Source organism: Bacillus sp. 123MFChir2 (genome assembly GCF_000383235.1).
In the GTDB taxonomy this organism is placed as follows: Bacteria; Bacillota; Bacilli; order Bacillales; family Bacillaceae_G; genus Bacillus_A.
Genome location: NZ_KB910939.1, coordinates 1 through 57,671 on the forward strand (window position 1 = coordinate 1; position 57,671 = coordinate 57,671).

Genomic DNA, 57,671 nt, shown 5'->3' on the forward strand with positions numbered 1-57,671 from the left:
GAAAGCGAAAAGCAATCATCGCCATTGCGCATAAAGTAATTAAGGTGATATACCATATATTGAAACAACGAACAGCATTTATTGAATACTCAAAATTACTAGCATAGACCAGTTTCCGATTTCATATACACAACTACTGAAAAAATATCTAAAGAACAGTAGTCTTCTTTCTTATTGTCTTTTTGCGTGTTTCACACGCAAAAAGAAGATCTAGATTTATTGTTAAAAAGTTAAATTGTGCTCTGAATCAAGTTATTTTCACAGAAAAGAAAGAGGTTTTTTAATTTGGATATATATAGCAACCTGTGCATTGCTGGTAATGCAGTTGCCTCAGTACAAATCACTGCATTAATGTCTTGGATACGTTTTTAAAATACTTTCACCTATCTTTAATAGAAAACATTTTTTCAAACCCTATTTTTTCTCTCCCAGTTTTATAGCACTGTATATCCTTTTCTTCATATCTTTTTCTCAAGTAATTTCCAACTACTTACGGTATAAATAAAAATCTATGTACATATGTTGAAGAGATGGAAAGCATGACAGAGCTACACTTGGAAGAAAATTTGTTAACAAAAACTGCTTACTATTATTGCAAAGAACAACTTACCCAGCAAAAAATTTCCTCCTTACTACATATATTTAGAAATAATGTTGTCCGTTTACTAGAGAAGGCACGGACTGAAGGAGCGTGGAATATAATGACTGCTCTATTAGCTTATGATGCCGGTACTGGTAGTATCCGAGCTGTCTTATTTGACTTGCAAGGGAATCAACTTGCTGTTAGTCAACGAGAATGGGTTCACATAGAAAACTCACGATACCCAGGTTCAATGGATTTTGACGTAAAGGAAAACTGGAAACTTATTCAAGAATGTACAAAAGAAGTATTACAAACAAGTAACATTCCCCCTTCTTCTATTCAAGGAATTAGTGCAACAAGTATGCGTGAAGGATTTGTGTTATATGACAAGGATGGCGTTGAAATTTGGGCGTGTGCCAATGTTGATAACCGTGCGGGAGCTGAGGTTACACAACTTAAACAAATACACCCTCGCCTTGAACATAATGTATATACAGTATCCGGGCAAACGTTTGCTTTAGGTGCATTACCAAGGTTGCGCTGGATTACGAAGCACCAACCAGAGATTTATGAAAAAGTACATTCTATTACTATGTTAAATGATTGGATTTTATATAAACTGTGCGGCGTATTACAAGTTGACCCTTCCAATGGATGTACAACGGGAATTTTCAATCTACAAAACAGAAATTGGGCTCCAGAATTAGCAGCCCAATGTAGACTCTCCCCTATACCCTCACCACAAATAAATGAAGCAGGAACTATTATTGGAAACGTAACAAAACAATGCGCAGCAGAAACTGGATTATTCGAAGGAACACCTGTTGTAACTGGAGGCGGAGATGCGCAAATGGCTTCTCTCGGCTCTGGAGTTGTTAAAAGTGGGCAAACTTTCATTTGCGGCGGAAGTTTTTGGCAACAAGAAGTAAACGTAAGCAATCTTGTACTAGATCCAAACGCTCGCATTCGTGTAAATTGTCATGTTCTTCCTACTCTTTGGCAATACGAAACAATTGCCTTTTTCCCTGGTTTTGTTATGCGCTGGTTTCGGGACGCTTTCTGCCTGGAAGAAAAACAACGAGCAAATGAACTAGGTATCGATGCTTACGACTTATTAGAGGAACAAGCGAAACATGTTCCAGTTGGCTCACACGGTATCATTCCAGTTTTCTCCAATGTCATGAACTATATTTCTTGGCGCCATGCATCCCCCTCTTTTTTAAATTTAAGCTTAGATTCTGAAAAATGCGGGAAGAAAGAAATATTTCGAGCAATTGAAGAAAATGCTGCTTTCGTGACATATGGAAATTTAAAGTTAATTGAAGAAATAACAGGACAGTTCCCAAAAGAAGTAGTTTTTGCCGGAGGAGCTTCAAAGGGGAAATTATGGTGTCAAATTCTCGCTGATGTATTGGGTGTTCCTGTAAAAGTACCTGTAGTCAAAGAAGCAGCCGCTTTAGGAACAGCAATTGTGGCGGGGGTTGGTGCCGGTATTTATCATTCAATGGAGTCTATTTCTGAACAATTTGTAAAATGGGAAACAACTTATATACCGAACAATGAAAATCATAAACAATACCAAAAACTATATAAAAACTGGAAGGCTGTATATCAACAGCAACTTCAATTAGCTGATCAAGGATTTACTTCTCATATGTGGATTGCACCTGGCGCTCTGTAAATTGTTACACAAGGAGTGAAAAGTATGCTCAAAGTAAATGAAGAAGATTTCTCCTATCGCTTCGGTGATAATGGACCAAAATATTTAGTAAAAGGCCCTAATATTGATATAGGTGTTGTTGTCATTAAACCAGGACAAGATTTTCAAAACCATTATCATACAACGTGCGAAGAAATTTTCTACGCATTAGAAGGTGAGATAGATTTCTATATTAATCACGTAAAAGTTCCTATTAAACAAGGTGACGTCTTACAAGTTAAACCTCATGAATCTCACTATCTCATCAATCGTTCTTCACAAAATTTTAAAGCTCTCTTTATTAAATCACCTCATTTGCAAGAAAAAGATACTGTGCAAACAGAAAATCCAAACTGTAATTAAGGAGTGGTTCACTATGACTTGGGGATTTCAAAATCGTTTACATACTATTTTGCCTGATGGAAAAGCAGTTATGTTAGCAATTGATCACGGTTACTTTTTAGGACCCATTCATGGATTGGAACGGCCTCATGAAACGGTAAAAAAACTTCTCCCATACACTGACTCCCTTTTTTTAACGAGAGGTGTTCTTAATTCTTGTATACAAGAAGAGTGTAAAACTCCTATGGTCCTTCGTGTATCAGGCGGGGCCACTGTAGTTGGAAAAGATCTTGCGAATGAAACAATCGTTACCCCAATAAAAGAAGCTCTGCGTCATAACGTGGCTGGAGTTGGGGTATCTGTCTTTGTTGGTTCAGATTATGAAACACAAACTGTAACAAACCTTGCGAATGTTGTATCTGAAGCACATGATTACGGATTACCTGTGCTCGGAATTACTGCGGTAGCAAAAGAACTTCAAAAACGCGAAGCACGTTTTCTAGCATTAGCTTCACGCGTATGTGTTGAAATGGGTGCTGATATCATTAAAACGTATTATTGTGAAGACTTTGAAAAGATCACAAGTACATGTCCAGCTCCAGTTGTTATTGCAGGAGGGCCAAAGTTAGACACAATTGAAGCGGTGCTTACAATTACATACAATGCACTGCAAGAGGGTGCAGTCGGTGTCGATATGGGGCGGAATATTTGGCAATCTGAACATCCGGTTGCGATGATTCAATCGATTCATGGTATCGTAAAAAATAAATTAAATGTAAAAGAAGCTCTAGAATTATATAATACTATTTTAAATTAAAAGTTCAGACAATATTTATGTTATCGATAAAAGAACAAGTAAAACATTATCCAAATTACTTGTTCTTTTCTAATTTCATATATTTTCTTACTTGTTTTATCAAGCCCATTGTCAATTTTTCTCTTTCTCCTCCAACATCTCAATAACTCTATCTAATTTCTTCTCAATTTCAACTAAAGAAGCTCTTTGACTAGACTGATTGATGAGTCGTGATCGTATAAACGCGCCAAGCGAAATAAAAAATAACAGTATTAAAGCAAAGAAAAGAATAATTGAAACAATGTTTACAATTGAAAAAATATCCATTCTTCCGTCAATCCTTTCTATTTCTTCCTTATTAGTATGAAGTGACGCTATTTTTTCTTTTTTTGTAACTACTCAGTTACTTTGTGAAAAAAAGGCAGAAAAGCATTTTTTTAAATGGGCGAGAGGGACTGGCGATGTATAGGAGCGGTCAAGGACTTTTCCTGCCACGTGCAAGGTTTGAAAACAAAAGTAGACAATACGTGCAGGCCCCTGCCCTGTTTGCATGACAGCAGTCTATATGCCAAAAAGTGAATTCATAAGTAATAGAGAGACACATCTTCACTAGAAACATACCATTTTCTAAATTTCTAAAAGGTATAGCTGAGTAGTTACCAAAATTGTTAAATTAAGAAGAGATTCCCTTACAAAACCTTAATGTCGAATCCAACTTTTCTTTCTCCTTCAACAAGTCTATTAATTGACAAACAGCTACTGCAAATTCTGCAAACGCAGTACCTTTCGCGGTTATTATTGTATCCTCCACTTCAATATCTGTTCCTGTATATACTGATGTTTCAAATAGGGTTTTGTTATTCTCATATGTATGCTGAAGACACGTAAATTTTCTACCGTTTAGTATCCCCGCTTTTCCCAACAAAATAGCGGAAGCGCATATAGAAGCAATGGGAATATGTAAGTTAAAGGCGTTCATTAATGTCTTATTAACAATTCCCTCATCTACTATTTCATGAACACCATCTCCTCCAGAAATAAGGATTAGATCAAATTCATTTATTTTAATTTCAGATAAAGAAGCTTCGACTTGAGTCCATAACCCACCGATACTTTCTACTGGTTTACCATCTATGGAGAAAGTAGTGATTTTCGCTTTCCCCATTTTTCTAAGCAAAAATAATGCATGGGCTATTTCAAAGTCAGCGTATTGTGAATAGGCAAGAAACAATACTTTTTTCATACAATAATTCCTCTCCTTTCTATTTGTTATTCAATTACTAATACAACCGTCAACATCCCTATCTGGCACTTTCAGATTAAATTATGAAGGTTTCACTACCGAATTGTTAGAATAATCAATATGAAATCTTGTATAATGAAAGCAGTAATGAAAATCCAATATGTCGGACGGTGTTATATATGAATGAAAACCTTACCTTAAAAGAATACTCTTCTGATTATCAATCTCAAATTTTAGATTTAATTCTCTCCATCCAACGAGACGAATATAACATCCCTATTTCAAAAGAGGATCAACCTGACTTACTTAAGATAGAAAGCGTTTACCAATCTGGAAACGGTAACTTTTGGATAGCACTTTATCAAGGAGAAGTTGTAGGCACTATCGCTCTTTTAGATATTGGCAATCGTCAAGTAGCATTGAGAAAAATGTTTGTAAAAAAAGAGTTTAGAGGCAAAATATTTCAAACAGCTAGTCTTTTATTACATAATGCGATTGCATGGACAAAGATAAAAGAGGTAAAAGAAATATACTTAGGAACGACGTTACAATTTGTTGCGGCCCATAGATTTTATGAGAAGCATCATTTTGAAAATGTAGAAATTGATAAATTACCTACAAATTTTCCTGTCATGCAAGTAGACAAAAAGTTTTATAAATACATCGTTTCATAACTAAATACTGTGTTAATTTATCATTACTTTTGCTAAAATCTTGTTTACAAACTCCCTTTTACCTTCCACATAACCCACTCGATCATTTGCTGTATTTGCTAATTCCTTTTTTAATCGTCCATATTCTTTAGCAGCTTTTGGATGATTACGAAGATAATTACGAAACGCTAAATGTCTTGCAAGTTCCTCATTATCTTTACAGCAAACATATAAGTGGTGTTCCATCCATATTCTTTTTTCTCCATGCCATGGCGTGAAATGATCTTTTCTTCCAAAAGCTTCACGCCCTTCAACGCCTAGATTACCTTCATGATAATAACCTAGTTTTCCAAGCTTTTGAGTAACTTTTGGAAGCATGATTCGGTTATCCATTACAAGGTCTAAATCTATAATAGATTTTGCACTTAGTTTATTGACTGACGTACTACCAACATGTTCAATAGACAACAATAAGTCGCCTAATTCGGCTTCAAGAACATACTTTAAATCTTTAAAAATAATTGGCCATTCTGGATTATAGTCTTCAATTCTTACTTCACTCTTAGTCATTAGCATATCCTCCTGTTTACGAGGCAACTGAAAAAATCCACTTCATAATAAAAAGGGGCCCATCACCTACTATATACAGGTAATGGGTTTCTTTTTACTTTCAACATATCGATAAAATGCGTGTTGTTTTTTCAAAGCAAACACTTTTTTCAGTGCATTCTCAAAGGATGGTCCCTTTTTTCACGCTTACACTCCGTTAGTTCACCAAGATTTTTCTCTTAAATCCACTCTTTTCCGTGTTCGCGAATGAATCGAAGTTCCTCTTGATAATGATCATAATGTCCTTCGTCGATCATTTTTTGAAACGCCATATCTCCTTCTTTGGCTTTCCTTTTTATGGTTTTACATAATCCTTCTACCCGTAGCAATACCATTTCTAAAAATCCTTTTTCTATTCCCCCCATACCATAGGAATCAAAAAACAATTTAACCCTTTGTTTGATTCGCTCAGCATCCTTTAACGAATCATAATAAATGGCTTCGCCTATTTCCGTATGATAAAGCCTACTTAAAGGAACGCAAGTGTAAAGCGTATAGGCGATATCCCAAAGTCTTGGACCAGGAGCAGCCAAATCAAAATCAATCACACCTACTGGTTTTTCGCGATTAAAAATAATGTTATAGATGGCAAAATCATTATGGCACATCACCTCAAATGGCTGCGGGGTATTATCAATGGGTTGCCAACATTCCTGCATCGGAAAATCACTCACCGCATCATGATAGAGACGCAGTATTTTTGCAATCTCTTTTAAAGACTCATCCGACCACATGTATTTTTTTAACGGATAATTGCCAGCTTCTCCTTCGATAAAGGATAAGATTTCTCTCCCTTTTTCATCAATACCTAAAAACTTTGGCACATTATTTAAGCCTTTGTTTTCAAGGTGTTCTAGTAATGTATGAATTTTAACACTATCAGGCTTTAATTCTCGTCGAACCGTATCTCCCAAACGATATACACTAGAGACATTCCCTCCTGTTAGTGCTTCTTCTTTTTCGTACTGACTTTTCATTATAATTCCCCCAATTTAGGGACTCTATGATTGTGTCAATAGAGATGTATTTTTACCCATAAATAAAAGCAGATATACAAAGGTATCTGCTCGGCAATGGGAATTTAATTGTCCACACCATGTATCCCTTGAATGATTTAAGATAGACAAATAAACGCATCCTTAAGAATCAAGGACCGCCACTGTCTCTATCCAATTAAATAATCATTTCAAGGTATTCCACATATGTACAGATTCCCCTTTCTTTACATCTCTAAATTATATATTACCAAGGATTGCCAACTTAAAAAAGACTTTTGTATAAAGTTTTTAAATTATTTTGCTACTTAGTTGAAAAAATCAAAAAAGACCGCACAACAATATCATAAGAATCTACTATTAGAATTGAAATTAAATAACTATAAAACTAATCTTTTTCAACTGTATATCTAACTTGTTTAAAAGTTACCATGTCTCCATTTTCAGTATCATCTTTAGTTTGCAAAAGTTGAACTTTTGGCTTGTAGTCCGTCCTATGAGCATCCTTGATGCCTTTAATGTTAAGTTTGTAGGATTCATCATTTTTTATTTTTTGTTCAAATACTTTTTTATTGGCAACAAAAATAAAGGTCACTTTATTTTCATCAATTCCCTTAGTCATAAATTCTAATTGATTATCTTTTGTTGTAATCGTTGGTGTTAATAATTCAATACTTCCGTTTCCGGTTTTTTCTAAAGATTTTTCTGCTATAGCTGAACATCCAGATAACGTGATACCAGCAAACAGAATCAAACTTAATCCAATTATCTTTTTCATAAGATCACCCCAATCAAAAAACTTTTCGACTTCGTCAGCAGGGGAATAAATTGTCATTCCCAATCCGTTAGCGCGGAACATGGATCACTTACTGTCAACACCTTGAAATTATACCATGATATGTAAAAATTAAGCAAAGTATATATGTACTTTAAGAGGTCCCGCAATGCCCAGCAAGCTAAGAAATTAATTATATGCCAAAACGGAAAAATGAGCGTCATTTCACAAACAACTGTAAAAAGGTACCATTTTTGTTTTGACGTGTCTTAAAATATTATCTTGACGGGCCCCGATGAGTCATTTTTCATACACAGAATGGAGAGTGGCGATTCCTGCGAGAATAGCGAGGGAAGTGAGACCCCGCAGGCTTGCCGAGGAGGCTCGCTCTCGCCCACGGAAAGCGTCCACTCGGAGTGGAGTGTACATCTATCTATATGTCACCCCCGTCTTTTGGTGATGAACCTTTTTTTTACGTTTCCTAGCATAGATGTTCTTTCTACTTCAATGAGGGATTGTGTTAACTTTTACACGAATATGATATATACTTAAATCTGAACATTCAGAAGAAAAATAAGTGTGAAAATGCTAACTTAAAATTATAGAGAGATAGGGAGAGAATTTATGGAAAGACAATATACAATCTCAAATTATGCACCAACATTAGACGAATATAAATATCTATGTTCAGTTGTGGGTTGGAAAGATTATATGAACTTTGATGTTGCGGAAATATCATTAAAAAATTCTGTTTTTGCCGTTACAGTTAAGGATGAGAGTAAGACCATAGGAATGGGAAGAATTGTTGGAGATGGAGCTATTTACTTTTACATTCAAGATGTGGTAGTTCATCCAGATTATCAAAGAATGGGTATTGGCAAAAAAATTATGAATGCGTTAGTAGAGTATCTAAAAGAAAATGCACCAAATAAAGCGTTTGTAGGATTATTTGCATCAGAGGGAAAAGAAAAATTTTATGAAAAATATGATTTTAAGGATTACTCACCTAATATGACAGGAATGTTTACTGTAATAACGAAATGTGATTAAAAAATTTATATATAGATGCAAATTGAAAAACTAACATGAAAACCCTTTTCTTTTTCGGCAGACGAGAGCAACTGGCCATGCATAGACGCGGTCAGTTCCTTTTTCTTCCACGTGCAAAGTTTAAAACAAAGATAGACAGCAAGTAGCGGCCATGTTTTGTTCTGCATAGCAGCGACTTAGATGTTAAAAAGTAAACTTGTATTTATATATTAGGAGGCCACCACATACCTATTAACTTAAAACATTTTGAGTCCGTTTCTTTTTGACGATCAATAAATTGGTGTAATTCTGTATCTTTTATTTTCTCGCGAATATAGCATTTTTTTCATTCGCCTTAGATCTTCTAGCGTTATTTCATCTTCATCAACTGATGTGATAGGAGAATATATTTTAATCCATTTATAAACGGTTACTTCTGATAAGCTATACTCGCTGCTTAATTGTTTTACAGGTTGTCCTTTCTTGTCTCAATGTACCAGAGTCAAACACATCAGAAACTAATTCAACGTCATGTATGGGAAGAATGTGTAGAGGAAGCTAACCATCTTCGTCATCACGAAGACATACAACCGATTTATAAAAAACGAAAAGGAGTGTCACATAGTCAAAAATCCGACTTATGGGACAGCTCCTTTTTTGTTTTTCTTTGTAATTTTTTTACTAAACTGTCCATTTTATAGAATACTGTTCAGGTTTCAGATTGTCTTTTCTTATGTTTACGTGTTCATCGTACTTTGAAGTGATGTTGCCCATTCCTTCTGTAGCAGCGAATACATAATCGCATCGTGCGCTACGTCATTTTGAATCATATACTTTCGAAGCAATCCTTCTTCCGCAAAGCCTGCTTTTTGTAATAATTTTCGCGATGATTCATTTTCTGGGTACACAACCGCTGAAATTCTCTCATAATAAAGTGTTTCAAATCCATATGCTAGAATAGCTTGCAGTGCTTCTGTCGCATATCCTTTTCCCCAATATGTTTCATCTAGTTCATAGCCTATTTCAGCCCGTTTATGTTTGTTATTTATGAGATGAAAGCCGCATGTTCCAATTAATTGATCAGTCCCTTTTAGTACAATTCCCCAGCGGAATGCAAATCCTTCTTCATATCTGCTTCTAAAATTTTGGATGACGTTTTTTACTTCTTCAATATTTTGAAACGAATCCATTCCAAAGTAACGAATAACAGGTTCTTTCTTAAAGTAATGAAACATTGCATCTGCATCGACTAACGTTAATTCTCTTAAATACAGACGATCTGTTTCTAAACTTGGAAATTTTTTCATTCTCTTCCCACCCTTAGTCTAATAAACTGCAAATTTCAATATAATTTCCATCCGGATCACAAATGTAGGAAACAGTTTGTCCCCATGGTTTTGTAACAGGCTCTACTAATACTGTAACGCCGTGTTTTTTCAAGTTATGTATTGTTTCTTCAACATCATCGACTACAAATCCAATTTCAAATGTAGATGATTGTAATAACGTCTTGGGAATTGGTAATCCTGTTAACTCTCGAACATCATCTCTACTATTGATTGCCAAAATAGTAGAACCTGTATCAAACTCAATATATGTACCGTGCTCACCTTTTATTGGCAGCTGTAATATATCACGATAAAAACGAATACAGTCCTCATATTGCTGCGCATATAAAATGATATATTTCATTTGAAGTTTCACGTTTCTCCCCCTCCTCCACATCCTTACTACATTTGACAAAAAATATAAAAATCCTTTAATTTTCTCATGAATAAGCCCCCCCATAGTTACAAATGCTAACAATGGAGGTGTGTTAAAATGGAACCAATGCTTTGTCCAAGTTGCAAAACAAACCGCACACGATTCAACATTATTGAACAATCAGTAAAACCGGTGAAGTTAAATCCACAGACTGGTCAGATTGAAGAAGAATATACAAACGAGAATATGAGTGCATTTCATATGGCCTACCAAGGTCCTACATATCGCGTCCAATGTGCTGCGTGCGGATTAATTGAAAACCCAGAGCAATTTATTAAACCTGCACAGAATCAATCTTTTTAATCGTTAAAGCAAAACTGCCCCAAAAGGCTATTATTAAATAACTTTTGGAGCAGTTTCTTTTATTCCTTTTCTATGTGCACACAAATGTTGTCATGTTTCTTGCGGCACCTTTGCATATTCGGTATGATTTAATGCATAGAAATATGCTTTATCTTTTCAAAGAATGCTTTTAATTGTATAAATTCTTCTTCATTCCCTCGTGTTGTAAATATCTCTTGTTCTTGATGGAAAATCATAATTGCAGAAAACGTTTTAAAAAGCGCGAATACATGCTTCGTTTCTTTTATTTTATTAATTTGATAATAAGGTATTTGTAATGAAATCGGGAGCTTTTCAAATATTTCACCGTAAAATAATAATTGTTTTTCAGTATAAGCTAAAATACCTTTCACAGAAATAGAATTTCCATTTGGTACACCTACTAAACCTGACATTCCATTTTGCACTTCATAATAAGTTGTGATCATTCCTTGTATTTTTTCAGTTGAGGATATTTTCTCTTGAAAATCTTTCATTGCTTGTTCTTTTAGACTCATGTTTATCACTCCGCTACTAAAAATGTATAATAGATATTTTACTAGAAAAGAGAAAGGAACAACGAATATAATCTAGCTTTTTAGTCCTACACATCCCCTATGATTACACAACTTTCCAAATAACACCAATTAATATAATTATAATATACAGAAAGGACTGAATACAATGTCAACATTACAAAACACTGTAAATAAACTACTCCGCGATATGAGGAATACTTATACGAACGTATTGATGAAGCAAAGTAACATCCTCATTTTTCAATCTCTCATATCGCGATTTACTACAACGATGAATGGGTACAGTTTCGAGATATTTATGATAAAAATGTAAAAAAACAACTTTGTTCCATTATTCAAAAGCAAATTTCAAGTAGTCCTACATCCTAGGGCTACTTATATATGTATCTCTTAAAACACGTTCTACATTGTAGTATAACGAAAAACAGTTTTATTTTTCAGAAAATTTTGTTAAAATATTCAAAAAGATTGTACGAGAAAGGAAGAAACAAATGATACATAAATTAAAAGAGAATATCTCTTCTGTTTTTGTCGGAAAAGAAAATGTAATTGATCTCCTCTTAGTTTCTTTATTAGCAGATGGACACGTTTTATTAGAGGATGTACCTGGTACAGGTAAAACATTGCTGGCAAAAACAATTGCGAAAAGTATTGGCGGGCAATTTTCGCGTGTACAGTTCACACCTGATGTATTACCGAGTGATGTAACAGGTATTGAATACTTTAATCCGAAAACAAGTGAATTTGAACTGCGCCTTGGTCCTGTTATGACAAATTTATTATTAGCCGATGAAATTAATCGTGCGATACCACGTACACAATCGAGTTTATTAGAAGCAATGGAAGAAAGACAAGTAACACTTGAAAAGCATTCCACTCCTCTTCCAAAACCATTTTTCGTAATCGCAACGCAAAATCCAATTGAATCACAAGGAACATTTCCTCTTCCGGATGCTCAACTTGATCGTTTTTTAATGACCGTTTCAATTGGCTATCCTACGCCAGAAGAAGAACTTCAAATGATGCGACGTTTCCGAAAGAACAAACCGTTAGATGAACTTCATCCGGTCATCTCACTAGAAGATATAATCCACGTACAAAATAAAGTAAAGGATGTTCATGTTTCAGAACCTATTGAAAGCTACATTATCAAACTTGCAAATGCAACTCGTAATCATGATTTCATTGCAAATGGAATTAGTCCGCGTGGAACACTCGCTTTAGTGAGGACAATTCAAGCTCTTGCCTTTTTACGTAATCGCGAATTTTGCACACCAGAAGACGTACAATCCCTACTTCCTTACATTTGGAAGCATCGCATTATTTTATCTATGGAAGGTGCTCTTCGTACGACAAAACAAGAGATTATCGAAGCTATTTTAAGAGAGATTGATGTACCGGTGGAGATTGAGCAAGCATGAATTGTCAACGTCTCGTCTCTGTCCCGTTAATATTTCAAAGTCATATCATTAAATTGACGATTCCAATTGCCCTGTTGTTCGCATTTTACTTACCACAGTCACTTATCATATATCCATTTCTCTTTTATTATATTTTTTCTTTTTTTATTTATCGATACGTCACTTACATAGAAGACCACTTTCAAATTATCAATAAGAAACAATCAACAAGAGTGTTTCCTAAAGAAAACGGACAACTATCCATTCTGTTACAAAATGAAGCAAAATTACCGTTAGTGAATGGAAAATGTTTTTTTCATATAAATCCATCGCTCGTTATACATCCAAGTAACAGTCTTGATCAAATATCAAAAACACTCTTTTCTTTCCCATTTTCACAACGAGCTCGCTCACAGCAAATGTGGGATTTAACATTCACAGCGACAAGACGGGGCGTTTTCCAAATTGAACAGTTTGAATGTATCATTGGTGATCCCTTTAACATCATTCAAGTTCATTTACCCGTTATGCATAAATTAAAAACAGTAATTATTGTCTATCCTACCCCAAAGCAAGTTGCAGGACTACAAGAAATACAGCAACTAGTACTAGGCTCTTACAGAACAAATTTTTCTTTTTTTCATGATGAAACGTCGATTGTCGGAGTAAAGCAGTATGAAAGGGAATCATTTCGATCCATTCATTGGAAAGCATCAGCGAAAATGCAAATTTTACAAGCAAAACAATATGAAGCAGTAAAAAATTATAGCTGGACAATTTGCATATGCCTTTCCTCAGATCGAGGACTTGGATGGAGAGAAAATCTCGAAGACTTGATTTCTTATGCAACATATATTTGTCAAATTGCAACGGAAAAGAAAATTCCCTTTGAATTATTTATTAGTATTTTAGCAGAAGATGGACCGCTGCACATGGTGCTGAATGAAGGTCCCGTGCATTATGCAAAAGCACTGGAAGAACTTGCGCGTATTTCAGAAGATAGTACATTACTGCCGCGAGAAGGTTTTCTGCATTATATGATGAGAAAAAGGGTGAGATCGTCTACACTGTTTTTCCTTGGCATCCCTAAGCAGAATATCCCTCATACGATGCAGCCAACATATATTGTTCACGATGAAGGAGTGGTGGAACAACTTGAATACATGGCTACGGTACGTTAATGATTTTGTCCTTCTTCTCCTTCTTTCTTTATTAACTGAAAAAGGAGAAATTGTACACATTGTTTTGTTTCTTCTAGTCAGTCATATTTGTTTACTGCCTATTATGAAAATGAGTAAAAAGAAAAATAGATGGCTTACAGCACTATTTATTCTACAAGTCATTGTTTGCTATTGGTTGGCGTTATTTTCTTCTATAAGTTCCATATTATTGCCGTTTTTCTTTTTTATTATGTACGCAAAAGATGCTTTCTCACCATTTCATAAATTATTAGGAGCATTTCTATGGAACTTTTGTTCCTTTCTCCTCCATATGCAGTTTCCATCCATATGGGAAATAGGATTACTTATTTTGTATACACTTCTAACATTATGGATTACAAGTTTCAATCGAAACCAACAAATGTTGCGTTTGTTCTCCATTACAGCTATCGGAATTATTGGTTTTTTATTCATCCCCATACTCTCTTACGTACGAACTGGTATCGCTTATGCTCTGCAATGGATTGCTTTAGGATTAGGATATATTTTAAACCCACTATTTCTATCAGCTGAACGGAAGCAGAAAGATGATTCTTTGAATCTTAATTTAGGTGAAGGTAATTCGCCGCCTTCACCGGTTCCAGAAAAAGAATATGATCCATTCATTTTACAATCTATTACCATTCTTATCATAGTAGTTGCTGCCATATGTGTGATTTGGAAACTATATAAGAAACGACATGAAATAAACTTTGGACATCTGTCTTCCTATGAACCTATCATTGTTGGTCCAAAACAAGGAAATATACAAAAACGAAACCGAAAGTTACGACCACCAAACAATGCAATTCGTAAAGAAATATTTAAACTGGAAAAGAAATTAAAACCGCCATTAAATCGGCAACGTGGCGAGACTGTAGAACAATGGATGGAAAGACTTCATAGAGAAGAAGAGATCTCCATTCAATTTGAAGTGATTATCAATGCATATAACGCTACAAGATATGCCAATCATGATAATACTGAACTTCTCCAAAAATTTAAAAGAGAAGTTCATACATTATACAATTATCGAAAAGCAATGAAAGAATAAGCTTGAATCTCAATACTACTAAAAACCTCGACTTCTCCTACGGGAGTCATCGAGGTTTTTAGTAATATTATAAAGGTGATATAAATTCAGTTCCCTAACTTGTTATTACCCTTGTAGTGGTTTTCCATTAAAAGCTTTTATATCTAATGGTGCAACTAAAAATTGATTTGTAGCCACTATCGGCTGCTTTCCCAATTGAAATTAACATCACTGGTACATAACGCTCTTTATCTAAATCCAACGCTTCTGCAATTTTATCTTTTTCATATCCACCAATTGGACATGTATCGTATCCGTGAGCACGAGCTGTGAGCATAAGTTGCACCGCTACAAAACCACCATTAATTAATACTGTCTCTTTCATTACTTGCTGATAAATGTGATTATGGTAGTAAGACAAAATCATATACAAAAAACGAAAATTTTATCTTCCCACAATCACCCATGAGAATTCGGTTCATTTTTTCGTTTTTTGATGTTTAATTTCGTTAAGTTGATGACGATGGCATGCTACCCCTTTTTTTAAAATAAGCCCTACAAATGCGGAGTTATGATAAGCTCTCTCTATACTTTCTATGGCCACGTTCGTTCTTTGTAAAGATATATCCCTCTTTTTCTAACACAGCTGCATACTTACGTCATATAGATGATTGGATACCTAATTGCTATAAAACGTCCTCATAGCATATATTCGCTATAGCAATGATATATCCTTTTATACGATAACTTCACTGATTTTTATATGTGTAATATATTTACTTTGTATGATAGTTCCAAGCTTTGGGATGAGGATCGGCTTTTCCTTCTCTATTAAGGATTCTATTGACTTTAAGTATGTTTCTGGATCTTCATCATGTGTAATCCTCCCACTTATTTCCTTACCATCAGATAAATAAAAGGCAACACGATATGCATATTGTTGTTTTGTCATTCCATTCTCTCTCTTTCTCTATATAGGTATATATAAATATGTAAATATATATTATTACATAAAAAAGACATGCTTGTCCACGTCTTTTTTTATAAGGGTATCGTCACATCACTATTAAGCTAACAAATAAAAATACCCCAAAACGAAAAATTTGTTCATTCTTGGTATGGAAATCCTCATTTTATCTCCCAAAAACATTAAATTTATGGGCTTGAATAATAATTACGGTTGCTGTAAGTAAGTATAAAAATAATCTAAATACACATATTCAAGCGGCTTTGCTTGCTTGATTTGCGGTGGTGCAACCGATGGGAAATTCGCTTTAATAACATTATTATCTCCCCCGTAAATCTGTTGGGAAATCAAAGCCGTCTTTCTTTTAGTTTGTTACAATATGTTCTACACACTGCGGTAAATGATCTAGCTTTGTTGTTAAAAAAGCAGGTTGCGTATGAAAAAGATGTAACTCCTCTAGCAAAACCCACTGAAATTCAAACTCTCGACCACCATCTTCTCTTATAAAAGAACCCGTTTTCGGAATAGAGCAATCTTCTAAATGAGTTTCATAGTAAAAGCCAATTTCATGAAATTCATGATTATCGTATGTAAAAAACTTCTCCACAACCCATATTAATCGTTTTACATTTGCATTCACTTCTAATTCTTCTTGAAGCTCTCTTTTAAGAGCAGACTCACTACTTTCAAGCATTTGAACTCGTCCGCCAGGTAAACACCAGTAGTCATCTCCCTTCCCGCGATGAAGAAGAACCTGTCCATTCTCTATACATACAGCTGCTACGCGATAATTAAAACGTTTCCCATCCTCTGTAAAAACAATATCCATCCCGATTCCTCCTCATATCTATCTGACAAATAAAAACCCGCAAATTCCATTATAAGAAATTTGTGGGTTTTTTTCTAATTATTCCGCAAATTTTTTGGCAATTTCTCTCGCTTGTTCAATTGCTTTTTCTTTAATACGCTCTGCTTCATTCGGCATTTGATTCATACCTTCTACAAAAACAGATTGCACATCTGTAATTCCAACAAAGCTCATAATGGCCCGCAGATAGCGATCTCCAAATTCCATTTCTTTTGCTGGTCCTTCTGAGTATATACCACCGCGTGCTTGAATATGAACGGTCTTTTTACCAGATAACAAACCAACAGGACCTTCTGCTGTATACTTGAATGTTTTTCCTGCAATACAAATTGTATCAATATATGCTTTCATAAGCGGTGGAAAACTAAAATTCCACATCGGTGTTACAAATACGTATTTATCCGCTTCTACAAATTGATCTGTTAATTTATTAATTGCAGCGACCTTACTTTGCTCTTCTGCAGAAAGATTTTCAAACGCTGTCCCTTGTTGTAGTTTTCCCCACCCACTAAATACATCCGCATCAATATACGGAATATTAGTTTTATATAAGTCAAGTTCAATAATTTCATCATTTGGAGCCCCGCTACGATATGCTTCTAAAAAAGCTTGTCCAACTGAAAGTCCATATGATTGATCTGGTGTTTTTGGATTTACAGTAATGTATAAAACTTTACTCAATTGCTATCTTTCCTTTCGTAATATAAATTCACCCCTCCTTATATTGCCTTTTATATTAATTTTTATTAAAAATTTCATATCGTTTTGCTGCTTACATCATTTATATATACTTTACAAATAACACTCGGCTTCCACCTTTTCCATCATAATTTGTATGTACAGACACTCCCTCTATTTCATCATCTCCTCTTTCAATTTCAAATCCTATTTCACGATGAAATTGAATAGATTTTTTGTTAACCGGAGATGTTATTGCTTTTACAACGTGACGACCGTTGGAACAAACTGCATCAAAAAAGAAAGAATACAATGCTGATGCAATCCCTTGTCTTCTAAATTTCGGATTCACACCGATAAAATGAACATACGCTTCATCTTCAAAAGTTTGTGAAAAAAATCCACATATAAACCCTGCAATTTCATTGTCTTTTTCAATAATAAAACTAGTTTCTTGAAAATGAATAAAAAAAAGTTTTGGCAGCATATCTGCCATCTGTCTCCCGCCCCACCAGTCATTCATAACAGAATGAATTGTCATATAATCCTCAGGTCTAATTTTTCTAACGTACATATGTCATACCCTCTCCTTTTCCATTAATGTTTATATATAAATACAGTTGACTTTTTAACTTCCAAATTCATTTTTGCAGATTCATATGAGATAATTGGATTAAAACAAATGAAATTAGGTGAAAAATATGTGCAAAAAGCCTACTTTTGGCGAGAAAAAGCAGCATATAGAATACACCATACGTCCAAGTTCTTATGCAATCATTTTTAATCAAGATATTAGTAAAATAGCCATTATCCAAAAAGGAGTAAGATATTTTTTACCTGGCGGCGGTATAGAAAATAATGAAACCACGTCTGTTGATTATCTAAATTCTACCAAAAAATGAATACAAAAAGAGAGATTCCTCTTGTACAATGTAAGTTACCATACCAACATTGACGAAACGAGGAATCTCTCATGAACAAGAATACCACGTCCCACACATTGATTCAAAACTTTCTTTCAGAAGCAGAGCTCCAGGCGATTTTAACGGAGTTCAACCACACCGAGACAGCCCGAAAACGCACGGTTTCTACTGTTATTTCTTATTTAATTAGTGCTGCGACAAATGAATGGAAAAGCTTGCGTCACGCAGCTGATGTTGGTCCGAGTGTTGGACTCATTTCCGTCGATCATTCATCATTGTCAAAGCACATGAAAGCGCTAGATTACGCCATTATGAAGCGTATCTTCGAAGTCATTGTTGGCAAGTTGAATCGTGCTACACGTCGAACACTAAAGATGCCGAGAACGCTTCTTTCAATTGATTCGACGACTATTACTGTCGGTAAAACACGCTTACCATGGGCCGTTTATCACGACGAACGTTCGGGCATAAAACTGCATGTCAGCTTCACAAACGAAACAGTGATGCCTCTTCAAATCGTTGAAACAACAGGGCTCAAACATGACGGTCCCATTGGCGTAAGGCTTGAGGATAAACGCTTTATCCTCGTTTGTGATCGTGCGTATTTTTCAATAGATAAAGTGGACCGCTACGTGACTGAAAAAGAAAAGCAACATTTTGTTATCCGATTAAAAGACAATGTTCAACTGAATCGCAAGAAATCACTAAAAGGCACATGTCCCACGGATTCAAACGTGACAGCTGAAGAAATCGCCGCTATGTACAAATCGCGTTGGTCCATAGAGTCCTTTTTCCGCTGGATTAAGCAGAATTTGAACGTTCCCGTGTTATTTGGCACGACGAAAAATGCGGTGTTCAATCAGTTGTTCGCAGCTATGATTGCCTACGTTTTACTAAAGTTTTTACATGTACAAGGAAATAAGAAAAACCCTCAAAAATCCCTATCATTCACAGGGTTTACACGCCTGTTTCTTTGTGACGTCCTGCCATTCGAGTGGAGGATTAGCATAAAAGAAACATTGAAATTTTATTGGTGTTTGAATCAATTGGAGATTGTATAATTTTGGTTAATCAACACGCGTGAGCACCTGCAATAGTTCTAATTAACAATTCATCTTCTTGCGATCTACCAACCTCTTCTTTTTTCCATTCAAAATGCTTTTTCCCGCATAGAACGAGCGAATGTTGTTCCATCTATCTCCCACCCTTTAATAACTCTGGCTCTCTACAATTAATCTCTTTTTCGGTTAAAAATTTCATCAAATTTATCTACTTTTTACTTTCTATTAACAGCATTCTTTTTTAATAAGTGCATACCATTTCGCATATGATACAGCTCGTATTCTCTTTGAAATCTACAGCAAATGAGGCTTCACCCGCTTAACTTACATTATATTACTATTTACCCATTTATTTCAATTTAAAAAATTGATACTTCTTTTATGAAATTATATCTACATTCCGAACACAAAAAAATGACCACACCTCTCACAATGTAGTCATTTCCAAACTAACTTACCTTCTTTAAATTAAATGCTGGCTTCTTCACTGTTCCTTTTTTCACAACATATAACCCAGCGAAAATTACAAATCCACCGAACAACTGCATAATATTTACTTGTTCCCCTATCGTTACCGCCGCAAATATGACAGCAAATAACGGTACAAGATACATATAAACCATTACTTTAGTTGAACCCATTTTACTAATTCCAACGTACCACATTCCAAGTCCAAAAATTGTGGCAAAAACAATAGAGTAACCTAATGATCCCCAGCTTAACATGTCAGTTGTCCATGTTAACGAGTCAACATTTATAAAGCAGTATATAACAAGCGGTACGATTCCTAACAAAGTCGACCAAGCAGTTACTCGCATCGCGGAATATTTCGTAATAAGCGGCTGCGCTAGAATTGGATACCAACCCCACGCAATTGACGCAACCAATCCAATTATATTTCCAAACCATGCGTATTCATATGTAGACTGATTTGTATTTCCTGTTAATAATACAAGTGCCGCTCCGCCAAATGATAGTAATGATCCGATTTGTATTTTTAGAGAAAAGCGTTCTTGTTTGTGTAATACCGCTAAAATCCCCGTAAAGATTGGGGACATTGCAATCAATAATGAAGCATTCGTCGCAGATGTATACTTTACGGAAAGCATAAACAGTGTTTGATATAAAGTAGTCCCCACAATACCTACCGCCAAAAGTCTAGGCCAGTCTTTTTTCTCGATACGTAATGAGCGTTCCATTTTAAAAGTTATAAGCAATAAAACCGGAGATGCCACTAAAAAACGCATACTATTAAATTGAACGGACGACATATATGCCACCCCATATTTTCCTATCGTATAATTCGCTCCCCATACTAACGCAACTAACATTAGGAGTACTTCCATTTGTCTTTGTTTCATCAATACCTCTCCTTCCATCATTTAGCATAGTAAAATTGGCCCAATGTAACACCATCCAATTGGCTGTTTTTTTACCCAACCAATTTGCTATAATGGTGAGAATGAGTGAACAAGGAGACGTTACGAATGAAATGGACATTAGATACTGATAGTAAAATCCCAATCTATCAACAAGTTGTTGATTATATTGAAAGACGTATTATGTATGGAGAGCTTCCACCTGGAAGTTTTCTTCCATCAGAACGCAAGCTAGCAGAGCAGCTTCATGTAAATCGAAGTACAATTACAACAGCCTATAATGAACTACGTGCAATGGGAATTGTTGAAAGTACAACCGGAAAAGGAACACGTGTAAGTACACATATGTGGGGTGTATCTCCAAAGTTCACACCAAATTGGAGAGGGTTTGTAGAGGGGGGAACATTTTTACCTAACTTACCGCTCCTTCGCTACATTCGTGAGCAAGTGCAGCAAAATGATAATATCATTGATTTTGCAAACGGGGAACTCGGATGCGATTTGTTCCCGCATCAACACTTGCAAGCAATTTTGCATGAACAACCGTTAACACAATCGTTAAGTTATGATCATCCACAAGGCTATCTTCCTTTACGACAAGCTGTATCTATATATATGAAAGAGCACTTACAAATTGATGCAACTGAACAGTCGATTATGATTACTTCCGGCGCCCAACAAGCACTGCATCTTATTGTCCAATGTTTATTAAACCCAGGTGATGCGGTAGCATTTGAAAGTCCATCGCATTGTTATTCCTTACCTCTTTTCCAATCGGCAGGTATTCGAATTTTCCCATTACCGGTTGATGAGCATGGGATTCACCCAGATGATGTATATGAGCTGCACAGAAAGCATCGGATTAAAATGATTTTCTTAAATCCAAATTACCAAAATCCAACCGGAACGCTTCTACATCCAAAAAGAAGAGAAGCTCTATTATCTTTATGTGCAGATTTACGTATTGCGATTGTTGAAGATGATCCATCTAGTTTATTAACATTAGAAAAGAAAGAACAAACATGTGCAACCTTAAAATCAATTGATACCAATGGAACGGTCATTTATGTTCATTCTTTATCCAAAATGATAGCACCAGGATTACGAATTGGCTGGCTCGTTGCTCCTCAATCCGTTGTTGAACGCTTATCAGATGCACGACATCAAATGGAATTAGGCTTAAGTATTTTCCCGCAATGGCTTATGCAGCAATTTTTTGAAACCGTTCCGTTTGAAACACATTTACAGCAACTACGCTCAAAGTTAGTACAAAAAAGAAATGTTTTAGTAGATGCACTGCAACACTCACTTCACGAAGAACTCTCATTCTCTATACCAAGAGGAGGAATTTATATATGGGGAAAATTACATCAACCTATCAATGAAAAACAGTTAATTATACAAAGTTTAAAACAACAAGTTTCTTTTATGCCCGGCAGTATTTTCGGTGCAAAAGATGGTTATATTCGTCTATCTTATGGAAAAGTAGATATAAACCTCATTGATGAAGGGGTCTCTCGTCTGCAACAGGCGATTCATTTGTCTCGTATATAAAAGGTTAATCTATCTCCTTTTTAAAATAAAATAGTTATTCAAAAGGATGGTATGAATTGTAATTTCACACCATCTTTTTATTTGTATGCTATATAATTAAAGAAAGAAATACCGGAATATTCTTTCATAAAAAAGAGCTGTATGCAGGAGGAGTTAATCAAATGTTAGGGTTACCCCATGGTGAAGTTTTTTTAGTTCCTTGGACTGAGGAATGGGAAGTCGAATTTTTAAAAGAGAAACAATTAAAAAGGGAGGCTATATGTAATCTTCATTACCTTAATTCCTGCTAAAATATGTACATACCATCCCATATATGACTTACCCTCATATTTTCTTCATTTCCTTCAAATTCTACCGCAAATGGTACCTCTCCGTTTTTCGTTAATTGATTTTGAACGATTCCATTCCCTAGCGGTTCGCAAAATTGAATTGTTATTTTTCCTAGAGAAAAACTTTGAGTTATTGCATTCCAGTTCTTATTTGTTTTCGGTGGACTCATTTCAATTTGCAGTAAATCTTTCCAGCGCTTGCTTATTTCATTTACATTTGCAACAGCGTAGAACACTGATTTCATTTCAATTATTTGATTGTTATGAAGCGGTATTACTCCTTTTTTCTGTAAATCATCCCTTCTTTTTTCATCCGATTCACTCCACTCAATGAAAAACGGAAATCTAGGACCTGCTTCTTCTTGTTCAATAAACAGCATTTTCCATTTCAAGAGTGTGCCGTCATCCCTCATCCGTGTCCCTTCCAATGGACCATTTATGTGAAATCCCTGTTCTATCAATCTCTCAGCAAGCACTTCCATATGTTCTGTGCGTAGCGCAATTTGAAGCATTCCTTCTCCTATATGCAACTTTTGAACAACTTGTTGAATAAGTGGATTATCCGATTGGTTTGCAATTTCTTGATTTTGCACCGCCAAAAACTCAATATACGCTAAATCGAAATAACATAAACTATTATGTGTCCCCCAGTTCGTATGTTCTCCTCCTTGTACTACATGAAATCCGTGTATTTTCATTTGATTAATTACCTCAGCTGGAGAGCATGAAACGACATGAACCAGATGATCAAACTGTAACATCTCCTCACCACCCTTACTTTTATCCTTTTAGTGTATTACTTTTCAATTGTTCCTTTCAATTTAAATTTTCTGAAAACTAACCAATTCATGCTTATCATATTGAAAAAAGTGAATTAGAGGACTAAAAGATAATTCAGGTTTAACACGATACTTCTTGAAATTAAGATAATCATTTTAAATAGATTTGTCGAAAATTATTATTCTGAATTCTCTATTAACTTAAAGGGATTTTTGAAGCGCGATGCGAAACCATTGTATAACCTTTTTTTATCAAAGGATTGCTTTATACATATTCTTTAGGAACGGGACGAATTTTGAAAGCGCTTTTCTAAAATAGCTATTTTTTCCCACAAAAAAATCCTTGCACTATTTTCAGAAAATCATTACAATTGCCATATATTAAAAATCATAGTAATAGAAAAATCCTCATCAATCCGATGAGGTAGAGGTTGCGACTTTTATTAGTAATCTAGACGAGACGCGGAGAACGTCAATAACTCTAGCTGAAAGGAAAAGTTGCCGAAGTTTATACTTCTTCTCTGGGAGTATATGCTGGGGCTGTTTTCGAATAGGAACAGAACTGTCACGTTTACAAAATTACCGTGTAAACGTGGGGCGCTATCTTAACGGAAGGTATGATGGGGTGGCTATTTTTGAATTGCTCCGCTAAAGTCCTTTGGCGGTTTTTTTAATTCCCCCCGCTCCTTCCTATCTTACAAGAAAAGGAGTGTTGAACATGAACGGCGCAACTACTAACGTTACCTCTACAGCTACAAATCAATCTGCACAAACAACTAACGAACTTCGACGCGGATTAAAATCTCGTCACCTTACGATGATTTCTCTCGGTGGTACAATCGGTACCGGACTATTTCTTGCTAGCGGTGGTGTCATTCATACAGCTGGCCCTGGTGGAGCTCTTATAGCATACGCTGCAATTGGAATTATGGTTTATTTTTTAATGACAAGCTTAGCTGAATTAGCAGCGTACATGCCTGTTGCTGGATCTTTCAGCACATATGCGACAAAATTTGTTGATCCATCGCTTGGATTCGCATTAGGTTGGAATTACTGGTATAACTGGGCAATCACGATTGCTGCTGAACTTGCAGCCGTAACATTAATTATGAAGTTTTGGTTCCCAAATACACCTTCCCTTCTTTGGAGTGGCATTTGCTTAGTCATTATGTTTCTTTTAAATTACTTATCTGTTAAAGGATTTGGTGAAGCTGAATATTGGTTCGCACTTATTAAAGTAGTTACCGTTATTATCTTTTTAATTGTTGGATTTATGATGATTTTTGGCATTATGGGTGGCGAGCCTGTTGGATTTAAAAACTTTACTGTTGCAGACGCACCATTTAACGGTGGTATTATGGCAATCATCGGCGTATTTATGGCGGCTGGTTTCTCATTTCAAGGAACTGAATTATTAGGTGTAGCTGCTGGTGAAACTGCCGATCCAGAGCGTAGTATTCCAAAAGCAATTCGCTCAATCTTTTGGCGTATTCTATTATTTTACATCTTTGCAATTCTTGTTATCGGTCTATTGATCCCTTATACAACTGATAGTCTTGCAGCAAGTGACGTAACAGTAAGTCCATTTACACTTATATTTGAAAAAGCAGGGGTTGCATTTGCTGCTTCTGTTATGAACGCCGTTATTTTAACTGCAGTTTTATCTGCCGGTAATTCAGGAATGTACGCATCAACTCGTATGCTTTGGGATTTAGCAAGACAAGGAAAAGCACCGAAATTTTTAGGGAAATTAAATAGTCGCGGCGTACCTGTTAACGCGTTAATCGCAACTTCAGTAGTTGGTTGTGTCGCTTTCCTAGCTTCCTTATTTGGCGACGGTGTAGTATATATTTGGTTATTAAATGCATCTGGAATGTCTGGATTTATTGCATGGGTCGGAATCGCTATTAGTCATTATCGTTTCCGAAAAGCATATATTGCACAAGGAAAAGATTTAAATGATTTACCGTATAAAGCAAAATGGTTCCCATTTGGTCCAATTTTCGCATTTGCACTTTGTATCATTGTCATTTTAGGGCAAAATTACGGAGCGTTTATGGGCGAGTCTATCGATTGGAACGGTGTACTTGTTTCCTATATCGGCCTACCTCTCTTCCTTGCGCTATGGTTAGGATATAAATTTACAAAGAAAACAAAAGTAATTCCTCTTGATAAAGTAGAACTTTAATCTAGTGGAGATTCTTCATCCCCTGCTAATTATCGGCTCTTACTGCCTGTTAATAAGTGATAAAGGTTAGCCAACACAATGGTGTTGGCTAACCTTTTATCTATTAAATCATTTCCAATAATCTTTCATTAAATCGATAGACCAATTTGCTTGTCTAATTTCATTCTTTGGAAGAAACTCCTTCATTACAGGTTTAATATCAATGATAGGTGTTCCATCAATTGCATCTAATCCTTTCACCACTAATTTCTTGCCAGTATGCTCTATTAATTCAACTGTAGTTATACCCAATTTATTCGGTCTATTTTTCCCTCTCTGCGAAAAAATTCCGACTTTCGGAAAATTAACATTATTCCTCGGATGCCTTGCTTCATAATGAATTTTATCATCAGATACTTTGTCAAAATAAAAAATTATTTCTAAGTGTGAAAAATCTTCTATTCCTTGTAATGCAGATTCATTTAATTCATCAGTTAGTTTGACTTCTGACACAACACTACCCCAATTATCATCTTTCATCTCTTTACGAGAATTATGAACATATGCAACTGGATTCATTATAATTTCCATGTAAATCCCTCCCGAAAGTTCTTTTTTCATTATATAAGAGATTTAACTATAAAAAAATTCAGTTTTTTTTAATTAGTTCAATAAGTTTTACTAATAATCTACTAAACCAAATACTTACCCAAAAATCCTTTCCATCAATAATTGATATTATCTCACTAATAGAGGGGCTTATTAAACTCAAATCATCTTTCTTACTATCGAAAGCACGAATATGTATGGCATTATATTTAGTAAAAATATTATTTTGAACTGCGCTCATATATATCCTCCTTTTGTTTATGGTTTATTACTAAAGAAACAATACTTTTTATATCGATTATTGAATTTTCAAAACACAGCACAAACAACGCATGGAAAAACGAAATGCGTTGTTTGTTTTATTTTATCCTTTTAGCACCAAATCAGCATGTTTGTCAGGAGCTTCCGTATTTACATAAAATTCTTCAGCTTTCCAATACCTATTTTCAAATTTCGCAATGTTCTTTTGAGTATCTTCACTTTCACGAAGAAACCTCATACTTCTTGGACAATCTAGATATATAACATAATCATAGAAGCTTCTCCACTCTTTTCGCTGAAGAAAAACACCTTCTATTATGATAACACATGCATTAGAAAGCTGAATTTCCTTCTTACTATGTGTGTCAGATTCATCATCATAAACAGGAAGAGCAAGATGGTTAGAGGATTTTAGTTTACTGAAAAAATTACGACTTAACCAATCCGTATCCCATTGTAAATTGTAATACTCATACCATTCCTCATTCCCTGTATTATAACGTTTTTCACGCTGGACAATATAATCATCTATGTGAAAGACATGAAACGAGATGTTCTTTTCTTTCATATTTTGACTAAGTTTTTCTACGAGTGTTGTTTTACCAGAACGGCTTAAGCCATCTATCCCTAAAATAAACCGATCCCCTTTGTTGATATTCTTAATTATGTCCAGTAAAATTCTTTCATTCTCCTCCAAGCTACTCTCCCCTTTGAAAACAATCTCTTTGTTAGTAACAGCGGTGGAACTTTAAAGAGATACAAACATATACGATTTACATTAGCATGTAATTACTCCGTCTTTTCATTATCTGCTAATATTCCCTTCACAAATTCCCCAATTGTTTCATGAAATACATAATCAAAATATTGTTCTTGTCCTGTTTGTTCATTATTAACAAGTATTGTTGTTGCTCCTATTTCTCGCTTTACTATTTGCGGAAAGGATGCCACAGGCTGTACTTTCAACGACGTTCCCATCACAATTAATACATCCGTTTCATATAACCTTTCAATTGCCTTTTGAAATTGCGGTAATGTATCTCCATATAACACAACATCTGGATTCAAAATGAAATTACACTTTTCACAGCGCGGCACTTTATGTTCAATCATATATTGTAAGTTGTATTGCACACGGCATTTCGGACAATGAGCAGATTGAAGCGTACCATGCAAATTAATAACACGTGTACTCCCGCTCAATTGATGAAGGCCATCAATATTTTGTGTTAACACTACAATATCTTTTCCCGCCTGCTCTAACTGCGCAAGAAACGCATGTCCTTCATTCGGTTTATATTGATGGAATGTATCAATTTGAAAAATTACTTTATAATGTTTCCAAAATTCTTTTGGATTTCGATTATAATATCCTCTTGATAAATACATTTCTACCTTTGCATCTGCATACAAACCATTTGCTGATCGAAAGTCTGGAATTCCACTCTCTGTACTTGCACCTGCTCCGGTTAACACTGTAATTTTCTTGGCATTGTTAATAATAGAACACACTTCTCCATAATGCTGCACAACATTCACCTCTATGTATCATTCTTTTTACATTATAACAGGCATTCATAATAACTTGGAAATATTTCCTTACTAAGTTTTGTCAGCTAATTCTTAAATTTTGGTTGCACATCCTCAAGATAAAAATAAAAAAGAATCAAAACTCAAAATGAGTTTTGATCCCTTCCAAAAACGATTATAGTGCCCTAGCATGCTGCAATGGCCAAAATATCGCTGAACCTTTCCCAACAATTTGTTCTTCAGAGACAAATCCAAATGCTCGGCTATCTTTAGATACTTGACGATTATCCCCTAGTACAAATACAGAACCTTCTGGAACAGTTTTCTTCCCTGTTATCCCTTCTAATGTAAAATCAGGAGTTAATACCTCTCCAGATATCTGCTTTTTATATTCATCTAAATATGGTTCAGTAACTGCTTTACCGTTTACATATAAAATATCGTGTTTATATTCGATTGTGTCTCCTGGTAACCCAATTACTCGTTTCACTAAATCATGACCTTCATTCCCATGAAAAACGATAATTTCAAAACGATCTAACCCTTGTATACTATAGCCAATTTTATTTACAACCATTCTCTCATTGTTTTCTAGCGTTGGCATCATAGATTCTCCTTGCACAAGCGATGGTGTAAATAAAAATGCCCGACAAACAAATGCAATAATTAAAGCTAAAGCAATACTTTTAACCCATGACATAATCTCACTCTTTTTCATCTATTCCCTATCTCCTTTAAGAACTATATAAATGCAAATTTAAAAAACGACATAATAACCCCTTGCTTTTTTGGGAAGGACGAGAGCGTCTAGCCATGCATAGTAGCGGTCAGGGCCTTTCCCTGCCACATGCGAGGTTAACAACAAAAGGAGCAGGCAAGTAGCGGCTTTATTTCATTCTGCATAACCGCGACTTAATGTCGAAAAATTAAAATGAATTTATATAGTCAGTTTTGCAATTTCTTGTATATTTTGAACAATAACTTCACCAAAGTACGATTTTCCTTCTCTCACCGCTGTACCTACGTGAGTTTGTGTAATCCCTGTATCATTCAATAATTGTTGTACATTCTCTTTCGTCACACCACCGCCACGCTCAATCCGTTTGGCATCTTCTAAACATGTTGCGATGACTTCTAGCATTTGTTAACTCCCTTTTGTACATTGTCCATTTTTATTATATACGAAAAAGGAAAGTAGTACCTATTTTTTAACATCAAAATCTTGCAAAGCATGTTGTGCTAATAGCGAAATTGTCATATCATCCATTGGAGGATTATGAAGACCAGCGCGTACATGCAAATAATAACGGTGTAATGGATTTTTTTCAGATAAACTCCTTGCTCCGACGATACGCATCGCCTTATCCACAATAGAAATCGCAGCATTTGTCACCGTATACTTCACAGCTGCCATCTCGGCTTGCATACACTGTTTATCTTCTTCATAGCGCTTTGCAACACTATATAAAAAAGAACGAGCTTGCATCATCTCTAATTCTATTTCTCCTATTAATCTTTGCACATTTGGCACCATCGCTATCGGAGCCTTCAAACTATTTGGTTGATATGTTGCAGCAAATTGCAAAGCATACCGCCGTGCCGCCTCTGCAATTCCGAGATAACAAGCTGGAATGTGCAAAAGCCACCCTCTTCTCTTTTCTGTACTACGCGGTGAAATTTCCTCAACAAAATATTTATATGGAACTGCTACTTGTTCTAAAATCAAATCATGGCTTGCTGTACCTCGCATAGCTACACAATCCCATGTTTCTTCAATTGAGACACCCTCTGTAGTACGTGGAACAAGAAATTCTCCTATTTCTTCTGTCCCTTCGATAGATGCAGAAACTAAAAAATAATCTAATACTGGTGCCATTGTTGTAAATGTTTTTCTTCCAGAAATAATCCAATTATCTCCTTTTCGTACCGCTGTTGTCTCTAGTTTTCCTCCTCTTGTCGGACTCCCTGTGTTTCGTTCCGTGGCCGCTCGATTTATAAGCGCTCCGTTCTTCACCTGCTTACAAAGCCAAGAAAACAATTTTTTATCCCATGAACGATTTTCAGAAAGTTCATGTATAATCCCAAGATGCCACCCCATACATAGTGCCGTCGCACCATCACCCTGTGCAATATATTCTTGAAATAATAAAAGATCATACAAGGACATTCCTAAACCACCTTCGTCCTTCGGAACTGTCCAGGATGTATACCCAATTCCTTTTAAATCTTTTACATTTTCAAAAGGAAATGAATACAATTTATCTAACTGCTGCTCTCTGTTTGAAAATAGAGTGATATATGGTTGTAATTCACTAAGCCGCTTTTTTTGCTCTTTCGTTCTTACAAAATCCATTTCATCAACCCTTTCCACGTCATCCTAAAATTATATGCATACAATTCCCTTTAGTTATTACACAACAAAAATTTCGTTTATAGATTTTTCCCTTTACTTATTCTTTTCCCCAAACATATTAATCTACATCTCAATTATCCCGCTGTTCCGACAGGAAAACAGTGTTTTGAACAAAAAAGATATCCTAAAACATTGGGATATCTCCTTTATTCATCACCCTTCAAAGACTTAGCAGGTAAGGATGCAACATAACCAATATAAGAACATAACTCTTTAAAAAAGAACGGTAACTCTGTGTCTAGGCTGCGATAAGCAGACGTTGGTGTTGGTGAAGAATAGGCATCCATACCGAGGTGCTTAGCAATTTGCATTGCTCGTTTCATATGAAGCGGATCACTTACAACTGTATACGTTTGTATGCCATGTTCTTTTCCAATCTGAAGGGCATTTTTTAAATTCTCTTCTGTAAAACGCGACTCCGTTTCAATTAAAATATCTTCATCCTTCACACCCTGCTTTAATGCATATATTTTTGACGTACGTGCTTCTTCTAATTCTGTTTCAAACTTCGTACCACCTGTAAAAATAATTTTTTTAACACTTCCATTTTGATAAAGAGAAATGGCATGATTAATTCTCTCACGAAGTACCGGTGACGGTTTTCCATTCCAAGAAGCCGCACCTAACACAACTGCCGCATCTGTATCAACTTGCTCTGTCTTAGAACGATAATGCCAAATATCATACGCCGCATAACCGACAAATACAATAATGGAACCAAGTATGAATAAGAGTGCCTGCACCACTCTTACTTTTATACTTCTTTTTTTCTTCATAAACTTATAGCCCCCGTATTTCATACATACTTTATATAAAAATTCGCTTAATCAAATAATCGGTCAATTTGTTTTTTGAATTCATTTGAAAGAAGGTAGTTTTCTTAATAGCAGCTCTATAAAAGAGGTTTTTATGTCGTTCTTTTAACTTATACATAAGTAGTCTATTTACAATAACAATTTATATTTCTCTCAAACTCTCAACTTCTATATTGTAGCGAATTTTTCTGCATAATGGAATCATGAAACAAAAGTATATAAAATACGTAATCATTTTGTAAGAAAAAAATGCCCCTTAGCATACTAGGAGACATTTCTGTTAAACTATTATTTTAAAATCCAATATTTCATACGCTCTTCCTGTAACACACAACAAAAACCGGATTTTTCTAACACCCTCGCAGAAGCAGTATTACTTGTTAAACATTCCGCTTTAATCGTAGTTACATTTTGTTGATTTAATAACCACTCCACAAGACCTTTTACCATCTCTGTAGCATATCCTTTTCCTTGATAATCCGGAACAATACTATAGCCTATTTCAACAATCCCATTTACATCTGGACCACCTTTGCAACCCATATCACCAATAATTGTATGATCCTCTTTATGAATAATAAGACCACTCCACTGGCTACTTTCTGGATTTTCTTGTAGTCGCTCTGCTATCCACGGTAAAATTTCTGCATAATCAGGCATAGGCCATTGCTTAGAAACTTTATAAGGAACTATTTTCGGAAGTTCCTCATTCCCTTGTATTGTAGCCTCTACTAATTCTAATGTGAATGAAATCATTTTTAAACGTTCGGTTTCTATATACGGCATATTTATCCCCCTCTACCAATAACACTTTAATTTATTTTCTAATTGTTCTTTTACACTTGACCAATCTTCTGAAATAATACTATATACAACCGCATCCCTCACATATCCATTTGGAAGTTGGCGTTCATTTCGCATTATCCCTTCTTTAACGGCTCCAAGTCTTTCAATTGCTCGCTGTGACTTTTCATTACGAGCATCCGTTTTAATTTGGACACGCAACATTCCTAGCTCTTCAAATGCATAACGAAGCATCATATATTTGCACTCTGTATTTACACTTGTACGTTGCACGGTTGGACTGTACCAAGTATGGCCAAGCTCTGTTGTTTTGCAATCCTTTGAAATATTGTATAGCCGCGTCGTTCCCACAATTTCATTTGTTGTTTGATCAATTACAGTAAACGGCAGGTCAACTCCATTTTTATACTTTTCTATCGATTCTTCAACTAACATTTCCATGTCTTCCAAACAATCCATTTTCGCTATTAAATATGTCCAAATATCTGGGTGTTTTTCAATAATGGCGTACAATGGTCCTACATCACTTATAGATAATAATTGCAATTTTGCTCGATTATATATAAATTCCATAAAATAGTCCTCTTTTCTTTCCATCTCTATTATATAATAATATTAATTATATAAATTTTCAAAAATATCTAATTAAAGAAACTTAGGGGAATATATTTTGAAACGCTATTTTATCAACAATGGGAAAACAGATGTACATATTACAGAATAGGGCAATGAAAATAACCCTGTAATCTTTTGTTTACACGGACTAGGTAGCACTAGCCTGAGCTTTATCGAAATTGCTGAAGAGCTCAAAGGAGAATACAGATTGATTGCAATTGATGCGCCTGGGCACGGTAAAACTTCTCCCTTTGAACAAGCTGAAGAATACGAAATGCCTCGTTTGACAACGTGGCTAAACAATTTATTGAATCATCTTGAGATTAATCAATTTTATTTTTTATCACACTCATGGGAAAGTTTTGTATCTTTGTTTTATTTAGCGGAATATCCAGAAAGAGTAAAGGGTTCCATTCTTATTGATGGTGGCTATCAAACGAAAAGCCTTAAGGAACAAACTATGGAAGAAGAAGTCGCTTACCATGAAAAAGATTTTGAGGAATATGTATTTGATGATTGGAAAGGTTTCTTCAAAAGTGAAAAAGAGGCATATACAAGGTGGTCTCCACTCATAGAAATGGCAGTAAAGGATCTTGGCCTAGAAAAGAACAATAAAATATATTGGCACGCAAGAGGCGTAACAGGTGGAAATATTGTGAAAGCGATGCATAAACACGAAACAGTAGATATTTATGGAAACCTCCCAACTAATATTATTTTACTCAGAGCTACATTACCGAGCAGCATGGATGAATATCGAGCTGAGACAGCTAACATTTTTGAGCAGAAAACAAGCGGAACAGTAAAACGAATTCCTAATACTACTCACATGCTACATTGGGATAATCCAGGGGTTGTAGTAGAGGAGATAAGGAAGAATTGGTCTTGCTCCTAGTGAATTCCCCCACTTTAAAAGCTAATGTGTTTTAAAGTGGGGGAAATTCTCTACATATTCACTTTTTCACATTCTCAAACTCTTGTTTAATGTTTGCTAACAATGATTCCTCTGTAATTAAGCGATAAGCCGTTAGTGCTAATGCTTTTGCTCCAACGATTAATGCTTCATCTCCTCTTTCAGATCGTGCCGCTTCTCGAAATGCGTCTGTATGTGCAACTAAATCATCACTACCAATTTTAATGTAAGGATGAATTGTCGGGATTATTTGACTAACGTTTCCAGCGTCGGTAGAACCAATGCCAATTCGTTCATCACGATGAACATTTTCTCCTAATTCTTCTAGTTCTTCAGCCACTATCGCATTAAATGCTTGGTTAATTACTAAGTTATCAATCTCATTTTGAAATTGTTCAATCTTTACTGTTGTACCGGTCGCAAGCGCAGCTCCTTGTGCGATGTTACGAACCTTTTCTGTAATTTCTGTGCATCGTTCTCTCGTTTTTGCTCGAATAAAGAAGCGGGCAGATGCGTAATTTGGAATAATATTTGGTGCTTTTCCACCATCTGTAATGATCCCATGAATACGCACGTCGGTAGGCAACTGTTGACGAAGCGCATTAATACTATTAAATAATTGTAAAACAGCGTCCAATGCATTAATTCCCGCTTCTGGTGATGCAGCAGCATGAGCTGATTTTCCATAAAAATGAAAATCTAGTGGATCTAATGCGAGAGATGGACTAGTTGTTGCTGTTTTCCCGCTTGGATGGATCATAAGTGCTGCATCAATACCTTTAAACAAGCCTGCTTTTACATAACTTCCTTTTGCACTTCCGTTCAGTCCTCCTTCTTCTGCCGGTGTACCAAACACAACAACTTCTCCGCCAATTTCTTCAATCACCTCTGATAAAGCAATTGCCGCAGCTGTGCTAATTGTTCCAATTAAATTATGTCCACAGGCGTGACCTAAACCTGGGAGCGCATCATATTCTGCTAAAAAAGCAATTGTAGGTCCTTTCTTTCCAGAGCTTTTTCTCGCAATAAAACCCGTTTCATGACCAGCGATATGATGTTGAAGTTGAAAACCCGCACTTCCAAGTAATAAACTAAGCGTTTTGGATGCAAAAAACTCTTGGTTTCCAATTTCGGGATTCTCATAAATTGTATGACTCGTTTTTATGTAACGATCTCTTTTCTCCTCAATACTTTGCACAATTTTAGTTCGATGCGTAGTAATTTGTATAACTCCCATATTTCATTCCCCTTTCAATATACAAAATAAAAAACCTCATTCTAAAAGATAGAAAGAGGTTTCGTAGTATACACAATACATATACTTATGCCATCTTTCTTATCTTTCAAGCCTTACACTTGCTGGAATTGGCACAGTATTCATAATGAATCCGCTGCCGAGGCTTCAAAGGGCCAGTCCCTCCACCTCTCATGATAAGAAATTTAAAGTATTCATATAGGATTAATTTTGAAATTATTTTCATTCTAATTTCATCATGAACAAAAGTCAAGAAAATTCTATATTTTTATATCTAAAAACCCTTTTAGTACTCCAACTGTTTGCGGTGCTTGTAGTCTCGCTGTTATATACGGAAATTCTGGACTACCATCAAAGATCATCTGAGATGTTAACGGGGCACCTACCCACATGATATCATCATCATCGATGATAACAAATGGCATCACTTTATTTTGACGATGCACTTGTACGTTTTTTATCGGAACTTGACCTTCTGTATAGATCATTACCGACGCTTCTACACGTGCTAATGCTTGCCATACTCTTTTATCTATACGACTTGAATTAGGAATAGATACAATGATTTTCTTTTTCGCTGAGATCATATCTTTTAATAATACTTTCGTCTCTTCTTTGCTTGTTTGTACAAACCATCGCAATCTTTTCGTAATCTTCCGCTCTAAAATTGATCTTGATGTTGTGCGATCATACACATCTCCCTGCTTGTGTAAATGAGACGTTAAATGCGATAAAGCCTGTTTTCGCGAAAGGTTTTGCCTCATATATTGACAATCTGATAGCTGAATAAATTTCCCTCTCGCTCTCGTTACCGCAACATTAACGAGACGGTGATTTTTTTTGTCAAAGAAGAGCACACCCGGCCGTTCTTGCGGATAGCTATCAACTGTATCGAACAAAATCATATCACGCTCAGATCCCTGGAATTTATGAACTGTTGCTGCTAGTACAGGCGCATTTTTGAACTTTGTTTTCTGAAGCAATTCCCTGATGCACGTTGATAAAAAGCGTGACTGGGCACGATATGGTGTTACAATACCGATTGACGATATTCCATCCACTAAACCAATTAAGGTAAGTTGCATCGCTAATAATCCAGAAAAGATATTATAACGTGAACTAGATGCAGCATCTTTTAATGAATAAGCGCCCATATTACTTGTATCTAGTAAAACCGCAGCTTCTTTCATGAAAGGCTGTAAAGTTGCAATATTATTTCGCTCAGTCACAGAAGGATGGTCGAACACTTCGTTTTTATAAATAAACTCATTCGTAAAACTAGAAATATGCGGATGCATACGACGCTGTTCTCTAAGCATATATAAATTCGGATGCTTTATACGTTCATTTACCGCATCTACTATGCCAGCATGGTAAAACACGTCTTCTTTTAACCACTTATTCACAAGCTCACCGTTCGACAATGCAATTGGTGGTAATTGTAGAAAGTCTCCGCACACGACAATACGCTTTCCTAAAGAAGCTGCTAAGGCAATTTGCGGAACATATGCCATACTTACTTCATCGACGACAACAAGATCGAACGTTCTTTCATAAACAAGTGAATCGATTGCACATTTTGATAATGTTGCCCCAATGACTTTGGCATTTTCAATATACTCTTTTTCGACCTCTTTCACTTTTGCTTTTTGCTTTCGAAGATCGCCCTCTATTTCCTGCATTTTTCTTTTTTCAGCAGAAGTCGCTTTATAAGAAAGAATTTTTTGTCTTAATTCTTGTCTTAATTCTTCTAAATAGAGCCTCTCTTCTTCCCATTCTTCATTTGTTGATTCAACTAATCGCGTAGTTAGTAACGTTTCATGATTACGAATTTGGTCATTTTGACTAAAACCATACCGAATCACCTCTCCCGGTACCCACTTCTCTTTTTTCTCAATTTGTTTTGTTACTTCGCCCATTAATACATCAACGGCTGCATTACTATGAGCTAATACAAGAACAGATTTCCCACTTTGATAATGAGCTGCAATAATGCGCGATAAATTGTATGATTTCCCAGTTCCCGGCGGTCCCCAGACGTATGTTGTTGCATTATAAAACGAACGATACGCAAGTTCATTTTTCTCTTTTTTCATTTTCACAATATGTTTTGGTTCACTTGTTCCTTGTAGTAACCGCTTCACGCGCTGACGTCTTTGTTTATCTTTTCTTACTTCTTTTAAACGTTCTTGCAAGTGTTCTAATAGCTGCCACGGCTCACTATATAATGCAGCTTCCTGTATATGATGTTGCATGTAACAATTAAGTTTGACTTCAATATCTAATCCTTGAACAGATAATACTTCCCCAGTTGCTTCCTCACCGTCAAATTCAATTCGAATCGGTGTTCCGTCCGGTAAACTTACTTCAGAAATAAGCTGAAATACATAGACACTACTTTCATAGTCTGTATATAAAAAACGTCCATTTATAATAGACAGTTTACTTCCACCAATTGTCTTCCAGTGTTTAATTTCATATGTTAATGCTTCATGCCACTCTTTCATCGTTTCTGTTAATGAAGGAGTTTGCGCAGATGTAATCATGTTTATGTCTCCTTCCTCTACTGCAAACATACTTTCTCACTATACCACAAACCTATAGCTTGATTAAAAGTGAAATGCTTCCTGCTAAAAAATAGATTAAGTGTTTTGAAATAGAATATAAAAAACGCAGCAAAATTTCACTGCGGTTTTTCGTTTTATCAATCCTTTTTGTACAAGCTTTCTATTAAATTTTTTAACATCTAATTCGCTGCTATACAAAATAAAACCTGATCTTTCTCCTTTTGTTTTCAACCATGCACGTGGCAGGAAAAGGGTGTTTTTATTAACGGGTTCGGTTATTGGGGAGAAAACAATTAAGTTGTTATATCAATGTTTTAGTTAATTTAGCATAATAATTAGCACATCAATATGCATACAAATTGAAACTGCCCCATAAATTTATGGGGTGTTGTTAAAACGAAATCAAACGGAGTAATGGAAATACCCGCGCAACGATTGGATATTTCAGATAAAAAGTTTGATTTAAAAGATATCATTTACCTAAAGTAGTTCGATTAATATTAAGTGAACTTATTTTTAGAAAAATGTGTTAAAATAAACCAATAGATTGTGCAGGTTGTACCTAAACTAACAGGTTAAATTATATTGTTTTAGAAAGGTTGTGCTTATTTGGAAAACAAAATGGTTATTCCAAAAAAGAACGGTATAATTAGCTATATTTCTTTGGTTTTTGGAATTTTTTGCTTTTTTATTGTTTTTGTAACACCGACAAGAATAGCAAATATCGGAAATTTAGTTGGAGATTATATAACATTTTTTCTTACGGGAATAGGTATCGTACTTTCTATAATTGGGATAGTGAAGAAAACAGAGAAAAATGTAATTCCTATAATATCTTTAATCCTTTCCTCCTCCTTCTTTATATTTTGGATAATCACGATTTTCTTATTGTTTACTGGTCAAATTGAATTTGCTCCGTAGTGTGCAAATACTTTAAAACGTTAGTTCAATAAGGACTGTAAAATATTTTGTTAAAAAACGCTCAGAAATCTGAGCGTTTTTGCTTGTTATTTATCTTGCTAATTTGCTGATTAGCAAATATTCACATTGTTATTAGCATTTTTCTCCCTGTCAACCGAACTCGTTAGGTTTTTATGTCATTTTTTAATTTGGATATATCTCCTATTTTGGAAGGTAAATGGTAAACGCAGTCCCCTCACCTTTCACACTTTGTACAGTAATACTTCCTTCATGAAGGTCAATAATTTTTTTCACAATCGAAAGCCCAAGGCCACTACCTTCGATTGTTCTATTTCGTGCCTCATCCACTTTGTAGAATCGGTCAAAAATCTTGTCAATCTCATTTTCACTCATACCAAGCCCTGTGTCAGAAATCGTGAGACACAATTCTGTTTCTTTCTCTTCCCCATAAAACGAAATAGTCCCGCCACTTTCTGTGAATTTAATGCTATTCGTCAGTAAATTTGTCCACACTTGATGAAGCAGGTTTTCATCTCCGTGCACCTGTATACTTGGAACATCCAGTTCCAGCGCGACATCTTTTTCACGCCATTGCCACTCTAACATAAAAATAACATCTCTTATTTGCTTACCTACATCAAATGTTTTTTTATCTAACACTCTTTCTTCTTTATCAAGAGACGCAAGCGTTAATAATTGCTTACACAAACTAGACATGCGTCTACTTTCTGATTCAATAATTTTCAAATAGCGCTTACGCTCAGATTCGCTCATCTCATTTGTTTGTAACGTCTTCGAAAACCCTTGAATCGATGAAAGCGGAGATTGAAATTCATGGGAAACGTTTGAAACAAACTCTTGTCGCATTTGATCTAAATCCTTTAAGCTTTTCGCCATTTTCCGAAAACTGACAGCCAGTGTTCCAATTTCATCTTTTCGATATTCTGGCAGAGCTACTTCATACTCTCCATTTGCAATTTTTTTAGTTGCCCTGGTAAAAAGCTGAATCGGACGTACAATAAACCGAGCTGCAATTGCAATACAAATAATACTTAATCCGACCATTAAACATAATAATACAGAAAAGAAAATACGCATTTCACCAAATTGCTGCTGAATATCTGGACGAATAAAGAGTGCATACTGCTTATCATCATGTTGAATTGGAATACCAATACTATTTAAAAGTTCATTATCAAAAAACCCTGTTATAAATAACCTTGTAGGATACGTCGAAATTCCATTATATGTATGGCCCTTTAATACACTCTCTATTGTTTCGTCACTCACATTAATTTTTCGAAATGCATTTCCATAACGTTTTCCTTGTTTTTGATCATCTACCACATAAATTTCAAACCCAAGATTAGAAATAGATTTCAAATACTCTTCACGATTTTGTTCATCGGACTGCTCATATAAATGCTTCACTTCTTGTGCGTATTTCAAAATCTTTTCACTGTTATATGGTTTCAAATACAGATGATAATACACATTCGATAATAAAAACCCAATCATACTACTAACTAACATTATTACAATAGAAATTAAAACAAACCGTGAATATAATGATCGCATTTTATTTCAACTCCAATTTATATCCAAGACCACGTACCGTCTTAATTTGAAAATCATCTGTTCGTTTAGAGAAGCGATCACGCAATCGCTTAATATGGACATCTACAGTGCGCTCATCTCCTGCAAAGTCCACTCCCCACACAAGTTCAATCAATTCTTCACGAGAAAAAATTCGCCCTGGGTAACTGGCAAGCTGTGATAACAACTCAAATTCTTTTAATGGCAATAAAATGGTTTGTTCTTGACAACGTACTTCATAGCTTTTTCGATCGATTGTCGTTCCATGCAATTGAATAACATCTGCACTTAGCATTTGATAACGACGTAACAATGCTTTCATTCGAAATAATACTTCAGCTGGTTCAAATGGCTTTACAATATAATCATCCGTCCCAACAGAAAAGCCCTTTTCCTTATCTACTAACTGATCTTTTGCTGTTAGCATAATAACTGGTATATCATAATATTTTCGAATTTCTTCACAAAGTGTGTAACCATCTATATGTGGCATCATGATGTCAACAATGGCTAAATGAATCGTTTCTTTCTCTAATATAGACTGTGCTGCTTTTCCATCTTCAGCTTCCCACACTGTATACCCTTCTTTTTGAAGGTGATAGCGAAGAAGCTCTCTTACATGTAAATCATCATCAGCTAACAAAATATGTATCATATATCCAACCCTTTCCTTCAGTCAGTACGACTATACATTATAAGATAGGTACTAAATATGCAAGAAAAAAAGAGAAAGCAAATTGCTTCCTCTTCTATTCTAACGAATGAATAAATAAACCGCTACGAAGCTTTGGTTCAAACCACGTTGATTTTGGCGGCATTACTTCCCCTGCATCTGCAATAGCTAATAAATCTTCCATTGTTGTTGGGTACATTGAAAAAGCAACGGCCCATCCTTCCTCATCAACGAGTCTCTCTAACGCTTTCAGCCCTCTTATTCCTCCAACAAAATCAATTCTGTCATTTGTACGCGGATCATCAATTTGTAAAATAGTATGCAATAGTTGATCATGTAAAATGGATACATCCAGTCTATTTACAACATCATTTTCATCAACTCTGTCTTCTTTCACCGTCAACTTATACCATGCTTTATTCAAATACATTCCAAATGTATGACGCTCTGTTGGTTTAAATGGAACCGCTTCTGCTTTTTCTACATAAAAGGTTTGCGATATTGCTTGTAAAAATTGTTCTTTTGATAATCCTTTTATATCTTTTACAATGCGATTATAATCCCATATTTCTAATTCATCTTTTGGAAAAAGTACAGATAAAAAGTAATTAAATTCTTCTTTACCTGTATAATCATCATGTGCTTCTCGGCGCATCATTCCTACTTTTACAGCCGATGCAGAGCGGTGATGACCATCAGCAATATATAAAGAAGGGATATCCTCAAACAATTCGATTAATGTAGCAACGACTTTTTCATCATGAATCATCCACGCTTTATGTCCAATACCATCATCTGCCGTAAAATCATAAACCGGGCTATGCGTTATTTTCCAATTCGCGATTACATTTGTAATTTCACTTTTCCCGCGATACGTTACAAAAATAGGCCCTGTATGAGCATTACAGACATCAACATGGCGAATACGATCCTTTTCTTTTTCAGCTCTCGTCCGCTCATGCTTTTTAATTGTATCGTTGATATATTCATCAATCGATGTACAAACAACCAGACCAGTTTGAGATCGACCATTCATTATAAGTTCATAAATATACAAACATGGTTGCTCTTCTTGTATAAGTACACCTGATTTCATTAAATACTGTAAATTTCCTTTTGCTTTCTCATATACTTCGCTATCGTAAGGAGAAATAGATGGATCTAAGTCAATTTCTGCCTTGTCAATATGCAAAAACGAATACGGATTATCTTTCGTAATTTCTTTCGCTTCCTTACTATTGAGTACATCATATGGAAGAGCAGCTACCTCTTTTGCACGCCCTTGTATAGGACGAATCGCTCGAAATGGTTTAATTGTTACCACTGAAATCTCTCCTTATCTACATTAACAGGTACCAATTGGTTCAACTAATCATCCGCACTGCTACGACACCTGCAATGTCTCTAATATTCGCTAACACATCTTCTTTAAGAATATCATCTATACCATTATCAATATCAATCATTGTATAGGCGAAAGAACCTTTACTACGATTAATCATATCTGCAATATTTATATGATGCTCTGCCAGGCATGCCGTAATTTGTCCAACCATGTTTGGAATATTTTGATGTGCAATTGTAATTCGTTTTTTGCCGATATACGGCAATTCTACATTGGGATAATTTACTGAATTGCGGATATTACCAGTTTCTAAAAAACTTTGCAGCTGCCTCGCTGCCATAATCGCACAATTCTCTTCTGATTCATATGTAGATGCCCCAAGATGCGGCGTTGCAATCACATTTTTCATTTGCAACACACGCTCGTTTGGAAAATCTGTTATATAATGATTCACAATCCCCGTTTGAAGCGCTCGTTCCAACGCATCTTCGTCAACAAGCTCACCACGAGAAAAATTTAAAATGTGAACGCCTTTTTTCATTACTTGAAATGCATGTTCATTTATGATACCTCGCGTTTGTTCGAGCAACGGAACATGCAAGGTAATATAATCGCATGTCGCAAACACTTCTTCTAAACTAAACGCGCGCTGCACTTGTCTCGATAATCGCCAAGCTGTTTCAACAGAAACATATGGATCATAACCAACGACGTCCATTCCTAATGCTAAAGCATCATTTGCTACAAGAGCACCAATTGCACCGAGTCCTATAACTCCAAGACGTTTCGAGGCAATTTCTGAACCAACGTATTGCTTTTTCCCTTTCTCTACAAGTTCCGGTACTTCTTCACCTTGCAGCCTTTTTGTCCATACAATACCGTCTATAACATTACGAGATGACATAATTAAACTTGCAAGAACAAGCTCTTTTACAGCATTTGCATTAGCCCCAGGTGTATTAAAAACAACAATTCCTTTTTCTGTACACCGTTCGACTGGTATATTATTTACACCTGCGCCCGCTCTTGCAATTGCTTTTAAATCACTTGAAAACTCCTCATGGTGCAATGAGTAGCTTCGCAATAAAATACCATCAGGATTCTTGGTTGTTTCTCCTATTCTATATCTCTCTTTTGAAAACGTAGTAATTCCTTTTTCAGCGATTTGATTCAACGTTTGAATATGAAACATTTTCTCATCCCCTTATCTGTGTTTCTTTTCAAATGCATACATGAAATTCACGAATTTTTGTACACCTTCCACTGGCATTGCGTTATAAATACTAGCACGCATACCGCCAACTGAGCGATGTCCTTTCAATTCCTCAAAACCATGCTTTTTCGCTTCTTGAATAAACAACGCATTTCGTTCATTTGAAGAGGTTGTAAATGGAATATTCATTAAAGATCGGTATGTAGTTTGTACGGGTGAAGTGAACACACTTGATTCATCTAAAAAGTTGTATAGAATTGCTGCTTTTTTGTAATTTCTTTTTTCGATTTCCTGCACACCTCCTTGTGCTTTCAGCCACTGCAAAACTAACTTTGTTACATAAATACTGAAAGTTGGCGGCGTATTATAAAGTGAATTATGTTTACTGTAAGTTCCATAGTTTAACATTGCCGGGCAAGAAGAATTCGCAGCACCAACCAAATCTTTACGAACGATGACAACTGTTAACCCTGCAGGCCCTAAATTTTTCTGTGCCCCAGCATAAATAAGACCAAACTTAGTGACATCATACTCTTCAGATAAAATATTTGAAGACATATCAGCAACGAGTGGGATTTCTCCTGTCTCAGGAATATTTACATAACGCGTACCTTCAATTGTATTATTCGTTGTAATATGCATATAATCTATTTCTTGAGAAAAAAGTGTACGATTGAATTCTGGAATGGATGTAAAGCGGTCATGTTCAGAAGATGCAACAACCGAAACCGTTCCGATTTTTTCTGCTTCTTGGATCGCTTTTTTGGACCAGGAGCCTGTATGTACATATGCCGCTTGTTTATATCGGTGCATTAAATTGAGTGGAATCATGGAGAATTGTAAAGATGCGCCCCCTTGAATAAAAAGAACTTCATAATTTTCAGGGATATTCATTACCTCACACAATAGACTTTTCGTTTCGTCTATAATATCCTGAAAGACTGCAGATCTGTGACTCATTTCCATTATCGACATTCCTGTTTCCTGGTAATTCAATAAATCTTTTTGTACTTGCTCTAAAACAGAAATAGGAAGTGTAGATGGCCCCGCTGAAAAATTGTATACTCGATGCATCATATTCCCCTCTCTCTTTTTGTTTTTTGTAAATATTAAAACTTTCTGAATTATAACTCATATAAAATAACCGGTCAAATCGTTTCCCCTATTTTATTCTAAGAAGTATTGAAATCGTTCTCATGAGTGGGTTTTCACGACGTTCTTTTTTACTTTCTTTTCGTATTGAAACAAAAAAGTGTTAAGCACGTCTGCTTAACACTTTGAATAATAATTGTATAATTGCTAATTACTTGCAAAAAAACGGTCATAAATTTGATAAAGTGCAGAAATACCAATAAGCCAATAAACGGTATCAACAAGCGCTGGTACAGAACCAAAAATTTTCTCCACTAGATTAAAATCTAGCGCAACAAATAACCAGTTTAAACCGCCAATAATCACCAGAATTGCTGTAAGGTATGACAAAAATTTCATTATGATTGCCCCCTTGGTGAAAAATGGTGAAAGGCCTTTCGCTATATTATATGCATGGAATTGTTGAATTTGCCTATTATTTTTATTTTTTCGTTTTAAACATATAAGTCGCTACTGTGCAGAATACAAAATGACCTGTACTTACTTTTCCTTTTGTTTTAAATCTTACCTGTGAAAGAAAAAGGCCCTAACTACTTCTATATACATTCATTTTGATTTACTAACATACAAATCCCTGCTATGAAAAATACAACATAATCTACACTTGCTTTCTCCCTTTGTTTAACACTTGGCATGTGGCAGACTCCTATGCGCGCTCAGACGCTCTCGTCCCCTAAAAAAGGCGGTTTTTATGTTAGTTTTTCAATTTGTATTTATATAGCGTTGCACTTTATACCGTTTTTAACTTTCCTTCAAATATTATTTTTCGTCCACAAGGCTCTACAACCGTTTTGCCATCTCTTTTCACTTCATGAAAAATAGGCTCTTCCATACGGCGTGACGGTGCATATCCTTCCTTTTCCATTCTTTCGAGGCACTGTGTAATTGTTTCATCTGGTAATACTTCAAATTTCTTCTTTTTTAATTGCTTTGTCATTATTTTACCTACTTTCTACTTTCCTTATCATTGCTTGACTTTTCATATATGCCACATAAACAATTGATATTCCTGCCATAATGAGCATAACGGCAAAGAAAAAGCTTGTATCCTGTATTTTCTCTATAAATAGGCCACCTAATACAGGCCCAGTAATGCTTCCGATACTAAAAGCAATCCCACACAAAATATTTCCTGCTGGTAATAAATGTTTGGATAATAAATCAGTCATATAACCGAGTCCAAGTGAAAAACAGGATCCAATAACCATACCAGCAAGTAACATAAATATAAATACAAGCCAATAATAGTCATCAAATATAGCTGCGATTAGAAAAATCACTGTACTAACGCTAAACGCCCATGTTAAAATACGCTCTCTTCCAAGACGATCACTAAGAATACCAAGTGGTATTTGCGTAATAATTCCACCGATCGAAAATGCTGGCAATAAAAATGAAATTTGTTCAACAGACCAACCTTTCCTCATCGCATAAACAGGCAAATTACTATTAAGCATTCCTTCTAATACTCCGTAAGCTAACGGTGCAAGTAAAGCGATCCACCCCATTATCCAAACTTGCTTATAGCGCTGCAAAGAGGATTCGCTTTCTTGATTCACTTCCCCTTGATCAGGAAATGCGTTTTGCGCTGGAATTAACAATAACCAACCTATTAAACAAAGGATAGTTGATACAATAAACGGTGTTGCAATACCATATTGTACTGTACTCGCTAAATAAGGACCCATTGCAAAACCGATACTAAAAAATGCTCCATAAATAGAAACTTGTTTTCCAACCTTGTGCGGACTAGCAGTTGTCGTAATCCACGTTTGTGTTCCAACATGAAGCATATGATCCCCTACTCCAACTAAAAAACGAAGAACAAACCATACCCAAAAAGAAGAGGTTTGCGTAAACAAAAATAGTGCTCCAACAACAATGAAGCCTCCAATTACAATAAGAGGTTTCATTCCAAATTTTTGCATCGGTTTCTCAAGCCAAGGTGAAATAACAAAAATACCAATATATAATGCCGTTGCATGAAGGCCATTAAAGCTTGAGCTAATTCCTTCTTTCTCAAAAATCATTGCGATTGCCGGTAACAACATACCTTGTGAAAGTCCAGAAATCGCAACAATTCCAACCATGATCCAAAACGTATACTTTCTTCCCATTTTATTACGCTCCCTCGATAAACTCACATCCTTTATTATAGATGTTTTATCCGTAAATCGTATACTCTTAATTTCCACAAAAATAAAGCTAGAAGTTCAGACTTCTAGCTTTCATCCTTCCCATACTTGAGCTTTTACATATGGCTGCATATGGTTTATATATGATTTCATTTTAGGAGCATAAAAAACGGGTTGCGGCACAACTACACCTTGCGCTGGATGCGAATAAGAATAAGTCACATAATATTTCGTTCCATATACCGGAGGGTATGTATGGAAGTATAATTTTTGTATATGCGTATTAGTACCATTTAGCAAAGGATGCGCATACACAGTCCTATCACGAATTGATGGATAAGCCATTTTCGGAATCAACATCGGTACAAAAGTAGCTGGTTCTGTATAAAAAATCACCATAACCTTCTCCTTTTCAAAACAATCCTATTACAGTATACGTTTCTTATGTGCAATAGGAAACAGTACAACTATCCATTCAAAAATGCGATTACTTCATTTATAAACACGTCTAAACAATCGATATATGGCGAATGCCCACAATCTTCTAGCATGACCAATTTGGCATTTGGTAAATGCTTTGCCAACTCTTCACCAACTACTTTTGGTACCACATAATCACGATCCCCTTGGAGAACTAATGTTGGCACTTGAATTCGATTCATATCCCCGTTCCCTGATACAACTCCGTTATGTTCATCTGATATATTAAATGTTACAAGTCCATAATTTACATCAACAAAATTCCGCTGCGATAACATATCATTCAAATATTTTTCATAGCGATCTGGACTAGGCTGATGATGCGTATAAATAAGTAAATTCCAGACATTACGATAATACTGCTTATCCTTTTGTTTTAAAGCTTCAACAACAGGTGCAATTTGAACAGGATCTTCCGCTATTTCTTCTTTTGTTGTTAACAGATTTGATACAATTGGTTGACCATTTATATCCTTCTTATATATTGGATATCCTTTCACCCCTACTGATTCTACCAATATAAGTTTATTCACATTCATCGGATAAGTTGCTGCAAACTGCATCGCAACTCCTCCCCCCATTGACCATCCGACCAATGAGAAGTTTTTCAATTGCAGTTCATCCACAAACAACTTCACATCTTCTGCAAAATCATTCAATGAATCAATCGGATGATGATAAGTCGAGAAGCCAAAACCTCGTAAATCAAGAGCATAAATATGATAAGAATCTTGCAGGTGTTCAATAACTAAATCCCAATGCTGTGAAGATGTCATATTCCCGTGAATAAGCACTACTATTTCTGTTCCACTTCCTGCTTCTTGATAAGCAATTGTTTCTCCATTTGATAATGCTACTGATTTCATAATGGCAGGTTTCATCATTTTGTATCCCCCTCAAAAGTATCAATAACACACATTTAAAAAAACAGAAAATTCAAACTTAATTATATCATACAGAATATACGTTCTCAATCTGAAAGTGAACTTTTTTTCGTAAGCGTAACGATAGACTACTAGACAATTCAGAAAAAAATAGATATAGTTAGCTAGGTAACTAATTAGGAAAGGAAAAAAATATGGACGAAAAACAACACTTTTTTCACACTGTCAGCCAAACTGCGCGGAAATTTTCCAAGAGATTCAACGAACGTGTTTCTCCAACTGGTTTATACAGCGCGCAGTGGGCCGTCATCTTCAGGCTAAATCAAACCGGTCCTTGTACACAAACAGAATTGTGTCAATACTTAAACGTTGAGTCTCCAACAATGACCCGCACTTTAAAGCGTATGGAATTAATGGGATGGATTACTCGAACAGAGGGAACCGATCGACGCGAAAAGCTCATTTCATTATCAGAAACAGCAATCGCAATGATACCGAGTTGGCAGGCAGAGGTCTACTCATTTGAAGAAAAAGCATTGCAAGATATTAGCGATGAAGAGCTTCGCCTTGCTTTTCATGTGCTACAAAAAGTAATTCGAAATCTTGATTAGAAATTGGAGGGATGACTATGGAAAGTCAAAGACTTTGGACGAAAGACTTCATTGGAACATGTTTGAGTAGTCTATTTCTCTTTTTAACATTTTATATGCTCATAACAACCTTGCCTGTATATGTTATTGACGGATTAAAAGGAAAACCTGAAGAAATGGGTCTTGTGGCAACAGTGTTCCTTATTTCTTCTGTAATCTGCCGACCATTTACAGGGAAATGGCTTGATGATTTAGGAAGGAAGAAAATTTTATTCATCTCCCTTTCGTTATTTTTAGCTGCAACAGTTATGTACTTCGGTGCGCAAAGCTTATTTTTACTGCTTGCTCTTCGCTTCTTACATGGTATCGGATTCGGAATGGCAACAACTGCTACTGGCACAATCGTAACAGATGTAGCGCCGGCTCATAGGCGCGGTGAAGCGCTTGGTTATTACGGAGTATTTATGAGTTTACCGATGGTTATCGGTCCTTTTTTAGGTTTAACGATTATTTCTAAATTCTCATTTACAGGTTTATTTATCCTTTGTTCTATATTTTCTATCCTTGCTTTTCTATGCGGACTATTTGTAAATATTCCTGATGAAAAAACAGCTGTCACTAACGAAAAAAAACGTATGCAATGGAAAGATTTAATAGAGCCTTCAACAATTCCAATTGCTCTGACAGGTTGTGTACTTTCCTTTTCCTATAGCGGTATTCTTTCATTCATTCCCGTTTATGCGAAAGAGCTTGGCATGGCCGATATTGCTAGTTATTTCTTTGTTGTATACGCAATTGTAGTGGTTATTTCTAGGCCATTTTCAGGAAAAATATTCGATCGATTCGGAGAAAATGTTCTTATTTATCCATCTATTATTATCTTTATGATTGGGATGTTCATTTTAAGCCAAGCACAAACGTCATTTTGGTTACTTGCTTCTGGCGTACTTATCGGCTTTGGATATGGAACCTTAATCCCGAGCTTCCAAACAATTGCAGTTAGTGCTGCACCAAATCACAGGCGCGGATCTGCAACAGCTACTTATTTCTCATTCTTCGATACAGGGATTGGTATCGGTTCTTTCGTTCTAGGAATTGTCGCAGCGCATTCAAGTTATCATCATATGTATTTTATTTCTTCCATTATCGTTGCATTTACATTACTGATTTACTATTTTCTTCATGGACGAAAACAAAAGTTCAAAAAGCAAACAACAGAAGAAAAACTATCTGCTTAATCAAATAAGAGAGAGTAAACTTCTACGTTTACTCTCCTTTTTTTGCTTCTTTATAAGCTCATCTCTTATAATAAGATAAGAAGGAGGTTTATATTATGAGGTTTAAAAAATCGCCGCTTATTTTCATCATTTTAATTTTCATGTGTATATTAACTGGTATAGGATTTACGTTATTCAATCCAAATAAAAGTTTTTCTTCAAGACAAACAGTAACGAAAAAAAACTGGTTACAAGATCCGTATCTTCGTTGGTCGTATTCACATATGCGCGAATTTGCTTCAACAAAAGTTGTCGCTAAAAATCCAAATTATATATCCTCACTTCGGGCTAATTTGCAAGACCTAGATAAGCTAGAAATTAAAGATGAAAATGACAAAAATACAACGGTTCGGAAATTATTAGAAAAACATAAAACAGATGCGTTCGTTGTTCTACATGATGGGAAACTTGTATATGAACGGTACTTAGATGGATATAAAACAACCGAACCACATGGCATGGCATCGGTAGCAAAAGTATTTACAGGGCTGCTCGTTAATACCTTCATTGAAGAAGGAAAGCTGCAGCCAAACGCAACTGCAGAAACTTATGTAAAAGAATTAAAAGGAACACCATTTGGAATAGCAACAATTCAACAACTATTAGATATGCAAGTTTCAGTAGAATATCCAACTCACGGTTTTAAGCAAGCTGGATTAGATAATCAAGATGCACAATTATATTTAGCAAGCAACCTTCTTCCTCGCAGTAAAAAATATGATGGACCGGTAACAATATATGACATGTTGCTAGAAGCAAATGAAACCGCAGCTCCAGGAGAAACATTTTCATATAATAACGGTTCTGCAGAAACACTAGCATGGATCCTTCGCACTGTAACAGGAAAATCGCTCGCAGATCTAGTAAGTGAACGCATTTGGTCACCAATTGGCGCAGAAGAAAATGCATATTACGTTGTTGATGAAACAGGAGTAGAACAAGCAAGTGCAGGATTAAATGCCACCGCCCGAGACATGGCGAAATTGGGGAAAATGATTTTAGACAATGGTGTATATGACGGAAAACAAGTTATTTCTTCTTCTATTATTGAAGAAATTAAACATATACAAAAATACGAACTTCCAGTCGGCGATGGCGAGGAATATTCTTATCATAATCAGTGGTGGATCTCTCATAACGAAAATAATGCATTCGAAGTACTAGGCAGTTATGGACAAAGATTGTATATCGATCCAACTGCGCATATGGTTATTGTTCATTTTTCTTCCAATGCGAATCTTAATGGAGAAATACAATCCGCATATGACAATATGTATTTGCAAATTGCTGAATACTTACAGAGAGCATCCTCTAATTAAGTTTAAATCCCTAAATTTTTGTTACGAAAAGAGCTGTCTCATGACAGCTCTTTCTCAATAATTGTAATTACATATTTCCATTGTTCTTCTGAAAGACATAACGGTTTTAATTGAAACACCATAGAACAGATATCTTCTATATAATGGACATTCCCTTGTAAAAATCCCCATTGAAGAAACTTAGGTACATACAAATCTGCAACTTGTTCACTTTGTTCTACTAAAATATCCACTTCTCTTTCACAAACGCCTCTTATAAGATACTCTTCTCGCACTTCTTGTTTGACTTTAGTAAATTGCTCGCTTTTCTCCTTTATATCAGATAAACACCTAAGATAAGAACAAAACAAATCATCTTCTCTTTTACATATACTCATAATTTTGTAAATCAGTTCTCTATTTTCCATAATTCCGTTTCCTTTTCATACATTCTTTATAACCATTCCTCTCTCTTTTGACTCATCAAATGGCAGCACAGAGCTAAAGTATTCTTTATAAAACTAAGAACGGTTACACAATATCCCATCTCTTTCAATCCTTTTTTTCATGTTTCAAAATGGCAGCATTGAAGCTAGAAGAGTTTGGATGCACATATACAATTCATATGCTCATTGCAAACAACACTTTCCTTTAATTCCCTTTTGATTTTTCTGTACACACATGATATTCTAATACATGTCAAAGGGCAAGCCTCTTCGACAAAACGACTGACACCTAATTCGGCGATGGTGTCTTTTTTATTTTTCAGCCGAGAATACCCATCTTTTGGGGCATATTTTAATTTTTAACACTACACACTCAGCACCATTTCCTTGTAAAAAGACTGCATAGCACAGTCTTTTTATCTACATAACGCTTATCCAATAGGATGAACTTCCAAATAAACACCACTATAAAAAAGGGAGCGTAATTCCCTTTTTGTTATTTTACTATATAATAAACTCTCTTATCATCTATACATTTATGTTGCTCTGCTAAAGTAATTTTCCCATCCAATTTTAGTTCATCTAGCAGTCGCAATAAATAGAATTGCTGCAGCATCTTCTTCGCAAATTCCCCTTCATGTTCAGTAGTAATATGTTGTTGAATATCCAATAATGTAATCGGCTCTTCCTTCTCTTCCATATAATTATAAATTGTATTACGTAGTGTAATATATTTCTCAAGTGTCATGGTATGCTCGCTCCTTTCTTCTCGTTGTCCATTTTTCATTATCGGTTTTTTTGCAATAAAAAAACCTCTTCGATAAGAAGAAGCGGTATATATCTCTTCCTTCTTATCTGTCAGAACAAAACTGTTCTGCTGGAATTAGCACCTGCATTGCGGTTGCTGGGTTTCATCGGGCCAGTCCCTCCACCTCTCTAGATAAGAAAATATTCACTTTATCTCTTACTATAATGAGTGCAACCCAAAAAGTCAATTCTTATAAGAATAATCAGGATTTATTTTTTTGAATGGTATGATATTTTATATCGTTTTGCTCATACTACAAATGTATACGACCAAAGGAGGTGTGCACTCATGCAAAAAAATGCACGCGGTCACGTTCAAGATTCTTGCCTAGCTTTACAAGAAGCAAAAAACTGTTTGCAACATGCCTTACAAACAGTTGAGAAATCAGATAATCGTCAACGTGTTGAACAATCTTTACAAGCTGTTCAACATGCTTTGCAACAGTGTGATAGTACTGCGGAAGTTTTATCTCAAGAATAAAAAATGCCTAGCAATAAAAAGTAAGCACGTATGAATCATGCTTACTTTTTATTCTCTATCTCTTTCTCCCATTCACTTAAATAAGGTACATATCCAAGGTCGTTTGGTTCATCAAATAATAGAGAAATGAACTCCAGTATGTACTTATACCGATCAAAGTCATACCATAGTATGAAAGATTGTATTACTGAATAAAAAAGACACCCCCTACATGATGTAAGAAGTGTCTCAAAAGGCAAACGAATATGTAAGTCGCGACCCTACTGTATATATGTATGCCTTACAAGAAGAACTTATTCACTATTTTACGTAATGGTATTTTCATATTCTAAAATGCCATACTTCCGTGTGAAACGTGTCAATTTACTTTATCTCCTTATTTTTATATCATAGCTTATGATGAATTTCTCTTTCACTTACGACCACGCCGTCTTCGTCAACATAAGCATAATTCCCCGGAACCCAAGAAACTCCGCCAAAAGATATTGGAATATTCGCTTCTCCCTTCCCTTCTTTCACACTTCGCTTTGGCACCGTCGCAATTGCTAAAATGCCAAGTTCTATTTTTCGGAGCTCTGCGCAATCACGAACACATCCATATATAATAATGCCGGCTAAATTCCGTTCCCTTGCAATGTTTGCTAAATTATCACCAAGTAATGCGCAATTGGTTGAACCCTCTCCATCTACAACCAATACCGTTCCCTCTGGTACCATTTCTAACGCCCTTTTTACAAGTACATTATCATCTTTAACTTTCACTGTCGCGATTTTCCCATGAAACTGCTTTTTCTTTCCGTACGATTGAAATAATGGTTTACATACTTGCACTTCCATTTCATTGGCATCATAAAGATCCGTCGTTCTCCACATCATTTTCCCTCTTCTCTTTTCATAATTTATGTTACATATTCTTGTCCATTTCTATTTTCCCTGTCTTAATTTACGAAATTTTGTATACTAGTAAGAAGAAATCAAAAAGGAAGTGTAGAAAATGAGTAGTAAAACAAATGCTTGTCGTTTATTAGATAAGCACAAAATCGCATATATAGTTCATGAATATGAATGGGATGAGGAGAACTTAGATGCGAAACATGTCGCCGAGCAAGTTCATTTACAATTAGAACAAGTCTTTAAAACACTCGTTCTTCGCGGTGATAAAACCGGCATAATTATGGCCTGTATCCCTTCACATAAAGAACTCAATTTAAAAGCGCTAGCATCTGCAAGTAAAAACAAAAAAGTTGAAATGATTCCAATGAAAGAAATACTCGGATTAACAGGATACATACGCGGCGGTGTTTCACCGCTTGGCGGGAAGAAAAATTATCCACTCTTTATTGATGAATCTGCTGCAAATCTAGACCCAATTAGCATTAGTGCCGGAAAAAGAGGATTACAAATTTTCCTAAACGGCGCTGACCTAATCAAAGTTAGTAACGCAACACCTACCTCCATTACTTCATAACAAAACCTGTCTCAATAGATGAGACAGGTTTTGTTTATTTAATTTAAAGTTTAACGCCTCTTGTTTTATAGAATTATTTCGTAACTACTCAGCTATACCTTTTAAAAACTTAGAAAGGAGTATGATTCTAGTAAAGATATGTCTCTCTATTACTTATACATTCATTTTTCGGCACATAGACTGCTGTCATGCAAACAGGGCAGGAGCTGGCTACTTTTGTTTTCAAACTTTGCACGTGGCAGGAAAAGTCTCTGACCGCTCCTATGCATCACCAGCACCCCTCGCCCATTTCAAAAAAAGTTTGATAATTCGAATTTTAAGTAGTATACTACTTAAAAAGCTATAGGAGAGATTGCTTATGTTTAGAATAGATTATACTTTCCAACTTCATCATCATACATAAAGCCTTGTATCCGAAGAAATTTTTCTTCGTGGGTACAGGGTTATTCCTGTTTACCCACGAAGCGATTATAAAGCTATGTGGGTATTTTCATACCCACATAGCTTTTTTTATTTCAAAAAGGAGTGATAAACATGAACTTACAAAATGTAAAAGGAACAAAAGATTATTTACCAGAAGAGCAAATGCTGCGTAATACCATTAAACGGACTTGTGAAGAAACATTCGAAGCTTATGGCTGCAAACCGCTAGAAACACCTATTTTGAACATGTATGATTTAATGGCTTATAAATACGGTGGAGGTTCTGAAATTTTAAAGGAGATGTACACGCTTCAAGATCAAGGGAATCGCGAACTTGCACTGCGTTATGATTTAACCATTCCCTTTGCAAAGGTTGTTGCTATGAATCCAGAAATTCGCCTTCCTTTTAAACGTTATGAAATTGGGAAAGTATTTCGAAACGGCCCTATTAAACAAGGAAGATTTCGAGAGTTTGTACAGTGTGATGTAGATATTGTTGGGGTTGAATCCGTCTTAGCGGAAGCAGAATTAATGGTAATGGCTCTTGGCATTTTTAACAAATTGAACTTAGACGTAACCATTCAATATAACAACCGAAAACTATTAACAGGGTTGTTACAGGCGATTCAAATCCCCGAATCGCAAGTACAAGATATTATTTTATCTGTAGATAAGCTTGAGAAAATTGGTATTGACGGTGTAAGAAATGATTTAATAAATCGAGAGATACAAAGCGAAGCGATTGATGTGTTATGTAAGACATTAGAAACATGTATGTCTATGCCACTTTCTGAATTTGATAAAGTGTATCCTAACCTTCTTGTTAAAGAGGGAGTTGCTGAACTTCAAGAACTTCAGCAATACTTAGATGCACTAGGAATTCAATCTAATACATTGTTCTCCCCCTTTCTTGCACGAGGACTCACAATGTATACCGGAACAATTTATGAAGTTTTTTTAACTGACGGCAGTATTACGTCTAGCATTGGTAGTGGTGGACGCTATGATCACATTATTGGTGCATTTCGAAATGATAATAAATCTTATGCGACAGTTGGAATATCGTTTGGTTTAGACGTCATTTATACTGCGCTTATCCAAAAAGAACGTGTATCCTCTGCTGTCGATCTCTTTATCATTCCACTCGGAACACAGGCACAGTGTCTAAAAATTGCTCACACTTTGCGAACAAATGAAAATTTAAAGATAGAGCTGGAACTGGCAGATCGTAAACTAAAACGAGCCCTAAATTATGCAAACAAAGAAAACATTCCGTATGTACTTATCGTCGGTGAAGAAGAAATAAATAACGATGTAGCTGTTTTACGAAATATGAAGGAAGGCACGGAACAAACGATTCCTCTTGCTTCTATTGAAAATGGAACTTTCAAACAATATTTATATCGTTAATTGAATCCATCCCGCGCATACTTGATTCTTGATTGAAAAATTGTATTATGAATTATTTCCCCCAACTAATCAGAAAAGGAGAGACATACACATCTGCTACGTTTCTCCTTTTATTACATAGGCTATATATAAGATAAGATTTAATTTTGCATTCATTTTTTATTAAAGCTTATTCAATAATTGATTTAAATCTTGCTTTGTTTTCGTCGTTAACGTCTTTAGCTTCTTTACATCTTGTTTTTGTTTTCCCATTTCAACAATGAGTGGATATAAATTTTGCTCAATTGTTTTATAATCGGATGCATGCTGCGCTTCAATTTCTTTCTCAACTACATCCCATTTATCAACTAGTTGCTTGCCAAGTTTATTTACAGCTTCTTGTTTTGGATTTGCTTTCAATTGCTTGTCCACTTCTTCTATTAGCTGTACAACTTCTTTTACTCCACTCTTCACGCTAACATTTTGCTTGCCATTTGTTGATTTTGTTTCACTTGTTGCGTTTTTCTCACTTTTTGTTTGGTCTGCATTTGTTGATTTCGTTTCTGTTTTCCCATCTGCACTTGTTGTTTTTGAGTCTTTTTCCTCATTTTTACTCGTATTTGTTTGGTCTGCACTCGTTGTTTTCGCTTCCTCTTGAGTGTTTGTTTGTTCCTTTTTACTTGGATTTGCTTGATCCTTTTCTGTCGAGGTACCGCAAGCTGTAATGGAGAGCATTGCTCCAATTGCTAATGAAGCAATCGCTATTTTTTTCAATTTCATAATAAGCCTCCTAATATTACAATTTCACCTCCCAAATAGTTTTCTATATACTTCCAAAAATCCCTTTTTTATAATTATAAAAAATACAAATTTCTCAATAAAACCTTCTAGTCGAATAAATAACCTGGATTATCACCCAAGCTGCTCCCATGCCATATATGACTATTACAAAATCCCGCTCATATAATAAATCCTCTGTATATATGAATCCATTTTAATTTTTCGACATATAGATTACGGCTATGCAAAACAAAAGGAGCCTGCACTTGCTCTCGCCCACCGAAAAAGAATGGTTTTATGTCGGTTTTTAATTTGGATTTATATAATAACAGAGGATTTACGATTTATTTAATATTTGCGAGAATGCGTTCAGCCCCAAGTTGTAAACTACGAGACACAACTATATTTATAATAGTGAAAATAACTAGGATACTGAAAAACATCCCCCACATTCCTACTCCTAACGAGAAAAATAACGCACATACTCCACCAATAGTGAGACCAACTAATAATATATTTGCAAGAAAATTCCAAAGCGTAGTATAACGACCTTTAAACATTTTTTGTTCGGAATCCCAATGAATATCAGCGGTTTGCGCATCCCACCGTGTACCAATTAAATTGTTTAACCATAAACCATTTGCACAAAGCAAGAACCAAAGTAACATAAATACTGGTGACACACCGCCTACAATGATAAGCACAAGACCAAAGATAGCTAAAATAATGGTATTTATGAGCCAACCTGTAAATACTTTTGCAAAGAAAATACCTTCTTCCTTAACTGGCAAATAGCGATTGATAAACCAAGTACGACCTTCCCTTGAAAAAGATGTTGTTGCAATA

General features: G+C 35.5%; 61 protein-coding genes, 8 pseudogenes and 3 riboswitches (1 of these 72 running past the window's edge). Of the genes and pseudogenes, 23 read left to right on the plus strand and 46 right to left on the minus strand.

From position 1 onward, the window contains the following. The first annotated feature begins 701 nt into the window (after window positions 1–701). From lsrK to lsrF, 3 genes are read left to right on the plus strand one after another with little or no spacing between them, the layout of a single operon-like run. Window positions 702–2,264, plus strand: a complete 1,563-nt coding sequence (gene lsrK, locus H280_RS0110395) for an autoinducer-2 kinase (RefSeq protein ID WP_028411188.1) — start codon at window positions 702–704, stop codon at window positions 2,262–2,264. A gap of 24 nt (window positions 2,265–2,288) precedes the next feature. Next, window positions 2,289–2,645, plus strand: coding sequence for a cupin domain-containing protein (locus H280_RS0110400; protein ID WP_020061059.1), 357 nt, complete (start codon window positions 2,289–2,291; stop codon window positions 2,643–2,645). A gap of 13 nt (window positions 2,646–2,658) precedes the next feature. Continuing rightward, on the plus strand, window positions 2,659–3,441 hold the full coding sequence (gene lsrF, locus H280_RS0110405; RefSeq protein ID WP_020061060.1) for a 3-hydroxy-5-phosphonooxypentane-2,4-dione thiolase: 783 nt from the start codon (window positions 2,659–2,661) through the stop codon (window positions 3,439–3,441). 111 nt (window positions 3,442–3,552) lie between these two features. Here the strand turns inward: lsrF and H280_RS27000 are convergent, their stop codons facing one another. Further along, entirely contained in the window at window positions 3,553–3,747 is a 195-nt protein-coding gene (locus H280_RS27000; RefSeq protein WP_020061061.1) for a DUF4083 family protein, read from the minus strand. Between the two features lie 346 nt (window positions 3,748–4,093). Next, a complete protein-coding gene (locus tag H280_RS0110415; RefSeq protein ID WP_020061062.1) occupies window positions 4,094–4,663 on the minus strand; it encodes a DJ-1/PfpI family protein in 570 nt (189 codons plus the stop codon). 179 nt (window positions 4,664–4,842) lie between these two features. Between H280_RS0110415 and H280_RS0110420 the strand changes: the two genes are divergently transcribed. Continuing rightward, window positions 4,843–5,337, plus strand: a complete 495-nt coding sequence (locus tag H280_RS0110420; RefSeq protein WP_020061063.1) for a GNAT family N-acetyltransferase — start codon at window positions 4,843–4,845, stop codon at window positions 5,335–5,337. Between the two features lie 12 nt (window positions 5,338–5,349). Here H280_RS0110420 and H280_RS0110425 read toward each other — a convergent pair whose 3' ends face one another. From H280_RS0110425 to H280_RS0110435, 3 genes are all read right to left on the minus strand, one after another. Further along, the gene (locus tag H280_RS0110425; RefSeq protein ID WP_020061064.1) at window positions 5,350–5,886 is read right to left on the minus strand and encodes a GrpB family protein; all 537 of its coding nucleotides are present in this window, start codon (window positions 5,884–5,886) and stop codon (window positions 5,350–5,352) included. A 218-nt stretch (window positions 5,887–6,104) separates the two neighbouring features. Continuing rightward, window positions 6,105–6,902 (minus strand): phosphotransferase, encoded by a 798-nt coding sequence (locus tag H280_RS0110430; RefSeq protein ID WP_020061065.1) that lies wholly within the window; start codon window positions 6,900–6,902, stop codon window positions 6,105–6,107. 406 nt (window positions 6,903–7,308) lie between these two features. Continuing rightward, window positions 7,309–7,698: a hypothetical protein gene (locus H280_RS0110435; RefSeq protein ID WP_028411189.1), complete on the minus strand. Its 390-nt coding sequence runs from the start codon at window positions 7,696–7,698 to the stop codon at window positions 7,309–7,311. A 621-nt stretch (window positions 7,699–8,319) separates the two neighbouring features. On the opposite strand from H280_RS0110435, the gene H280_RS0110440 reads away from it, so the two are divergent. Beyond that, window positions 8,320–8,745 (plus strand): GNAT family N-acetyltransferase, encoded by a 426-nt coding sequence (locus H280_RS0110440; RefSeq protein WP_020061067.1) that lies wholly within the window; start codon window positions 8,320–8,322, stop codon window positions 8,743–8,745. A 247-nt stretch (window positions 8,746–8,992) separates the two neighbouring features. On the opposite strand, the pseudogene H280_RS25705 reads toward H280_RS0110440, so the two are convergent. Continuing rightward, window positions 8,993–9,200 (minus strand): annotated as a pseudogene (locus tag H280_RS25705) (IS3-like element ISBce13 family transposase); the annotation flags it as partial. Between H280_RS25705 and H280_RS25710 the strand changes: the two are divergent. Then, window positions 9,199–9,335 (plus strand): annotated as a pseudogene (locus tag H280_RS25710) (IS5/IS1182 family transposase); the annotation flags it as partial. The pseudogenes H280_RS25705 and H280_RS25710 sit on opposite strands and share 2 nt — an antisense overlap. A gap of 126 nt (window positions 9,336–9,461) precedes the next feature. On the opposite strand, the gene H280_RS0110445 reads toward H280_RS25710, so the two are convergent. Further along, window positions 9,462–10,031 (minus strand): GNAT family N-acetyltransferase, encoded by a 570-nt coding sequence (locus H280_RS0110445; protein ID WP_020061068.1) that lies wholly within the window; start codon window positions 10,029–10,031, stop codon window positions 9,462–9,464. 13 nt (window positions 10,032–10,044) lie between these two features. Next, window positions 10,045–10,428, minus strand: coding sequence for a VOC family protein (locus H280_RS0110450; RefSeq protein WP_020061069.1), 384 nt, complete (start codon window positions 10,426–10,428; stop codon window positions 10,045–10,047). Window positions 10,429–10,545: 117 nt separating this feature from the next. Between H280_RS0110450 and H280_RS0110455 the strand changes: the two genes are divergently transcribed. Next, entirely contained in the window at window positions 10,546–10,791 is a 246-nt protein-coding gene (locus H280_RS0110455; protein ID WP_020061070.1) for a hypothetical protein, read from the plus strand. Between the two features lie 128 nt (window positions 10,792–10,919). Here the strand turns inward: H280_RS0110455 and H280_RS0110460 are convergent, their stop codons facing one another. Then, a complete protein-coding gene (locus H280_RS0110460; RefSeq protein ID WP_020061071.1) occupies window positions 10,920–11,327 on the minus strand; it encodes a hypothetical protein in 408 nt (135 codons plus the stop codon). A gap of 512 nt (window positions 11,328–11,839) precedes the next feature. Between H280_RS0110460 and H280_RS0110465 the strand changes: the two genes are divergently transcribed. The 3 genes from H280_RS0110465 to H280_RS0110475 are packed head-to-tail and all read left to right on the plus strand — an operon-like array spanning window position 11,840 to window position 15,001. After that, on the plus strand, window positions 11,840–12,769 hold the full coding sequence (locus H280_RS0110465; protein WP_020061072.1) for an AAA family ATPase: 930 nt from the start codon (window positions 11,840–11,842) through the stop codon (window positions 12,767–12,769). Further along, a complete protein-coding gene (locus H280_RS0110470; RefSeq protein WP_020061073.1) occupies window positions 12,766–13,929 on the plus strand; it encodes a DUF58 domain-containing protein in 1,164 nt (387 codons plus the stop codon). The genes H280_RS0110465 and H280_RS0110470 overlap by 4 nt, the downstream gene beginning before the upstream one ends. Beyond that, window positions 13,904–15,001 (plus strand): DUF4018 domain-containing protein, encoded by a 1,098-nt coding sequence (locus H280_RS0110475; RefSeq protein WP_020061074.1) that lies wholly within the window; start codon window positions 13,904–13,906, stop codon window positions 14,999–15,001. The genes H280_RS0110470 and H280_RS0110475 overlap by 26 nt, the downstream gene beginning before the upstream one ends. 127 nt (window positions 15,002–15,128) lie before the next feature. Here the strand turns inward: H280_RS0110475 and H280_RS0110480 are convergent. The 7 genes and pseudogenes from H280_RS0110480 to H280_RS0110505 all read right to left on the minus strand — a co-directional run. After that, window positions 15,129–15,401, minus strand: a pseudogene (locus tag H280_RS0110480) (nitroreductase family protein); the annotation flags it as partial. A gap of 157 nt (window positions 15,402–15,558) precedes the next feature. Beyond that, window positions 15,559–15,657, minus strand: a pseudogene (locus H280_RS26450) (DUF3967 domain-containing protein); the annotation flags it as partial. A 59-nt stretch (window positions 15,658–15,716) separates the two neighbouring features. Beyond that, window positions 15,717–15,932: a hypothetical protein gene (locus H280_RS0110485; RefSeq protein ID WP_020061076.1), complete on the minus strand. Its 216-nt coding sequence runs from the start codon at window positions 15,930–15,932 to the stop codon at window positions 15,717–15,719. A 222-nt stretch (window positions 15,933–16,154) separates the two neighbouring features. Further along, window positions 16,155–16,298, minus strand: a complete 144-nt coding sequence (locus tag H280_RS25715) for a hypothetical protein (RefSeq protein WP_020061077.1) — start codon at window positions 16,296–16,298, stop codon at window positions 16,155–16,157. Window positions 16,299–16,311: 13 nt separating this feature from the next. Next, complete coding sequence (locus tag H280_RS0110495) at window positions 16,312–16,776, minus strand: NUDIX hydrolase (protein ID WP_020061078.1); 465 nt, start codon at window positions 16,774–16,776, stop codon at window positions 16,312–16,314. Between the two features lie 78 nt (window positions 16,777–16,854). After that, entirely contained in the window at window positions 16,855–17,496 is a 642-nt protein-coding gene (locus H280_RS0110500) for an FMN-dependent NADH-azoreductase (RefSeq protein ID WP_020061079.1), read from the minus strand. Window positions 17,497–17,596: 100 nt separating this feature from the next. After that, complete coding sequence (locus H280_RS0110505; RefSeq protein ID WP_020061080.1) at window positions 17,597–18,067, minus strand: GNAT family N-acetyltransferase; 471 nt, start codon at window positions 18,065–18,067, stop codon at window positions 17,597–17,599. A gap of 127 nt (window positions 18,068–18,194) precedes the next feature. On the opposite strand from H280_RS0110505, the pseudogene H280_RS23455 reads away from it, so the two are divergent. Together H280_RS23455 and H280_RS23460 are read left to right on the plus strand one after the other, a co-directional pair. Next, a pseudogene (locus H280_RS23455) lies at window positions 18,195–18,359 on the plus strand (NUDIX hydrolase); the annotation flags it as partial. Window positions 18,360–18,466: 107 nt separating this feature from the next. Further along, on the plus strand, window positions 18,467–19,477 hold the full coding sequence (locus H280_RS23460; RefSeq protein WP_020061082.1) for an IS4 family transposase: 1,011 nt from the start codon (window positions 18,467–18,469) through the stop codon (window positions 19,475–19,477). Window positions 19,478–19,487: 10 nt separating this feature from the next. Here H280_RS23460 and H280_RS26740 read toward each other — a convergent pair whose 3' ends face one another. After that, window positions 19,488–19,610 (minus strand): hypothetical protein, encoded by a 123-nt coding sequence (locus H280_RS26740; RefSeq protein WP_020061083.1) that lies wholly within the window; start codon window positions 19,608–19,610, stop codon window positions 19,488–19,490. 316 nt (window positions 19,611–19,926) lie between these two features. Continuing rightward, a complete protein-coding gene (locus H280_RS0110525) occupies window positions 19,927–20,838 on the minus strand; it encodes a DMT family transporter (protein WP_020061084.1) in 912 nt (303 codons plus the stop codon). Window positions 20,839–20,964: 126 nt separating this feature from the next. On the opposite strand from H280_RS0110525, the gene pdxR reads away from it, so the two are divergent. Both pdxR and H280_RS25720 read left to right on the plus strand, forming a co-directional pair. Next, a complete protein-coding gene (gene pdxR, locus H280_RS0110530; protein ID WP_020061085.1) occupies window positions 20,965–22,410 on the plus strand; it encodes a MocR-like pyridoxine biosynthesis transcription factor PdxR in 1,446 nt (481 codons plus the stop codon). 137 nt (window positions 22,411–22,547) lie between these two features. Next, a pseudogene (locus H280_RS25720) lies at window positions 22,548–22,670 on the plus strand (GrpB family protein); the annotation flags it as partial. A 26-nt stretch (window positions 22,671–22,696) separates the two neighbouring features. On the opposite strand, the gene H280_RS0110540 reads toward H280_RS25720, so the two are convergent. Then, the gene (locus H280_RS0110540; protein ID WP_020061087.1) at window positions 22,697–23,500 is read right to left on the minus strand and encodes a VOC family protein; all 804 of its coding nucleotides are present in this window, start codon (window positions 23,498–23,500) and stop codon (window positions 22,697–22,699) included. A 435-nt stretch (window positions 23,501–23,935) separates the two neighbouring features. Then, window positions 23,936–24,129, plus strand: a riboswitch (Lysine riboswitch). 107 nt (window positions 24,130–24,236) lie between these two features. Between H280_RS0110540 and H280_RS0110545 the strand changes: the two genes are divergently transcribed. Further along, window positions 24,237–25,706 (plus strand): amino acid permease, encoded by a 1,470-nt coding sequence (locus tag H280_RS0110545; protein WP_020061088.1) that lies wholly within the window; start codon window positions 24,237–24,239, stop codon window positions 25,704–25,706. Between the two features lie 108 nt (window positions 25,707–25,814). Here the strand turns inward: H280_RS0110545 and tsaA are convergent, their stop codons facing one another. From tsaA to H280_RS0110595, 10 genes and pseudogenes are all read right to left on the minus strand, one after another. Continuing rightward, the gene (tsaA, locus tag H280_RS0110550; RefSeq protein ID WP_020061089.1) at window positions 25,815–26,276 is read right to left on the minus strand and encodes a tRNA (N6-threonylcarbamoyladenosine(37)-N6)-methyltransferase TrmO; all 462 of its coding nucleotides are present in this window, start codon (window positions 26,274–26,276) and stop codon (window positions 25,815–25,817) included. Between the two features lie 58 nt (window positions 26,277–26,334). Continuing rightward, window positions 26,335–26,535: a hypothetical protein gene (locus H280_RS0110555; protein WP_020061090.1), complete on the minus strand. Its 201-nt coding sequence runs from the start codon at window positions 26,533–26,535 to the stop codon at window positions 26,335–26,337. A 123-nt stretch (window positions 26,536–26,658) separates the two neighbouring features. Further along, window positions 26,659–27,252: a kinase gene (locus H280_RS0110560; RefSeq protein WP_020061091.1), complete on the minus strand. Its 594-nt coding sequence runs from the start codon at window positions 27,250–27,252 to the stop codon at window positions 26,659–26,661. Between the two features lie 92 nt (window positions 27,253–27,344). Continuing rightward, window positions 27,345–28,085, minus strand: coding sequence for an NAD-dependent protein deacylase (locus tag H280_RS0110565; protein ID WP_020061092.1), 741 nt, complete (start codon window positions 28,083–28,085; stop codon window positions 27,345–27,347). 175 nt (window positions 28,086–28,260) lie between these two features. Then, window positions 28,261–28,803, minus strand: coding sequence for a signal peptidase I (lepB, locus tag H280_RS0110570; protein ID WP_020061093.1), 543 nt, complete (start codon window positions 28,801–28,803; stop codon window positions 28,261–28,263). A gap of 219 nt (window positions 28,804–29,022) precedes the next feature. Continuing rightward, window positions 29,023–29,175 (minus strand): annotated as a pseudogene (locus tag H280_RS0110575) (copper homeostasis protein CutC); the annotation flags it as partial. Between the two features lie 111 nt (window positions 29,176–29,286). Further along, window positions 29,287–30,438 (minus strand): acyl-CoA dehydrogenase family protein, encoded by a 1,152-nt coding sequence (locus tag H280_RS0110580; protein WP_020061095.1) that lies wholly within the window; start codon window positions 30,436–30,438, stop codon window positions 29,287–29,289. A 206-nt stretch (window positions 30,439–30,644) separates the two neighbouring features. Next, complete coding sequence (locus tag H280_RS0110585) at window positions 30,645–31,274, minus strand: YdcF family protein (RefSeq protein ID WP_020061096.1); 630 nt, start codon at window positions 31,272–31,274, stop codon at window positions 30,645–30,647. 327 nt (window positions 31,275–31,601) lie between these two features. Beyond that, window positions 31,602–32,099 carry a GNAT family N-acetyltransferase gene (locus H280_RS0110590; protein WP_020061097.1) on the minus strand — a complete coding sequence of 166 codons (498 nt, stop codon included), beginning with the start codon at window positions 32,097–32,099 and terminating at the stop codon, window positions 31,602–31,604. Between the two features lie 12 nt (window positions 32,100–32,111). Then, a complete protein-coding gene (locus H280_RS0110595) occupies window positions 32,112–32,690 on the minus strand; it encodes a GNAT family N-acetyltransferase (protein WP_020061098.1) in 579 nt (192 codons plus the stop codon). A 97-nt stretch (window positions 32,691–32,787) separates the two neighbouring features. Here H280_RS0110595 and H280_RS23465 point away from each other — a divergent pair. Beyond that, window positions 32,788–33,627 (plus strand): annotated as a pseudogene (locus H280_RS23465) (alpha/beta hydrolase). Between the two features lie 58 nt (window positions 33,628–33,685). On the opposite strand, the gene H280_RS0110605 reads toward H280_RS23465, so the two are convergent. Continuing rightward, entirely contained in the window at window positions 33,686–34,882 is a 1,197-nt protein-coding gene (locus tag H280_RS0110605; RefSeq protein ID WP_020061100.1) for a M20 family metallopeptidase, read from the minus strand. Window positions 34,883–34,978: 96 nt separating this feature from the next. Next, window positions 34,979–35,083: riboswitch (SAM riboswitch) on the minus strand. 77 nt (window positions 35,084–35,160) lie between these two features. After that, window positions 35,161–37,476 (minus strand): AAA domain-containing protein, encoded by a 2,316-nt coding sequence (locus tag H280_RS0110610; RefSeq protein WP_028411191.1) that lies wholly within the window; start codon window positions 37,474–37,476, stop codon window positions 35,161–35,163. Between the two features lie 612 nt (window positions 37,477–38,088). On the opposite strand from H280_RS0110610, the gene H280_RS0110615 reads away from it, so the two are divergent. Continuing rightward, window positions 38,089–38,388, plus strand: coding sequence for a hypothetical protein (locus H280_RS0110615; protein ID WP_442852820.1), 300 nt, complete (start codon window positions 38,089–38,091; stop codon window positions 38,386–38,388). 201 nt (window positions 38,389–38,589) lie between these two features. Here the strand turns inward: H280_RS0110615 and H280_RS0110620 are convergent, their stop codons facing one another. The 10 genes from H280_RS0110620 to phaZ form a co-directional block, all read right to left on the minus strand. Continuing rightward, on the minus strand, window positions 38,590–39,966 hold the full coding sequence (locus tag H280_RS0110620; RefSeq protein WP_020061103.1) for a sensor histidine kinase: 1,377 nt from the start codon (window positions 39,964–39,966) through the stop codon (window positions 38,590–38,592). 1 nt (window position 39,967) lies between these two features. Further along, window positions 39,968–40,639, minus strand: a complete 672-nt coding sequence (locus H280_RS0110625) for a response regulator transcription factor (protein ID WP_020061104.1) — start codon at window positions 40,637–40,639, stop codon at window positions 39,968–39,970. A 94-nt stretch (window positions 40,640–40,733) separates the two neighbouring features. Continuing rightward, window positions 40,734–41,981 carry a DUF1015 domain-containing protein gene (locus H280_RS0110630; protein WP_020061105.1) on the minus strand — a complete coding sequence of 416 codons (1,248 nt, stop codon included), beginning with the start codon at window positions 41,979–41,981 and terminating at the stop codon, window positions 40,734–40,736. Window positions 41,982–42,021: 40 nt separating this feature from the next. After that, window positions 42,022–43,194 carry a 3-phosphoglycerate dehydrogenase family protein gene (locus tag H280_RS0110635; RefSeq protein WP_020061106.1) on the minus strand — a complete coding sequence of 391 codons (1,173 nt, stop codon included), beginning with the start codon at window positions 43,192–43,194 and terminating at the stop codon, window positions 42,022–42,024. Between the two features lie 12 nt (window positions 43,195–43,206). Then, on the minus strand, window positions 43,207–44,289 hold the full coding sequence (gene serC, locus H280_RS0110640) for a 3-phosphoserine/phosphohydroxythreonine transaminase (RefSeq protein ID WP_020061107.1): 1,083 nt from the start codon (window positions 44,287–44,289) through the stop codon (window positions 43,207–43,209). A gap of 225 nt (window positions 44,290–44,514) precedes the next feature. Then, complete coding sequence (locus H280_RS0110645) at window positions 44,515–44,706, minus strand: DUF378 domain-containing protein (protein WP_020061108.1); 192 nt, start codon at window positions 44,704–44,706, stop codon at window positions 44,515–44,517. A 391-nt stretch (window positions 44,707–45,097) separates the two neighbouring features. Continuing rightward, entirely contained in the window at window positions 45,098–45,304 is a 207-nt protein-coding gene (locus tag H280_RS0110655; RefSeq protein ID WP_020061110.1) for an NETI motif-containing protein, read from the minus strand. 4 nt (window positions 45,305–45,308) lie between these two features. Then, a complete protein-coding gene (locus tag H280_RS0110660) occupies window positions 45,309–46,484 on the minus strand; it encodes an MFS transporter (RefSeq protein ID WP_020061111.1) in 1,176 nt (391 codons plus the stop codon). Window positions 46,485–46,595: 111 nt separating this feature from the next. Further along, on the minus strand, window positions 46,596–46,901 hold the full coding sequence (locus tag H280_RS0110665) for a hypothetical protein (RefSeq protein WP_020061112.1): 306 nt from the start codon (window positions 46,899–46,901) through the stop codon (window positions 46,596–46,598). Between the two features lie 68 nt (window positions 46,902–46,969). Beyond that, window positions 46,970–47,866 carry an intracellular short-chain-length polyhydroxyalkanoate depolymerase gene (phaZ, locus tag H280_RS0110670; RefSeq protein WP_020061113.1) on the minus strand — a complete coding sequence of 299 codons (897 nt, stop codon included), beginning with the start codon at window positions 47,864–47,866 and terminating at the stop codon, window positions 46,970–46,972. A 194-nt stretch (window positions 47,867–48,060) separates the two neighbouring features. Here phaZ and H280_RS0110675 point away from each other — a divergent pair, with 194 nt between their 5' ends. The 3 genes from H280_RS0110675 to H280_RS0110685 all read left to right on the plus strand — a co-directional run bounded on the left by H280_RS0110675 (window position 48,061) and on the right by H280_RS0110685 (window position 51,052). Next, window positions 48,061–48,477 carry a MarR family winged helix-turn-helix transcriptional regulator gene (locus H280_RS0110675; RefSeq protein WP_020061114.1) on the plus strand — a complete coding sequence of 139 codons (417 nt, stop codon included), beginning with the start codon at window positions 48,061–48,063 and terminating at the stop codon, window positions 48,475–48,477. A gap of 17 nt (window positions 48,478–48,494) precedes the next feature. After that, entirely contained in the window at window positions 48,495–49,694 is a 1,200-nt protein-coding gene (locus H280_RS0110680) for an MFS transporter (RefSeq protein ID WP_020061115.1), read from the plus strand. 95 nt (window positions 49,695–49,789) lie between these two features. Beyond that, window positions 49,790–51,052: a serine hydrolase domain-containing protein gene (locus tag H280_RS0110685; protein WP_020061116.1), complete on the plus strand. Its 1,263-nt coding sequence runs from the start codon at window positions 49,790–49,792 to the stop codon at window positions 51,050–51,052. A gap of 38 nt (window positions 51,053–51,090) precedes the next feature. Here the strand turns inward: H280_RS0110685 and H280_RS0110690 are convergent, their stop codons facing one another. Both H280_RS0110690 and H280_RS0110695 read right to left on the minus strand, forming a co-directional pair. Continuing rightward, window positions 51,091–51,459: a hypothetical protein gene (locus H280_RS0110690; protein WP_020061117.1), complete on the minus strand. Its 369-nt coding sequence runs from the start codon at window positions 51,457–51,459 to the stop codon at window positions 51,091–51,093. 514 nt (window positions 51,460–51,973) lie between these two features. Beyond that, window positions 51,974–52,225, minus strand: a complete 252-nt coding sequence (locus H280_RS0110695) for a hypothetical protein (RefSeq protein WP_020061118.1) — start codon at window positions 52,223–52,225, stop codon at window positions 51,974–51,976. A gap of 100 nt (window positions 52,226–52,325) precedes the next feature. Then, window positions 52,326–52,424, minus strand: a riboswitch (SAM riboswitch). A 149-nt stretch (window positions 52,425–52,573) separates the two neighbouring features. On the opposite strand from H280_RS0110695, the gene H280_RS0110700 reads away from it, so the two are divergent. Further along, entirely contained in the window at window positions 52,574–52,765 is a 192-nt protein-coding gene (locus tag H280_RS0110700; RefSeq protein WP_020061119.1) for a hypothetical protein, read from the plus strand. A 387-nt stretch (window positions 52,766–53,152) separates the two neighbouring features. On the opposite strand, the gene rraA is transcribed toward H280_RS0110700, so the two are convergent. Continuing rightward, complete coding sequence (rraA, locus tag H280_RS0110705; RefSeq protein ID WP_020061120.1) at window positions 53,153–53,638, minus strand: ribonuclease E activity regulator RraA; 486 nt, start codon at window positions 53,636–53,638, stop codon at window positions 53,153–53,155. A gap of 121 nt (window positions 53,639–53,759) precedes the next feature. On the opposite strand from rraA, the gene ybaK reads away from it, so the two are divergent. Further along, window positions 53,760–54,233, plus strand: coding sequence for a Cys-tRNA(Pro) deacylase (gene ybaK / locus H280_RS0110710; protein ID WP_020061121.1), 474 nt, complete (start codon window positions 53,760–53,762; stop codon window positions 54,231–54,233). A 534-nt stretch (window positions 54,234–54,767) separates the two neighbouring features. Next, window positions 54,768–56,066 (plus strand): histidine--tRNA ligase, encoded by a 1,299-nt coding sequence (locus H280_RS0110715; RefSeq protein ID WP_020061122.1) that lies wholly within the window; start codon window positions 54,768–54,770, stop codon window positions 56,064–56,066. A 162-nt stretch (window positions 56,067–56,228) separates the two neighbouring features. Here H280_RS0110715 and H280_RS0110720 read toward each other — a convergent pair whose 3' ends face one another. Both H280_RS0110720 and H280_RS0110725 read right to left on the minus strand, forming a co-directional pair. After that, the gene (locus tag H280_RS0110720; RefSeq protein ID WP_020061123.1) at window positions 56,229–56,825 is read right to left on the minus strand and encodes a hypothetical protein; all 597 of its coding nucleotides are present in this window, start codon (window positions 56,823–56,825) and stop codon (window positions 56,229–56,231) included. A 344-nt stretch (window positions 56,826–57,169) separates the two neighbouring features. Continuing rightward, a protein-coding gene (locus tag H280_RS0110725; RefSeq protein ID WP_020061124.1) for a putative ABC transporter permease subunit crosses the window boundary here: on the minus strand, window positions 57,170–57,671 show its 3' portion. Its footprint extends 1,154 nt past the window's final position; only the last 502 of its 1,656 coding nucleotides appear in the window; its start codon lies off the right edge, out of view; it ends in the stop codon at window positions 57,170–57,172.

Bases quoted from the DNA above. Each gene is read 5' to 3' on its own strand.
- lsrK (WP_028411188.1), top strand. From the start codon at position 702: ATGACTGCTCTATTAGCTTATGATGCCGGTACTGGTAGTATCCGAGCT.
- H280_RS0110400 (WP_020061059.1), top strand. From the start codon at position 2,289: ATGCTCAAAGTAAATGAAGAAGATTTCTCCTATCGCTTCGGTGATAAT.
- lsrF (WP_020061060.1), top strand. From the start codon at position 2,659: ATGACTTGGGGATTTCAAAATCGTTTACATACTATTTTGCCTGATGGA.
- H280_RS27000 (WP_020061061.1), bottom strand. From the start codon at position 3,747: ATGGATATTTTTTCAATTGTAAACATTGTTTCAATTATTCTTTTCTTT.
- H280_RS0110415 (WP_020061062.1), bottom strand. From the start codon at position 4,663: ATGAAAAAAGTATTGTTTCTTGCCTATTCACAATACGCTGACTTTGAA.
- H280_RS0110420 (WP_020061063.1), top strand. From the start codon at position 4,843: ATGAATGAAAACCTTACCTTAAAAGAATACTCTTCTGATTATCAATCT.
- H280_RS0110425 (WP_020061064.1), bottom strand. From the start codon at position 5,886: ATGACTAAGAGTGAAGTAAGAATTGAAGACTATAATCCAGAATGGCCA.
- H280_RS0110430 (WP_020061065.1), bottom strand. From the start codon at position 6,902: ATGAAAAGTCAGTACGAAAAAGAAGAAGCACTAACAGGAGGGAATGTC.
- H280_RS0110435 (WP_028411189.1), bottom strand. From the start codon at position 7,698: ATGAAAAAGATAATTGGATTAAGTTTGATTCTGTTTGCTGGTATCACG.
- H280_RS0110440 (WP_020061067.1), top strand. From the start codon at position 8,320: ATGGAAAGACAATATACAATCTCAAATTATGCACCAACATTAGACGAA.
- H280_RS0110445 (WP_020061068.1), bottom strand. From the start codon at position 10,031: ATGAAAAAATTTCCAAGTTTAGAAACAGATCGTCTGTATTTAAGAGAA.
- H280_RS0110455 (WP_020061070.1), top strand. From the start codon at position 10,546: ATGGAACCAATGCTTTGTCCAAGTTGCAAAACAAACCGCACACGATTC.
- H280_RS0110460 (WP_020061071.1), bottom strand. From the start codon at position 11,327: ATGAGTCTAAAAGAACAAGCAATGAAAGATTTTCAAGAGAAAATATCC.
- H280_RS0110465 (WP_020061072.1), top strand. From the start codon at position 11,840: ATGATACATAAATTAAAAGAGAATATCTCTTCTGTTTTTGTCGGAAAA.
- H280_RS0110470 (WP_020061073.1), top strand. From the start codon at position 12,766: ATGAATTGTCAACGTCTCGTCTCTGTCCCGTTAATATTTCAAAGTCAT.
- H280_RS0110485 (WP_020061076.1), bottom strand. From the start codon at position 15,932: ATGACAAAACAACAATATGCATATCGTGTTGCCTTTTATTTATCTGAT.
- H280_RS0110495 (WP_020061078.1), bottom strand. From the start codon at position 16,776: ATGGATATTGTTTTTACAGAGGATGGGAAACGTTTTAATTATCGCGTA.
- H280_RS0110505 (WP_020061080.1), bottom strand. From the start codon at position 18,067: ATGTACGTTAGAAAAATTAGACCTGAGGATTATATGACAATTCATTCT.
- H280_RS23460 (WP_020061082.1), top strand. From the start codon at position 18,467: ATGAACAAGAATACCACGTCCCACACATTGATTCAAAACTTTCTTTCA.
- H280_RS26740 (WP_020061083.1), bottom strand. From the start codon at position 19,610: ATGGAACAACATTCGCTCGTTCTATGCGGGAAAAAGCATTTTGAATGG.
- H280_RS0110525 (WP_020061084.1), bottom strand. From the start codon at position 20,838: ATGAAACAAAGACAAATGGAAGTACTCCTAATGTTAGTTGCGTTAGTA.
- pdxR (WP_020061085.1), top strand. From the start codon at position 20,965: ATGAAATGGACATTAGATACTGATAGTAAAATCCCAATCTATCAACAA.
- H280_RS0110540 (WP_020061087.1), bottom strand. From the start codon at position 23,500: ATGTTACAGTTTGATCATCTGGTTCATGTCGTTTCATGCTCTCCAGCT.
- H280_RS0110545 (WP_020061088.1), top strand. From the start codon at position 24,237: ATGAACGGCGCAACTACTAACGTTACCTCTACAGCTACAAATCAATCT.
- tsaA (WP_020061089.1), bottom strand. From the start codon at position 26,276: ATGGAAATTATAATGAATCCAGTTGCATATGTTCATAATTCTCGTAAA.
- H280_RS0110555 (WP_020061090.1), bottom strand. From the start codon at position 26,535: ATGAGCGCAGTTCAAAATAATATTTTTACTAAATATAATGCCATACAT.
- lepB (WP_020061093.1), bottom strand. From the start codon at position 28,803: ATGAAAAAGAGTGAGATTATGTCATGGGTTAAAAGTATTGCTTTAGCT.
- H280_RS0110580 (WP_020061095.1), bottom strand. From the start codon at position 30,438: ATGGATTTTGTAAGAACGAAAGAGCAAAAAAAGCGGCTTAGTGAATTA.
- H280_RS0110585 (WP_020061096.1), bottom strand. From the start codon at position 31,274: ATGAAGAAAAAAAGAAGTATAAAAGTAAGAGTGGTGCAGGCACTCTTA.
- H280_RS0110590 (WP_020061097.1), bottom strand. From the start codon at position 32,099: ATGCCGTATATAGAAACCGAACGTTTAAAAATGATTTCATTCACATTA.
- H280_RS0110595 (WP_020061098.1), bottom strand. From the start codon at position 32,690: ATGGAATTTATATATAATCGAGCAAAATTGCAATTATTATCTATAAGT.
- H280_RS0110605 (WP_020061100.1), bottom strand. From the start codon at position 34,882: ATGGGAGTTATACAAATTACTACGCATCGAACTAAAATTGTGCAAAGT.
- H280_RS0110610 (WP_028411191.1), bottom strand. From the start codon at position 37,476: ATGTTTGCAGTAGAGGAAGGAGACATAAACATGATTACATCTGCGCAA.
- H280_RS0110615 (WP_442852820.1), top strand. From the start codon at position 38,089: ATGGTTATTCCAAAAAAGAACGGTATAATTAGCTATATTTCTTTGGTT.
- H280_RS0110620 (WP_020061103.1), bottom strand. From the start codon at position 39,966: ATGCGATCATTATATTCACGGTTTGTTTTAATTTCTATTGTAATAATG.
- H280_RS0110625 (WP_020061104.1), bottom strand. From the start codon at position 40,639: ATGATACATATTTTGTTAGCTGATGATGATTTACATGTAAGAGAGCTT.
- H280_RS0110635 (WP_020061106.1), bottom strand. From the start codon at position 43,194: ATGTTTCATATTCAAACGTTGAATCAAATCGCTGAAAAAGGAATTACT.
- serC (WP_020061107.1), bottom strand. From the start codon at position 44,289: ATGCATCGAGTATACAATTTTTCAGCGGGGCCATCTACACTTCCTATT.
- H280_RS0110645 (WP_020061108.1), bottom strand. From the start codon at position 44,706: ATGAAATTTTTGTCATACCTTACAGCAATTCTGGTGATTATTGGCGGT.
- H280_RS0110655 (WP_020061110.1), bottom strand. From the start codon at position 45,304: ATGACAAAGCAATTAAAAAAGAAGAAATTTGAAGTATTACCAGATGAA.
- H280_RS0110660 (WP_020061111.1), bottom strand. From the start codon at position 46,484: ATGGGAAGAAAGTATACGTTTTGGATCATGGTTGGAATTGTTGCGATT.
- H280_RS0110665 (WP_020061112.1), bottom strand. From the start codon at position 46,901: ATGGTGATTTTTTATACAGAACCAGCTACTTTTGTACCGATGTTGATT.
- phaZ (WP_020061113.1), bottom strand. From the start codon at position 47,866: ATGATGAAACCTGCCATTATGAAATCAGTAGCATTATCAAATGGAGAA.
- H280_RS0110675 (WP_020061114.1), top strand. From the start codon at position 48,061: ATGGACGAAAAACAACACTTTTTTCACACTGTCAGCCAAACTGCGCGG.
- H280_RS0110680 (WP_020061115.1), top strand. From the start codon at position 48,495: ATGGAAAGTCAAAGACTTTGGACGAAAGACTTCATTGGAACATGTTTG.
- H280_RS0110685 (WP_020061116.1), top strand. From the start codon at position 49,790: ATGAGGTTTAAAAAATCGCCGCTTATTTTCATCATTTTAATTTTCATG.
- H280_RS0110690 (WP_020061117.1), bottom strand. From the start codon at position 51,459: ATGGAAAATAGAGAACTGATTTACAAAATTATGAGTATATGTAAAAGA.
- H280_RS0110695 (WP_020061118.1), bottom strand. From the start codon at position 52,225: ATGACACTTGAGAAATATATTACACTACGTAATACAATTTATAATTAT.
- H280_RS0110700 (WP_020061119.1), top strand. From the start codon at position 52,574: ATGCAAAAAAATGCACGCGGTCACGTTCAAGATTCTTGCCTAGCTTTA.
- rraA (WP_020061120.1), bottom strand. From the start codon at position 53,638: ATGTGGAGAACGACGGATCTTTATGATGCCAATGAAATGGAAGTGCAA.
- ybaK (WP_020061121.1), top strand. From the start codon at position 53,760: ATGAGTAGTAAAACAAATGCTTGTCGTTTATTAGATAAGCACAAAATC.
- H280_RS0110715 (WP_020061122.1), top strand. From the start codon at position 54,768: ATGAACTTACAAAATGTAAAAGGAACAAAAGATTATTTACCAGAAGAG.
- H280_RS0110720 (WP_020061123.1), bottom strand. From the start codon at position 56,825: ATGAAATTGAAAAAAATAGCGATTGCTTCATTAGCAATTGGAGCAATG.